Origin of the sequence: Thalassobacterium sedimentorum (assembly GCF_031127905.1) — a bacterium.
Lineage (GTDB): Bacteria > Verrucomicrobiota > Verrucomicrobiia > Opitutales > Coraliomargaritaceae > Thalassobacterium > Thalassobacterium sedimentorum.
Genome location: NZ_JARXIC010000030.1, coordinates 1 through 42,075, shown reverse-complemented (window position 1 = coordinate 42,075; position 42,075 = coordinate 1). Strand labels below are relative to the sequence as shown.

Here is a 42,075-nt window from a genome sequence, read left to right as displayed (position 1 = left end):
GCGCTGGCGATCGGCTTGAGTTCCTAGTTTGCGGTTTGCCATGCAATGAACATGACCACTCCATCGGAATGCGCAATATTTATGTTAAAAGGTATTAGAGAGCATCGCGAGCCAATCATCACTATTGGGACCGACTACACATTCATTATTCTTACGCATCGCTAAACGCTGTCGACAACGCGATGTCACCTCTGCAAAATCTGCAGCTGGTAATGCTCGTACAGAGTCGACCAAAAAGACCCATTGCGGATGTTCTTGACTAGCCAATCGATAATACACCCACTTACCTCGCTTTTCCTGTGTCAATAAACCTGCTTTATAAAGTATCTTTAAATTACGCGAGGCATTGTATTGCGTATCGCCCGTCACATCCATGGCCTCAGCTAAGGTAATACATTGATCCACATGTATCAGCAGCCAGAACAAACGTAGGCGATGCGGCTCCGCGAGGGCTTTGAGGGCGTCTATGTATTGTTCATTCATTCGCGATTACTTTGGTTTAATGAGACCGACTAGCATGATCCCCACTCCAATCAAAAAGACGATCCCAGAATGAGCAGCATGCAGTGCTAGCGTTGACTTATCAGCCCCTAAAAATAAGGCAAACCAGAAAATGGGGCAGAACAAACCAAGGAGCGCAATATTGCGTCCTGCCCTCATTTGCTCTGACAGCTTGCCGCCATGAATCAGCGCAAGAATCACTTCTGACAGGTAGCGATACGCACACCACTTGCTCAAGCCAGAAGCGATTCGTTGCAAGCGATTCATTCTCCCCTTTTCTGGTGATTTCATATAAAATCCTCCGCCCTTATATGCGGAGAACGATGGCGCGTTAGACAATCGATTGAATCAGAATGCCGCCCAAGATGGCAGTGCTCAGGACGATGGTGATAAATGCGATCACTGCTTTAGGCTTAAGCACTGAAGAGACCAGCGCGATCTCAGGTAAACTCGCTCCAGTGCCGCCGATAATCAGCGCAATGGCTGGGCCGATCCCCATACCCTTAACAATTAGAACCTTCAACAATGGGACTGCCATTTCGATGCGCAGATAGACGGGCACACCAATCACCGCAGAGATGATAATCGAAAGCAGACTATCGCCGCCGACATATTTTTCAACAATGTCTGCCGAAAGATAAGCGGCTGACACGCCACTAATCAATGCTCCCAACAAGACGTAAGGGATAATTTTTTTGAACAATGCCAGCGCGAAACGCAGCGCTAGCTGCGGCTTGGTCGGCTCGGTCGCTGCCGCGGGAGTCTCGCAACAACTCGTCACGGGTGCCCCACAGCAGGCGGGCTCAGGTTCGGGAATCGCACAAAAATTGGTCACCGGTGCTCCACAGCACTCAGGCTCAGGTTCAGGTTTTGAAGAACGGCTCGGCGGCGCGGCACAACATGCTGCCGCCTTCTTACCTTCTAGCTCTTCGCCGCGCTTGATCTCATTTCTCCAAGGTGTTTTAGAAATCAACCATCCACCAAAAATGGCGGCAGAAAATGTGATCAGGAAATAACTCGCGGTGATCTTAAATCCGAAAACCGCATAAACCATCGCCATGACAATGAAATTACAGAGTGGCGCCGAGATCAAGAAGCTCAGCACAGTGCCCAGAGAGACCCCCATGCTTGCCATCCCCATAGTCACTGGCACCACTGAAGCACTACAGAACGGAGTCAGCATGCCCAAGAAAGCCCCCAAAATGGGCCCCCACTTTTCGTGCTTCGTCAGCTTTTTTTGCAGCTTATCTTGCGGAATATACTCACGCATGAAGCCAGTTAATATTGAGACCACCGCGATCACGACCACTAGCGCGCCGCCGACATGGACAAATTCATTCAATGCAATTGTCAGTTTATCTGTATTCACGAGAGTGCCTTGGTTGAAGTTATACTAAACATACTCGAGCAGACAAATGCTCACTTGCACTATTATGCAAGTATTATTTTTTAGATTATTTAAATTAACAACCTGCAAGCCCGTATTATATCGAATCTGAGTTGGACCGGCTCAAATTGAGACGGTCGCACAGCCTAAGTAGTCTACAGCAATCGTCAGAATCGGAAAACCTTCAACTTAACCAGCTGTTGCAGCCCTCGAGCATAGGCTAATCACGAGTGAGGTCTGGCGTCAAGGGATGCATCAGAATCGCATAAAAGAATGCCAGATGAATCAACTGAGATGGCAGCAACTCCCACTTCTCGAGTACTCCCGTGCCAAACATAATCCCGCCCATCAGCATGCACCCCGCAAACGCCCCCCAGCGAATCACCCGTCCACCGAGCAGAACGCACAAAGCAATGAGCGTTTCAGCAAAGGGAATCACATACGCAAATGCCAGCGCTAGCCCTCCGGCCAAAAAGGTGCCGTCAAACTGCCCTGCCATGCCCTGAGCAAAACTGGCTAACTTAGGAAGCCGGATAGCTCCATGGATGAGCAAAGAAAGCCCGAAAGCAATGCGAAGCCCCCAATAAGCCAACATCGAATTAGTGATTTTTAAATTCATGGCTAAGCTATGCACCAGCTTTCTAAATTTTCAAATACAGAGCACATTTAGCAATCCAACACCGAAACCAGCGATCTACTTACGTTTAATGATACCACCAGCCACCGTAGAATCAGCGCCCCCCATTTGATGACCAAATCGCCGTACTCGGGTCGGTGTCTCACACAGATAGAACACTTCGGGATCGACGGTCTGCACGAGTTGCAACGCTTGCGTCAACAGCCTGCGCTCACAGACGATCTGCAACTCTGAAACCGGGCCAAATGCACCCACACCTTCGAATTGCGTCACACGAAAGCCCCCCGCAGTCAGTGCCTGTTTAATTCCCTCGGCATTCTTGCCCGTAATCACACGTAAAACAGCATGCCCCAAGGCAAGTCGTCGTTCCAAAATAATCCCCACCACGTTTCCAGTTGAAAAGCCTAGTGCATAAAAAATCAACAACCAGGGACGAGCGAGCACTGTGTTGACTACAGTGGCAATGACAATGAGCCAAATCGTCACCTCAAACAGGCCAAGCACAAAGGCTAAATAGATCCGTCCTTGCACCGTAGCAATCATACGAATCGTACCAATCGAAACATCCAACACTCGTGAGAAAAAGACCACAAGTGCAAGCAGACCAAAAGGTAGATCATTAAAATCAAGTTCCATATCGCAAGAGCTTAGCCCGATGAGTTCACGGCTGCCAAGAGCCATCGTAAACTGTGTAGACGATTCGCTGTCGCAACCGCCCGTACACGCAGACGACACCTAAGATTGGTGATCGCTACAGCACTCGAATCACAGCCTACAGATGCAGGCGCGGTATCCCCTGGGACTGCTTCGTGTCGAAGATAACTAATACCAAACCACTGCAGTCGTGCTCAAATTTATAAAAATCTGCCCACAAACCAGCGACTAAGAAAGCAAATACCTCATTGCGATCCTCCTCAACTCGCCCCGAGCCGATCCATTTGGCGGCCTTCAAATCAAAAACACGAAAACGTGCCCCAACCGAAGGCAAGGCTTCGCCAGTAAAAGTCCATTCTGCCAGCGCCTGCCCAGCATGCTGCGGACGCTCGTAATCAAATACACTGGTGCAAGCAGCCAAGGCAGGACTCGCCGACAAACGATGCGGCACGCGCTCAAAAAACGAAACTTCACTGCCGCAATGCCAGTACACACGTGGCGCAATCTTCGCGACAGCATTTTCACTCAACTGCCGGCGCGCTGACTTTTTACGCAAAAACTGAGATAACTCTTGAGCCGTAATTTCTTCAGTCGTCGGCACCCTAGGTCCCTCGTCGAACAAAGAAGGCTGAGTATAATCTGTTCCATTCGCTGCCATTACAAACGAAGTGAAACTCTATCTAGCCAAGGCTCAAGTCATGAATGAATGAAAATCAAGCGCTCGGCTTTAAATTTTATGAATTGCAGTGAAGCGCTCCGCAACTGGACCGACACGGGCTGCGCCCCCTAACAGGAAAGCCCGATCGTCCCTCCCCCCCTCTCGAGATGAAAAACATCATCCGGAACCTATAGTTTTGGCACCGCCTCTAGCAACTTTACAGTGTAGGGATGCTGAGGGTTACTGTAGATTTCCTCGGCACTAGCTTGTTCCACAATCTTCCCCTCTGTCATTACCAGCACCTCGTCACTAATATGCTCCACTACAGCTAAGTCATGGGCAATAAAAAGGTAAGTTAAACCCAGCTCCTCCTGCAAATCCTGCAACAAATTCACGATTTGTGCCTGAACAGAAACATCGAGGGCGCTGACTGGCTCGTCGCAAACGATAAAATCCGGCTCAACCGCGAGCGCCCGTGCGATACCGATACGCTGGCGCTGTCCACCACTAAACTGATGCGGGTAGCGCTGCATCAGATCTGCAGAGAGCCCAACCTTTTCTAGCAAATCAGCCACTCGGGCTTGTTTTTGCGCCCGGGACCAAGCTTTGAAATGAATATCCAGTGGCTCCGCGATAATACTATAAATCGTCATCCGCGGATTTAAGGAGCCAAAGGGGTCCTGAAAAATAACCTGTATCTTTTTACGATAGATGAAAAACTCACGACGCGAGAGCGTGGCTAGATTCCGGCCTCCATAATGGACCGCCCCTGCAGTCATTGGCACTAGGCGCGCAATGGCACGCCCCGTGGTCGTTTTGCCACTACCACTCTCCCCGACAAGGCCAACAGTTTTCCCACGCGGAATATCAAAACTGATACCGTCCACCGCTTTCACCACATCCACAGTGCGTTGCAATACGCCTCCCTTAACAGGAAAGTGCACCTTTAAATCGCGAACAGAGAGCAAGGTTTCGTTGGTCGAACAGTCAGACATAGGGATGCGTTATATACCAATGTGTGTCAGGCGCAATACCGAGCATAGAAAACTCCAAAAAAGCAAACTTGGCATCAGAACAAGAGCACTCTCACCCAAGAAAAGGAAACTCGCGTTGCCAGATGACAACAGCAAAGCTGGACTTCCTTGCGTCCACACGCGTATTTTGTCGCTTTCGTTATCAACGCATTTGTCTTGAACCTATGTTCTTCCACCGATTCGGCCCATATTTTAAATATCTCAAACCAGTACGTGTCCAATTTGGACTAGGATTACTGTTTGGCATCATTGCCGCCGCCGCATCGGGTGCCGGCTTGCCCTTTGTAATCAAATATTTAGTGCCACTGGTGACCTCGGACAAGGCCCCCGAAGGCATGCAGCTGATTTTGATCCTGTCCTCGGTACCCATTGCATTTACTTTTCGTGCGCTCGGAAGCTTTCTAAATGCATACTATATGGCCTATGCAGGCATGCACGTCTTGGAAAGACTCCGTTTGATGGTCTTTACCAAAATTCAAGAGCTACCACTCTCTTTCTTCCACCGTAACAACGTAGGTGATCTAATGAGTCGAGTAACCGGCGACACCTCACAACTACAGAGCGCACTAGTCAAAGTAGTCAATAGCCTAGTCAAAGAACCAGCCACTCTCTTCAGCGCAATCGCATTCCTCATTTATCTGACGATCACAGAGCGCGAAGTCGCCTTCATGCTGATCGCACTCGCATCGGTTCCAGCCTGCGTATTCCCCATCAAAGCCATTGGAACACGCATCTTAAAAAAAGCGAAACTAGCGCAACGTCAGGCCGGCGAAGTGAATAATGTGCTCAACGAAAACCTGGGATCTGTACGCGAAGTACGTGCTTATAATCTGGAAGCTCGTGAAATTCACCGTTTTAGCGAGGCATGCCATAAATTTTTCAAGCTAGCCCTAAAGACCGTCAAATACGACAAGGCGCTCTCGCCAATGATCGAGGTGGTATCCGCCTTTGCCATCGTATTTGCGCTCTATGTCGCAGTTAAGAAAAACATCTCACCTGAAATTATGGCTTCGATTCTGACAGCACTCTACATGTGCTACGAACCGATCAAAAAACTGGGTGGGGTCTCCAACACCATACGCAAGGCAGAGGCTTCCCTCGATCGCCTGGAACATGTTCTGCAGACAGAGGACACAGTCCCCGAAACAGCCACCCCAGTCCCAACACGCCCCCTCAAAGGTCACATAAAGTTCGACCATGTGACCTTCAGCTATAAAGAGGAAGTGGCGCTCAAGGATATAGAAATCGACATCGCCCCCGGCGAAGTCATTGCGCTCGTCGGCCCAAGTGGTGCCGGGAAATCCACTTTTGCGAATATGGTGCCCCGTTTCTACGATACACTCCAAGGCTGCGTCAGTATCGACGGCACCAATGTCAAAGACTTCAGGAAAGGCGACCTCCGCAGTCAAATTGCCCTCGTTTCTCAGGAAGCTATTTTATTCAATGAATCCATCGCTCACAATATCGGCATTGGTAAAGAAGGTGCCAGTGATCAGGAGATACGCAAAGCCGCAGAAATGGCCAACGCAGCTGATTTCATCCAGCAGCTCGAAGGGCAATATGAATATCAGGTAGGTGAGCGTGGCAATCGCCTCTCAGGAGGTCAAAGGCAACGCATATCCATTGCACGGGCCTTCCTAAAGGACGCTCCCATAATTATTCTCGATGAACCCACCTCTGCACTCGATGCAGAAAGCGAACACGCGATTCAGGCAGCGCTTGAAAAGCTATCGGCAGGGCGCACGGTGCTAATCATCGCCCACCGCTTCAGCACAATCCAACATGCTGATCGCATTCTGGTCTTTGACGCAGGCTCGATCGTAGCCAATGGCACCCACCAAGCACTCTACCGTAACAGCCCACTGTATAAAAGTCTCTACGATAAACAATCCAACACTGCGCAAGCGCACATGCATCTACCAAACCAAGAGAAACAATGAAACAAATGATCACTAAAGTCACTCTGAGCCTCTGTTTCGCCACCGCGCTGCTGTGGCTATCTGGCTGCGGCTCCACTCGCACAGAAAATGGCGTCAGCATTCAAAGTAATCGCAGCCTCAATCCACTCGACTACATTCCAGGTTTCTAAGCTGAGCAGTCGATACGATCGTATAAACGCCGAGCGCCGCCCAGCCCTCTTCAGGCTAGACGCTGACCACGATTCCAAGCCACCAATCAATAGATAGCAGAATCTACAATCTACATTTGCCCCTGCTCTAAAACTTTACACTATTGACAGCTCCACCTCTACTCGTGGTATCCCTTACCGCTTACCTATGCAGCATTCACGCATCGTCATCACAGGCGTCGGCCTGACCTCGCCCAACGGCAACACTCTCGAAGAGTATCGTAAGAATCTCCTCGAAGGCGTCGCACGTATTCAAATGGTTGATATGCGCTATATGGGTGAAGTGCCCGCTGGCGTCTGCGACTACGACCCCAAGAAGTATCAAACCCGCAAAGAACTACGCGTCGGCACACGCGCAGGCAGTGTCGCCATCTACTGCGCACGCGAAGCGATCGACGACAGCGGACTCGACTTCGAGAACTACGACAAGAGCCGGATCGGCGTCTACGTAGGCACCACCGAGCATGGCAATGTAGAAACCGAGCACGAGGTCTACAACATCTCGAAGTTCGACTACGACACCAAATTTTGGACCCACCACCACAATCCGCGCACAGTGGCCAACAACCCGGCCGGCGAGATTACCATCAACATGGGCATCACGGGGCCGCACTACACCATTGGTGCCGCCTGTGCCGCGGGTAATGCAGGCCTCATTCAAGCGCTGCAAATGCTGCGTCTGGGAGAAGTGGACTTCGCACTGGCCGGTGGTGTCAGCGAAAGCACCCAATCTTTTGGCATTTTTGCCGGCTTCAAGAGCCAAGGCGCCCTGGGCACTCACCCCACAGATGTTAATAAGACCAGCCGCCCCTTCGATAAAAGTCGCAACGGAATCGTCGTTTCCGAAGGTGGCTGCATCTACACCTTGGAGCGCTTGGAAGACGCACAGGCACGCGGCGCCAAGATTCTCGGCGAGATCGTGGGCTACCGCATCAATTCTGACGCCTCCGATTACGTGCTCCCCAACCCCGAGCGCCAGGCCGAATGCATGCGTCAAGCACTCGCAGTCGCGGGCATGGAGCCTGGCGAGGTCGACATCGTCAACACCCACGCCACCTCCACTCCAATGGGCGACATTCAGGAGATGAAGGCCATCGCCGAGGTATTTAACGACTGCCCCAGCACCTATATCAATAACACCAAGGGCTATATCGGCCACTGCATGGGCGCCGCCGGGGCACTGGAACTCGCAGGCAACCTCCCCTCCTTTCAAGATAACATCATCCACCCCACCATTAATGTGGAAGAGCTCGACCCCGAGTGCGATTTACCAAATCTCGTCATTAACGAGCCACGCAAGGTTGACGCCGTCAAAGTTATCCTCAACAACTCCTTTGGAATGCTCGGAATCAACTCCGCACTCATTATCAAAAAATTTGAAGACTAAGCGATTCGCTCTGTCATAAATCATTATTCATCTGCTATTTAATACCATGACCGAAGATCAAGTAAAACAAATCGTAATCGACATTATCGACGAAATCGCACCTGACGAAGACACCACCGGCCTCAAGCCAGAAGTGAATCTTCGCGACCAAATGGACCTCGATTCCATGGACTTCCTCGACATCGTCATGGAGCTCCGCAAGCAACACGGCATCGAAGTGCCCGAAGAGGATTACCCCAAGCTGGCGTCGCTCGACAGCTGCGCGGAATACCTGACGCCTAAGTTCAACGCGAAATAATTTCCAGCGACCACGCTCGCTCCATTCACAAAGCACAGGCCTCCCAGCCTGTGCTTTGTTGTTTTTCACGCAAAACGTACAAAATTGACAAAACAGCTGTTTCGTACATTTTAAGTGCTATGATCACAATGTCCTCCACTGAAGCTCGGGCAAATTTCGGCGATTTCCTCGACAAAGGCAGTCGCGAACCTGTCATCGTCAAACGCCAGAACCGCGAAGTTGGCGCCTTTGTGCCAATGGCAGACTGGGAAAAGTTGCGAAAGATGCGTATGAAAGAGTTGGACGATCTGGTGAAGGCTGCCAGCAAAGAAGCGGCTACCAATGGCTTGACGGAAGAAATTCTTAACGAAATCTTGGCAGAAATAAATCCGTCCTAGTGATCATAATCGACACAAACCTGTATGTCAGCTACGCACTTTTTCGAACAGGCACACTAGGACAGCGCATTCATCACATCTTGGAAAGCCACCTCTACGCGTTCTCGAAGCAAACGATGAGCGAGCTTACAGAGGTTCTCATGCGGAGTAAGTTTGACCGCTATATGTCCTCCGAAGTGAGACTCAAAATACTTCGAGCAATAGCAAGCGACGCCGAATGGTTCACCCCGACCGAGACCATCCACGACTGCCGCGATCCGAAGGACAATAAATTCCTCGAACTCGCCGCGGCATCCAGGGCAGACTTCCTTATCACGGGCGACGACGATCTGCTCGTGCTCCATCCCTTTCGACAGACCCACATTTTGACTCTTTCCGCATTCGCCGAACAACACCTCTCTAAATAATGCCTCCCTCCCTCGACCAACAACACTACGAAGTCGTCATCATCGGTGCCGGCATGGCTGGACTGGCCGCCGGTATTCGTCTCGCGCTGGCGGGTAAGAACGTCATCATACTAGAGCGTCACAATGCCTCTGGTGGGCTCAACTCCTTTTACAGTCAGGGGGGGCGTAAATTCGACGTGGGCCTGCACGCCATGACCAATTACGTGCCCAAAGGCACCAAGGGCACACCGCTGACCAAGCTACTACGCCAGTTGCGCATCCCCTACGACGCGCTGGACCTCTGTCCGCAAAATGGCTCCAAAGTCGCCTTCCCCGGCTGCGAGCTAGGCTTCAACAACGACTTCGCCTTTTTCGAATCGGAAGTCGCACGCGCCTTCCCGCAACAGATCGACGGTTTCCGCGCGCTAGCGGAAGAGGTCCGCACCCTCGACGCTTTTAATCTCGGCTCCATGCCCAGCTCCGCCCGCGAGGCGGTGCAGCGTCACATTTCGGACCCTCTACTGGAAGATATGCTCTTCTGCCCAGTCATGTATTACGGCAGCGCGCAGGAGCACGACATGGACTACGGCCAGTTCGCCATCATGTTTCGTTCGCTCTTTTTCGAGGGCTTCGCCCGCCCGCTGGACGGCGTGCGTGTGATCATCAAGCTCTTGCAGGATAAATACCGCTCGCTGGGCGGCGTGCGCAAGATGAAGTGCGGCATTCAAAAGATCCATACCAGCGGCAACAACGCCTCCGCCATCGAACTGGACAGCGGTGCCGTCCTCACAGCCGATAAGATCATCTCGACCGCCGGTGCGGTCGAAACCGCCCGCCTGTGCGAGGATCAGCCAGCTGACGCCGCCAGTGACAACATTGGCCAGCTCAGCTTTACCGAAACCATCACCGTGCTGGATCAACAGCCCACCGATTTCGGCTGGGACGAGACCATCATCTTTTTCAACACCGCCGAGCGCTTCCGCTACGCGCGCGTCGAAGACGAACTCGTCGACCCGACGAGCGGCGTCATTTGCTTTCCCAACAATTATCAATACGGCGAGGGCCGTCAATTGGACGAAGGCTACCTGCGCGTGACCGCCATGGCCAATCACGACAAGTGGTGCGCCCTCTCAGAGGACGACTACCTTGCACAAAAAGCCTACTGGTATGAGGAGCTGCAAAAAGTCACGCTGGGCTTACTGCCCGACAGCAAACTCGATTTAAACGCCCACCGCATCGCCAGCGACATGTTTACCCCACGCACAGTGCGTAAATACACCGGCCACCTAAACGGCGCAATCTATGGCGCCCCCAACAAGATCAAAGACGGCCGCACCCATTTAAATAACCTCTATTTAGCCGGCACCGACCAAGGCTTCCTCGGCATCGTCGGCGCCATGCTGAGCGGCATTTCGATGGCGAATCTACACGTGCTCAGTGAATAATTAAGCCGCGTTCAACTCCTCGCAACTCCTCGCAACTCCTCGCATTTCGAGTACACACGCGACGACATTACATTTTCGGCGAGTGAATCAACTTTTTATTCACAAATTCATAGATGCCGAATTTTGACAACTCTCGGCCATAGCCGGAATTTTTGGTGCCTCCGAAAGGGAGCTCTGCCTGCGAATTGGTCGGCTGATTAATAAAGACCATGCCCGTATCAATCGAGCGAGCCAGTCGACGCCCACGCGCGATGTCTTGCGTAAAGATCGAGCCACCCAGCCCATAGGATGAATCATTCGCCAGCTCCAGCGCAGCCTGCTCGTCTTTAACCACGTAAATCGTAGCGACCGGACCAAATAGCTCCTGATCATAACTCGGTTGCTCTGGAGTCACATCGGTCAAAATCGTAGGATTATAATAGGCGCCCTGACAATCGGGGCGATCCCCGCCGAGAATCGCAGTCGCGCCGGCATCGAGCGTATCCTGCACCTGCTTGGCTAATTTCACCGCAGCAGATTCAGTCGAAAGCGGCCCCACCTCGGTGGCCGGATCCATCGGATCGCCCATTTTCAATTCACTCATGGCTTGCTTAAAGCCTGCAGTGAATGCCTCAGCCACCGATTCCACGAGGATAAACCGTTTCGAGCCGACGCAGGACTGCCCAGTATTCACCATTCGTCCTTTGACGGCCATTTTCACGGTCTCCGCCACGTCCGCATCCTCCAGCACGATAAAGGGATCATTCCCGCCAAGTTCGAGCACGGTTGGCTTAATTTTTGCCGCTGCAAGACTGGCCACAGTACTGCCCGCTCGTTCACTTCCCGTCAGCGAAACGCCGCGCACCTGTGGTGATTCGATAATCGGTTTCACAAATTCATGTGGGATCCGCAAATTAGTAAAGACAGCTGCGGGTAGGCCCGCCTCCTGTAGTAGTTCTTCAATTTTCTCAGCACACTGAGGCACATTACTCGCGTGCCTGACCAGCGTGGTATTACCTGCCATGAGATTGGGAGCGATAAAACGAATGACTTGATAAAATGGAAAATTCCAAGGCATCACGCCCAGTAGCACACCAATCGGGGCATATTGCACCTGCGCATCGGCATCCTCCACTGCCATGTCTTCATCGGCTAAAAAATCGGCTGCGCCTTCGGCATAAAACTCAGTAATTTCAGCACAGAACTGGATTTCCGCACGACTCTCTTCAATGCGCTTGCCCATTTCCAAGGTGATCAATTGCGCGAACTCGTCCGTCCGCTCTCTAAAAATCTGCGCTAGGCGCAGCATAATCTGACGACGCTCGGAAAAAGATCTATTTTTCCAATCTTGATAAGCCGTATCAGCTACCTGCACCGCAGCCAGTGCCTGGTCCTTGGTCATGGGCTGATAAGTCTTGAGAGTTTCTTCAGTGGCAGGGTTAATACTTACAATCGACATAGTACTTACTTCTTTTTGAGGTGATCATTGAGTCGGGACGAAAGGTTCGAACCCCCAGAGTGCAGAGAGCACGCCAACTTCAGCCCCAACTCCACATCCAGTTGGTCAGCAATCGCTTAAAACTAGCGCCTACAGCACGCACAGTCACCCAACATGCAATTTGCAATCTTACTCACGCGCAAAGAGCACGAAGTCGCAGGCCTCGACTCACCGACAAGGGGAATCGGATCAAACAGATTCTGCCTGCGCAGGCAAAATGGCCGGCGGGCAGCGATCGAGCCGGTCATCGGCCACCTTAAGAGTGACTACCGAATGGCTCGATGCTTCCTGAAAGGAGCACTTAGGGCCGAACTAAACCTGGGGCTCGCCGCAGCTGCCTGGAACCTCAAGAACTGGATCAACGAGCTTCTTTTTGCCCTCATTTTATGGGTCCAACATAACTTCAGCTCACGCAACCTACACCTCCAATACAAATTTTACTCGGCTCTTAGAGCCGCATAGTGCTTTTTAAGGCACGACTAATCTATAGAGGGGCTGATGTTGATCGAGCAAGTACTCCTTTAGCGAGAGGTAATCACGTCATGGGAAATAATTCGACTTCCTTGATCTATAGCAACATGTTGCAGTTCACTTGAGCAAATTTCAGTTTCACCGACCGTAATTTTCCAATCTCCGATCAGCGGCTCAAACATAATATATTCTGGCTTTCCAGGACAAAAAGGAAACAAACCTAGGGCAGACCAAATATACCAGGCCGACATCTCGCCGTTATCTTCATCTCCAGGAAAGTCGTCCTTCGAATAGTAATCTTCACACACACGACGAATCCAATACTGCATTTTTTGTGGCTGACCGAGCAGTCCATATAAAAATAGAAAAGCATGCACGGGCTGATTGCCATGCGCATACTGACCAAACCCAGCTAGCGCCATTTCAGTAGCTTCGTGAATTTCGTAATTGTATGTTCCAGCTTCGAAGCGCGATTCACTCGAAAGCATTTCATCAAGTTTTTCACAAACCTGATGAGCCCCACCAAAACATGCCGCAAGCCCTTCGTGATCATGCGGCACATTGAACACATGCTGCCAGGGGCCACCTTCGATAAAAGCCCCGCCCCATGCAAATTCACGAAACGGCGTTTCCCATTGTCCATCCATAAGACGCCCACGCATAAAGCCGACTTCGGCATCAAACACGTTACGATAACTCTGAGTACGCTTGCCTAAAGACTTCGCCTGCTCGTGCTTACCAAGATAGCGTGCCACCTGTGCAACAGCAAAGTCGTTGTAGGCATAATCTAAAGTACAGCAGACTGAATGCGGATGTTGATCTGCTGGTAAGTATCCCAGATCAATATAATCCTGCAATCCTTCGCGACCAAAAAGAGAATCATCTGACGGCTCGGTCGCATTTTTCCATAAATAGGAAAAGGCTTCTTCAACATCCCAATCCGTCACGCCCTTGCACACTGCATCCGCAACAACAACATCATAGTGAGTGCCAATCATACACGCACGTGGTCCAGGGCTAGGCCACTTCGGAGCCCAGCTACACTGACGGCAGGCGTTTAACCAGCCCTCCATCATGCGATTTAAAACATCTGGATAGACTAAAGCCAATAAGGGGTAAAGAGTGCGATAAGCATCCCAAAAGCCACTATCTGCACACAACGGACCCGCATAAACGACACCATCCGATGGGCTACGATGAACAACCTTGCCCTCTGCATCCAATTCATCAAGAAAGCGCGGAAAAAGCAGGCAGCGATATAGACATGAGTAAAAACGAGCTGCCTGATCCGCTGACTTAGGTGAAATTCTAATTCGCCCTAGCAGGGACAGCCACCTCGATTCGCCTTCATCCGCAATCTGCTCAAAACTGCGCCCAATTAACTCACGTTTAAGACTCAACGCCGCAATCTCACCAGAAATGAACGACCCCGCCATACGCATTTCCACAGACTCTGTGTCCTGCGAAAACTCAACATAGCCACCGAACTCTGTTTGAACAACGTCAACTGGTTCCACGCTGAAATCAGCAAGATAATTGAGGCGAAAACTTTCGTGTAACGTGTCACGATGGTCCCAACTATTACCAGCGATGCGATTGCTCGCAATGGATTCGAAAGTATGCTCTCCATCAAAATAAAATGCAACCCGAGGAACAACACCAGGACGAAAACGTAGCACTACCAACGCTCCACGCTCCGTGGATGTCAGCTTCACATCTATTCCATAACGCAATAAGGAAAACTGAAGTTGCTCTGGTCGCAATACACAGTCTTCGACACGATAAGCCGATGCTTGATGTTCAGGACTGTCTTGCACTGGCCCAGTAAATGGCAGAAAAGCTAGGCTACAATAGTCGCGCATCCAAGGACTCGGTTGATGTGTCAACCGCACACCTTGTAATCTACGCGAGAGCTGGTTAAACGTCCAAGGCGACTGTCCCGTCTGTAAAGTCCAATGATGCAAGCCCCATGGGCGCGCCACAATGGGCAAGGTATTTCCACGTGAGAACTCACGATCTGAATTTGTCCCTTGAAGTAAATTAATACATGATAAATCTAACATAAAAATATTAATTGATTTCGACAACCTCATCAAAGCCACCAGCATTAGGAAGTTGATACGGATCGTTGGCCAACTTCTCACCGAATGCAACGATCCCATGCGGAACACGCTTAACGCCATGAAACACCTCACGACCGTCCCTTAATAAAAGCCACTGATCACGATCGGCAATAAACTCCATATTGCCACAGCGACGACGAATAATAGGCAATGATGGAAGCGAGTCCCAATCAAGCTCTCCAGAATTTCGTTTTAATAAGAAATTCCAAAAGTTAATGAAATTGTATGAACCCGACACAATTGAAAACAAAGGACGAGATGCATCCACTGTCGTAGGAATCATCCCATCTGCATATACATATTGTGCCAGCGTCTTCTCTAATCCGAGAATCACATCCTCCATACCATCTTTTCCTTTACCAAATCTCTCGAACAATTGAATAAATTCTGCGTAATCCCCTAACTGAAGCTTCTGTCGATCCCATACGAGCACTCCGCTCTGCTGAGTGGCCGCATCATCCAGTCCGAGTGACATCTGAGTGTCCTGATTCTCATCTATATATACGGCTTTCTGCAGCACACTCACGACACGGTCGATTACCACAGGTATTCTAACATCAGGCCGAATGGAATGCAATTGATCGAGCATATTCACAATGAGGCACATATAACTACAACGCTCAGTGAAGTTTGCATTATCTCCACGCTCGAAGAAGCCAGTATGATCATGAAAATACTGTGGACTCAAATACATTTCCAAAGTCGGCAATCCGTATTGATGGAAAGGCTCCCAGTCTCCCATCACGTCTCCATATTTTGCTAAAGCGACAACAGCAACGAGATCTTGGTTAGTGACTCCACACCAACCTGCATTAGGAAGAGGTCTGACATAGCCATTTCCCAATTGCCACCAATGCGATTGAAACCATTTCAGGTGACGTTCCAATGCAACCTCAATTTCTTTCCGGACTAGATCACTCACATCAGCGTCTTGATAATGGCTCAACAACGCTAGCACTGGTCTCATTTGATGAATCGGACAGCTTTCCTGCGACGTATAAGTCGGTTCTGCTTCCCCACTTGCATGAAAGAAGCCGCCTTCGGGCGATTGATACCATAAAATAGATGCAATAATTTGATCTGCTAAATAGCGCCATTTGCGCGAATCACTACGAATCGCAAGTTCCCTCACACCTTCATAAATGCAGGATGTGCGTGACACACTCGCTCCATGATACTTTCGAGATAGACTAGAATCATTATCCCAACAAGCATGTAAATGTAATCCACCAAAGTCCCCTGGACCTTGTTGCCATGATAACAGTTGGGCCGTTGCGGTTTTTAAGGTTTCGAAACCAAAAGCATCGGAGGGGACACGACTTCGCCGTGGATATTGAATGGAATCGTTCATGGTATAACTATCTGGATGTAATCATTCTCAACTAATATTAGCATCGAACCGCTTCTCGTTTATTAATGTTAAGCGTTTCCAATTGAACTCGGAATGAATATTTCGAGCCTTGACAGCAATGAAAACGAAGCTTCCCTGCATTGCTGTCTAACTGTTCGGCCTCTCCACAGGTAATCACGACAGGCCCACTAACTGGCAGTTCAAGCAATACCGACATGTCTGTGGGGCATAACAACTCGAGCACAAAACAACTTAAGGGTTCATCAATACGCCAGTCGATATGTATCGCCCCTCTTGGAGTTGGCATGCTCCCACGAGCCCATTTTAAATCAGCCGTCTTAGGCGACACGAGCACTTCCTCGAACCCCGGCTTACTCGGCTGTATTCCCAAGATGCGTTGACTGAGAAAATAGGTGGGAGCTGTCGACCAACCATGGCAATAACTACGAGTCATTCTCGATTGATCTGGAAAAAATTGTTCCCAAAAAGTAGTCGCTCCTGCATGAATTTGTTTGCCCCAATAACTACGGATAAGCTGAACCAGAGAGTCCGAATCTTGCTCTCGAGCCATTCCCTCGAGAACAAAAAACATGAAAAATGGACTTCCGCCTTTCACGAAGTGAGGAGGTGCGTCCTGCATCAACTTGCGGCACTGCGCTAGTCGATCTGTTGTCGCTGAATTTGCAATATAGACAGCCGTTTGTGTTTGCTGACTAAACACCGACGACAGTTCACCATTTGCGCGAATACAATCGACAAACGCCCCTTCTTCTGGAGACCAAAGATGGCGATTAATCGCAACTACCAAGCCATCTGCCAAGTCGTGCCAGTCTTGACACTGCTGATATTCGCCAAGCTCTTCTGCCAGTGTCGCCGCTTGTCGTAACCCTAGCACAGCAAGTGCGTTTAAATGCGTAATTTCGCCATCGGCAGGGGTATCCATAGGCGCCCAGTCAAACATGCTTGAGGCACGTATTTTGAATAAGCCACGACTAGATAAATTATTACGAATTCCAGCGACATTCCTCGCCAACTGAGTCAGCATAAATCGCCCTAGTTTCTCGTCTCCAGTGTAGCGAAAATGTTCTTCAGCCCAGCGCATCCACAAAAAGCTCCAGGCTGGCAGAAGACTTTGCCAAGCGCTTGGAACTTGAGACTCAACTAATTCAGAACGGTCCAAACTCTTAGCAGCAAGATTCCAGCAATGAGCACTCAAGCGTGGATCACCATTCACGACAAAATCAACTAAAGCCTCATTGCGACCATCGCCCACCCAGAAAGTCTGCTCATAACCAGGACAATCTGTATATGTATCCTCCGAACAACAAGCGAGCGTATGCGCCCCCACCTTCCAAATATTGTTCAATAGCTCGTCGGAGCAACTAAAGCTCCCTTTATTTGCCTGCGGATAGGTGCTGGAAATCAACCTAACACCGCGAAGTCGTAGAGGACAAATTTGTTGACGAATGCTTAACCAGCAATAACGAAATCCACGCCGTAAAAGACTGCGGTATGTTTGCACTCCTGCTCGGCAAATATAGCGAAAAGTGTTGTTCATTTCTGACATTAAATGAACCTCACCATCCGCATTCATATTCTCAAAAAAATGAAAATCAAGAATGGTATCAGCCGCCGAATCGACCTCAAATTCCACGTAGCCAACGTGCTCTCTTCCGAGATCTATAAGGATGCGCACATCTACATCAGGAAACGGATCAATGCTCGCCCATTCATCATTGTTGTTGAGGATAGTTGCAAGATTGAATGTTTTGGGACACAGATCTTGAATGATCCTTTCTGAAGCACAGTGTGCATAGACGTCATTAGTTGACACCATGTCTTGGGACAAAGGCTGCACATATTCCGCGGAGAGTTCACGTTCCGATAAACTGCCACGTCCCCATATAGAATCATGCTTAGCCATCGTAGCTTCCGAGCAAATATTGAATGGATTCGTCACTATTTGATCTGAGCCTATCGGCGGTGCATGTGGCTCATGAAGATCACCAAATGGACCGATCGAAAGCCACTGAGACGACGAACGGTCATGTGAATGTGCAGACCAATGAAGTTCATTCGGAGACCATACGTTTAAAACAGCCCACCAATACTGCTCAGCTGCCGGCATCTTCACCATTAAACTATTCCACCCTTCATTCAGATATACACTAGTCCGAATCAGTGAATCAGGCGTTTCATCAAAGGGGATACTTTCCCCGTTTAATTTCCAGATCAAACGAGGACGAGAGTGAGGCTGCTGAATTTCAATCTGTTGTGCACAGGGGCTATAAATTTGCGAGGAAAGAAGAAGGTCTCCTCGCAGGACATTCGCCTCCTTATCATCTGGGTGAAGCATTCCTCTCGGGTTTAGATTCCAAATATATTGAGCTGAGCTCACCGCCTTCGGAGGCAAGACACGTTGAGGAAAAACTACGTCACGAGTCAACTGTGGGATTGTGCTCAAATACAAATCGGAGTGAGGTAACTCATCTCCCTGTAGAACTCGGGCGAACGGCCAATCAGAATCATCGAAGTCGATTTGCTGCCAGTTATTTAAACCGACACGGGCATCGTATTGTTCTTCCCAACCTAATTGGCAATTAATTCGTGGAACAGGCCAGAGATAACCCGGATCCAAGATCCCGAGCCATTGATCATTAGTTCCCAGCAATTCTGTGCCATGATCAGATACCCATGAAAGCTCGGCCAAAACGCCAGCTGGACGATGTATGTATTGAAAATTCCCGAGACCGTGGTGCTGCACTCGCACCGAAATCACATTCTGCCCAGGATGAAGGATGCCCTCGAGCACAAAAGTGTCAACGGGCCACTCCGATGGCCAAGCTCGTGAAGGCCCGCCACCGATCCATTGACCATTAATAAACACTTCATAACGAGTGTCTGCTGTAATGTGTAGGCACCCAGAATTGAACCCGGGAGCAAGCTCAAAGATCCGGCGAAAGCATGCCACATGATGAAAAGGTCGATGATTATCCGAATCAATCCAGATCCATTTCGCTTGCTGAGGTTGATAACTATTTGTCATGCACAATCCCCTCTACCACTGGTGAAATCTGGAGGGAGCCTTGACTCAAAACATAATACAAATTGTCGTTTGATAAAAAGTGAACCTTGTTCTCAGTTCGAACAACTTCACCAAAAGCATTACGAAGCTCAACAGGTGTATCGGCAGATACATCGAAGGCTACAGGATGATTAATTCCGTCGCTGCGCCATAGTACAGTTACTTGAGTGAAAGCTTTCATATCAGACAGAGCAAAACGATGAGTGACAATCCCGCCCAAATCACTACTGGCGAGCCAGGTGGCATTATCAAAAATCTCTAGAGCATGCGCAAAAGCATGAAATTCAGGAAGCACCGTGGGCTTAGTCATCGGGTCCGCATAGTCGATTAGCATCGCATAACGCTGAATTGATCCATAACCATGACCTTCAACAAATTGAAAGTGAAACAGTTTATCTATCAATGGAGTCCCATCAGAATCAAGCTGACTACTAGCTGCCATGTGAGCGACGAGACGACGAGCAATCTCTTGAGGAGGCGGATCACCTTTTTTGCTTCGTGAAACCCCGATCTCAGTCAACCATATGGGTTTATCGCCGTTCAATTTGGCACGATAATCTCCAGTCAATTTTAGATATTTCTTAAAATATTCGGAATCAGGCATGCCAGGATAACAATGCCAATTTATAATATCAAAATACTGCTCTCCGACCTCCTGAACTACTGAATCGAGATAGCGTGACGAAAAGCCAGCATGACCACCATAAGTAACCAGAGCATCAGGACTAATATTTTTGATAGTGATATAAGCCGCCTTAAGCAAATGTGCAAACTCCTGTGGAGTCCCCGAAAAAAACGCTCGATGATTTTGTTCATTCCAAATCTCCCAAACCGCTACATCAGTACCATAGCGAGTCACGACCTGCGTAATGTATGCAACCCAATCCTCAAGATGAACGGGAGGATAAGAACGTGCATTGCGCTGATCAGGCTGCTGACTCAAAAAATTCGGAGTATAACCCAAAATCCCCAGAATACTGATCTCCAAATCTCGGGCAACCTGCACCTCCTTGTCTGAGCGGGACCAATTCCAATGGTCTGCACTCTGTTGCAGCTTATACCAAGGGAAATCCAGACGAGACCAGGAAAAGCCAGCTTCATCAGCCATTTCTTTCCCCCATGGCCTGACATCGAGCCCCATATTCATACCGAAACGCGATTCATTGAAAATAGGACGTGGAACTTCGCTGATGCGAAAAGACGAAACCTCGGACCACACAGCCTCCCCTTGTTCAAGTTCAGATGCACTACGAACCCTCCAGAAAACAGTATCGCCCACCGCCACATTGAGATTCACCAACTTTAATTCAGTCCCTTTAACTCCATAAAAATCAGTCCGTAAACTCTCTTCAAAATCAGGTGAAAGAGAGATCTGAACCTCATAGACCGCGTTCGTAATATACTCGGCATTCACACCACTGCGCCAGAGTAAAACTGGATTCTCACTAGAAACATGACTTCCATCCAAAGGAATCGTGGGATGGGGTGCCCCCATCACCATTCCATCAATATCAACCTCAATCATATCCAATGAACCTAATCCAGATCGATTATTCTCAATCCTAGCAGAAACCTGAATCGCAGAAACACGACTCGTATTTAGAAAGCTTAAATCTTCACTCGTAAGTAATTGCCATTCTGACCACGGCGTTTCGGGTGATGTGCGCGTTCGCAGGCTCAAGCCAGTTATATTCTCTCCAACGACACGAATTTCATGCCACTTTTCCACTGTAGCAGGTGCAAAAGTGGCCATAACATAACCTAATGCTTCACCTGGAACACCAAGCACTTCCAATCGTGTCATTCGTGGAGGATGCCCATCAGAACTTTTATTTATTACAAATTTAACAAATCGCGCATTGATTGACTTGGAGAACTCTAAGCGAACCTCATGAGAATCGATATTTTGAACAATATTAGCTTCCGAAAATACCTGAGAACCAGACGGTCCAGATAATATCCCTGCAGGAGCCAACTTATAGTTGTCGTTCGAGTTCCTGCGAAAATAAATGGAGAACTCAGAAGGAAAGCTCTCTCCATATGTATAACCATCCCATTCAATTGCTGAAATTTCCTCATTCTGACCTAGATCTAGTTCGATGCTTCCCCGCTCTGACTTTGGACTCCAATACGAAGTATAATCGCCATCAAAGAGTTTTCGGAAGGATGCGTCTCTCACAACTTCCAATCTAGCATTAAAAGCTTTCGATGCCAGCGGACGCTCAGACACGACCACTCGACCATCAATCACCACAGCATTCTTAAGCACCAAATGCTCGCTATTAAAAGGTTGACGCATTACGGCTGCAGAAACCACAGAGACCAAGTAAAGATAGGCCCAAAAGCCCCCAAAGCAAATAGTGCTAAATTTCATAATAATTATACCAGGTAAAAATTACGCTCTTTTGCGTAATTTTAATGATCATCCAACTGAGAATAATCCCAAGCTGTCATACCGGAGGTTTCAGAACGCCCAATCCAGCTGACGCTACCATCAATACGCACGACATACATACCTTCACCACTCCAGTTATCGACTCCGTTATAAATGGCATCCCACCAATACGCACTATCATGGAATACGACACGGCTCGCGGGGAAGATCCCACTGGAGACTCGAGCTTCCGCAATATCTTGATTCATGTAATAAGTGCATGCTCCACTGGAATTCGCAGGCCCCATCGCTTTATACTTCTCATATTGCTTCTCGTTTGACCCAGGTGAAAGCAACAATTCAGGCGTACTAATCTTTGGATCATTTAAGAAATCAAGGTAAGGCAAGATTGAACCCATATTGACAAACTGGGAATTAGCTCTCCAGAAGTGAGGGTTCACACTACCAGGAGGACCGACCCCATTGTTGTCAGATAAATAGAGTTGCAAGGCGACTCCCAACTGACGCAAGTTGGAAGCCCCTTTTACGCGTAAGCCTCGTTCCTGAATACGAGCAGTCATCGGGATTAATATGGCGGAAAGAATAGTAACAATTGCAATAACTGCAAGTAGTTCAATCAAAGTAAAGCCAAGCCTTCCAACCTTCGTAGTTTCCGCCTTCATGGAATTATATTTCCTCATATAGCTGCATAGCTATCGGCATCATGCGTAATCGCACAAACCAAAGCTGATTAAGGATTAGAATGAGCTTCTAAATTATCGACGATTGCGGCGCAGGATCGAGGTTCCAACAACAAAACAAAAAGCAACTACAGACATCATCATCGATGAACTCATTGGCTCTGGAATAGAAGACACAGACCATTCGTCAAAATAACCAGTCTGGCCTACTCCCGAGGCGGAAACTCCAAAACCTGCATATGCCGTATTTGCATCGGTAAATAGATTAGTGGTGCCCCAGTCATATTCCACACCATCTAGAGTAAAGTCATAAATATCTCCAACATTTCCAGTTTCGCTTCCACTAATATCGACATTAAAGGATATAGTATGCCATGCACTGGCATCCCAAACCCCAGAATAATCCAGAGTCGCAGCTGGATTACCAGTTGAAGACGTGGCACCTTGCCAAAGAAGCAACCGCCCCGAGTCTGGATTCACAAAAACACCATACATATTTGACATTGAATCGGCTGACCCCGAAGGCAATGAGCTCCAAAAACCCAAATAGACACCACGGCCTGTACGAGCTGGTGAGTTATTCGTCAACGTATTCATATGGAAGACTGTCGAAATATTCAGTTGTTCGGGCTTAACAAAGCCACCACCATCCGCAAGAGAGACAGCCCCCCCCACATTTGTTTGCATCATTGCATAGTTAGGATCACCAACACTAACCGCCGTAGAATAGCTACTCCCCGTGGATACTTTAGTATAATTACGGCTATCTATAGTTGCGATATTAGGGGTACGGTTGAAATTCACATTCCCCTCTGTTGAAAAATCATCACTTATAAGAACTTCAGCCTGTGAATGGGCAGAAAATACTAAATTAGAAACAATGACTACCGCAGTTAAGGTAAGTTTTTTTATGGAGTATACGCACATATTATGTATTGATTTATTTATTTTTTTGGGGAGGGGTTAAAAAGCTAGATTCGAATTCACCACAGCACTAACCAGCACTATCTCGAACAATCAGATTGACAGGCAGCACGATCTCTTCGGGGTCACGAGTAGAATCATGGATGCACTCAACCAAAAGCTCAGCAGCAGCTTCACCTAATTCACGCATAGGGTTACGGACCGTCGTTAGAGATGGCTTTCCATTAGCAGCCGCCTTAATGTCGTCGTAGCCAACAATCGAAATATCCTCAGGCACACGAATATTTCGCTTAGCTAGCTCTTTAATACAAGCTAGAGCGAAGTAATCATTAACGCAGACAAAAGCATCAGGCCGTGGATCTTGAGCTAAAAGATGGTCTAAAATATCAGATAAGGAATCTTCAATTGGCATAGTAGGAGAAACCTGAACAAGTTCCCCCAAGAGCTTACGATCATATAAAACACCATGATCACTCAAGGCATCACGAAAGCCCTCAAATCGAGAGGCAACACTATACACACTCTTCCGATTTCCGATCCAAGCAAGCCGTTGGCGCCCCTGCCTAAGCAAATAGCTAGTCGCCTCAAATGCTCCTGCATAGTCATCAGATGTCACGGAATTAAACTTAATTCCTGGCACCCAACCAACGAGTACCAGAGGAAAATTATCCACCTTCAGTTGAACGAGTTTCTCCAACATATCGCCATGGTCGACAGGAAAGACAATCGCTCCATCCAACGGAAGATCCATCAAATGCGAAATACTGTCGATTTCTTGCTGTGCATCACGCCTCGAATCAAAAAGAACAGGTCGAATCAATGATTCACCCTCCTCACTCAACTTTGCAAAAACATCCTGAATACTCGCTACAAGTGCATGGGTAAACTCATCGTCAATACTAGGCAACACAACCCCGACAGACAACGGCTTACCTTTTCGTTCTGCCACGAAAATCCCGCGACCAGGGATAGAAAAAAGCAAGCCATCGCGGATCAAAGCATTAACGCCTTGACGTATAGTCAAGTGATTAATCCCTCCGAGCATTTTACAGAACTCCTTGCGAGGTGGCAGCGCATCTCCAGGCATAAAACCACCTGCCTCAATCTGAAGACGCAACCACTGCTCAACCTGCCGATGAAGGGGCAAGGATGATGCAGAGTCTCTGACAAATGGAGGCAACGATTTCTTCATGTATATACCAGTATATACTAGTATGTTTCCGAAAGAGTCAAGCACTTATACTTTAATTAAATTTCATAAAAGTCGTAAGATACACAAGTAATGAGAAACTGCCTGGAAGCACGTGCGCTCAATTATATTATTGCGGTGCGCTGTTACCCGAACATCAAGCGCAGTATTTACGGACTCAAAAATTGGGTGGAGATTTGCGATGGCATTGATGTTTGCGAGTTTATCCACTACTCTGCGCAAAAAGGAGCCAAGCCGCGTCGGCACTTTGTGGTGCGTAAACGTATTGAACGACGCCCCGAAGCCGGAGGAAAGCTGCTGTTCGAGGATTTGCCGGAGTATCGTTACAGCAGTTGTGTTACGAACTTAGAGCTGCCCGTCGTTCAAATCTGGAACCTCTACAATGGCCGTGCTGATTACGAAAACCGCATTAAAGAACTCAAGCAGGACTTCGGCTTGGAGAGCTTCTGTTTAAAAGACTTCTGGGCAACTGAAGCCTCTTTCAGATGGATCATGGTCGCCTATAATTTAATGATGTTTTTTCAACATGCGCGACTCAATCAAGGCAGGATCAGAACCTTGAAAACGCTCAAATCCCAATGCTTTGCAATAGGAGCGTGGACTTCTGATCATGCGCGTAAAACGGTCCTAAAGCTATCTTTGCCGCACAAAAAACGACCGTGGATGGACGCCATTGCTCGGAATATCGAACAGTTAAACTTCCCGATTCAGTTTTCTAATGCATAATCCGGGTTCAAGGAAACTAGGGATTTCAAGCGGGCAGTATTGAATCCCCCTAAGGACAAGCAAATTCAACGGGTGGTCGAGGCGGAGACCGCAAGTAGGCGATGATGTAAAATGGCGAGAAGCGATATCAGATTAACTCAGACTGGTAATCTGCGTTATTCCTGCGCTCTCAATCCTGCCATCAGCGCCTCAGTTTCTCGCTGGATGCCTTGTCGACAGAGGCGACTCACGGGATAGATGTCTTGTGCGGCCAAATAAGCGGCCAGTGCCCCCGCGTGGTGTCCATCCTCAGCTTGCTGTTCCGCACGATCGAGCAACAAAACAAAATCCGCCACCCGCGGTGCGAGTTCGGCCCGGGCTTGATTCATGGGGCCGTCGCTTCGATCTATTTTGGCGGCTTCCACCAATAACTCCCACGCGGCATAGGCTTCGCCTTGCTTGACCAGTTCCTCGCTTTGACTGACCAGTAAATCGATACGAGCCACTTGCTCCACCACTTCCATCAGCAGCGGACGTCGTTGTGTGTCCTCTGCCAGCGCAAAGCCTAAGTCCATACGACGCTCATAAATACCACGGCGATCCATGCGTTTGTAGAGGTCATCAAAGATCTGCACACCTTGTGAGCCGGCAGTGGCCAACTTAGTGGTCTCCTGTTGAAATTCGCGAATAGAGGGGTTCGACGGCCAAATATCAATTGCGGTCTGCAGCTCAGAACGTGCCTTATCGATATCGCCTAAGTTACGATACTGCGAAGCCGCAAAGACTGCCATATCACTCATGCTTTTGGCCGTTTCAACCGAAGAAAGCACACGGTTCTTGGGGAAATCTTCGGCCAGTTTGGCAATATTGACCGCGAGTTCGGAGACACCGTCGTAGTCTTTCGCCTCCGCCAACTCGCCGGCCTCGATCAGCCCACGATAGAGGTCCAACATGTGACGACGCTGCGGCGTGGGAATCCTATTCAGCTCCGTCAAATACTCCCCCAGGAAAAAGACTTCCTGCAAACGTTCGAGGGCGATGAGATTACGGTTCTCATTGTAAGCGGCATTCACCGCTTCGACACCTTTGTTCACATCGTTGATCGCCTCGCGGGCAATAAATGTCATACTGTCGACTGTGAAAGCGAGATCGCTCCCGGGAATAAACTCTTGAAGTTGCTCCTTACCGACTTCCAGCGCTTGATGGGAGCCCTTGAAAATAGATTGGTAAAAGCCAGCCAGCACCAGCGCGTGCTCAAAGCGGCGCTGGATCATGAAACTCACGATTTGACTTTGAAATTGAAGCTTCGCCTGCAAGCCGGTCATCGCCGACTGTGTTTCCAAGGCTAGAATCTTAGCTTCCGTCTCGGCCAGATCGAGCATGCGGAAGGCCGCTTCCGAAGTGACCGCTTCGGTATCGCCAGAGGCCTGAGCATCAGCATTTCCCTGCCCATCGACTCTGGTCTCCCGCAGACGCTTCTCGCGCAGGCTCTTCAGCGCCATCGCTCGATTGGCCACGATCTCTTGCTGGTATTTACGAACCTGCTGCAGTTCACGCTGATTCATACTCACACCGCGACTCTCTTTGCGGATGCGCCATGCATTGAACACTTGATTCGCGACGATGGTGCTATTGCCCCCATCCAGATCGAAGCGTGACGCGCGGAACAGAAGCTCCCAAGTATCGAGAATGGCATCGTCACTATTGTTATTAGAAACCGATAGACGCTCGATGATGTCTCCCATCAACTGCGCATACTGCTCCTCTTCCTCAGTCGGTGAGGCCAGCAGAAAGCGCTCAAAGCGAGAACGAAAGGCGCGCTGTTCCGACAAGTTAAAGTTCTTTCCCTTCCACTCGAAGCTACCGTTTTCGAAATCCATCGAGTCGCTACTGGGATCGAAGACACGGTTCGCCATTTCCAGAAAGGCATTGCTCTCAAATATTCCGCCGGCCGGCGCCGACGCGTTCGCCTGCGCGGGCTGCGACTGCGGCGTAGTAGTGGCTCCCCCGTTAACAGGAAAACCGCCTTGCGCCGACAGCCATAGCGGCAGCAGCGAAAGAGTCATATAAGATACCAAACGACTAGTATTTGCGCAATGCTTCCACATAGATGAGCCCTTCTTGTTCGATGATGACCTCTAACTCGTAGCGTTGGCCGACATGTAAGTTGTCACCCACAGTTTCTGGCACAAATACCGGCAGGCGCGCATCACTGCCCTCCACCACCACGGCAAGCACACGACCGAGCCCCTTTTCCCACTTCAGCTGCTCATTGATCTGAGCGCGTAACACGTAGCGATTCCCCAAGAAATCCCCCGGTTTCTGTAAATAGTGATTGATCGGAAGCGTTTCCAAATCGGAGCGTTGGCCACCACTGCAAGCAGCGAGCAGACTAGCCGTCCATAAAGCAAAAAATAAGCTAGCAAGTCGATAGAATCGGCGGTGTGGGGGTAAGCAAAGGAGCATGTAAAATGGCATCGTAGCGAAATCGCAAAAGTTTCAACTAGAGTTAATTCCAGCGTTTTCGCTGGCAACCCCAAAAGACCATGGCGGCGCCAACCAGAAAGTGCAGCAGGAGAACAGTGGCCGCCAGCCCAGGCGAAGGGATCCACTCGTTGGAGTCGACCCGGTAGGCGTCGTAGAGACGAGTGGCGCGCATGGACCCGAAATAGCCGGCCCAGCCCCAATAGGCGTTAATAAAAGGACGACACAGCCAAACCAGCATGTCGGGCAGCGCCAGCACGATGCCCGACAGCGGCAGCTGAAAGCCGACCAAATAGACTGACAAGAGCGAAGCCTTGTCTGCCGAGTTAAAGATCGCAGAAAAACCGAGGCAAATGGCCGTCATCGACACACAGCTCAACACCAGCACGCACGCCTGCGGCAAAGACGCACCCGGGAACTCACAAATATATTTAACAAAGCCCATCATCCACAGCCCCTGCAGCACCGCGATCAGCGAGGCAAAGATCAACTTGCTCGACGCGTAGGCCGTGGCACTCAGCCCGGCAAAGCGCTCTTTTTCAAAAATCTGCCGCTCCGCAGCAATCTCGCGGGCTCCATTATTACTGCCCATCAAAGTCAGTAAAATCACTTGAAATAGAATTAAGCCGGTCACCAAGGAGGCCATCTCCAAGGCATCGACTCGGTAGCGCAGGCTCGCCTCCATCTGCGCGACTGCCCCGCCTACAGAGCCCATGGCGATTCCACGTAATTGTGGAATACCATCCCAAGCGAAAATCGTCACCAGCAATGGAAAGCCCAAGGTGATCGCGAGTGTCAGCAGCCAGTAGCCCCGATCTCGCTTAAAGAGTTGCGCCCGCCGTTTCAGCAAAGTCCAGGTTTGCTCAAGCGCGCTGGGTGGTAAAGGCGCCACTACTGCCGCGATGGGCTCGGCAGGCTCAATGGCAGCCGACTCCGACGCCCATCGTTCACGCCAATGTTCAATCGGGTGCTCGTTGAGTTGATCGTAAAGGTGGAGGGCATCAGGAATTCCAAAATAAGCGTTCATCGCGCCGAGCGCTCCCTGAAAAACAACTGCGCCCTCATAAACGACAGTGATCCAATCAAACACATCCAACTTGGCCAAATTATGAATAATACAAATAAAGGTCTTCTCTCGCTCATCGCGCAGACGCTGCAACACCGCAAGAATTTGATCCTCCGAACGAGGATCCAGCCCACTGGTGACCTCATCACAGACCATACACTGCGGATCGCCCACCAATTCCAGCCCCAAGCCCAAACGCCGGAGTTGCCCCCCGCTCAAGTCAGAGACGCGCTTCTCACGATGCTCTGCCAGCCCGATGCGATGCAAAATCTCCTCCAAGCGCGCAGCCTTCACCGCCCCCTCACGCACACAAAGATCCAGCGCATAGCAGAGCGCTTCCTCCACCGATAGTCGTTCGTGCGCAATACTAAACTGAGGCGCAAATGAAAGCTTGCCCAATAGATCCGAACTCTGGAGCACTGGCTCGCCCCCATAGCTGATCGCCCCCTCACTCGGTAAAATGCCCAACATCGCTTTGACCAAAGTCGTTTTACCACAGCCCGACGGCCCGATCACCGCATTCAAGCCCTTCGGCTTAAAGACCGCCGTAGCACGATCGAGAATACGCACATTTGCGGGCTGCATTTCGACGGTAAGATCCTGACAAGCTAACATTATTGAAACAAATTACCTTTGCCCACGATCAAAAGGCCAGCATTTTGATCCCTATGTTGCCATTACCAAAAATCCTGCCCGCCCTACTGCTCACGATCTTCACCTGTCAACTGTCTGCCATATCCGTCACGACCCGCGGCATCAAAAATCCCGCAATCTACGGCATCGAATTCCCCGGCGACGCACGCGCCTACTATGGCAGCCAAGCAAATATTCAATCCATCTCCACCCAAGAGTATATCACCGCCAATTTTCGCGTCACTGAGCTCAATATTGTTACCCAAGGCACCGCCCTGCTACGCATTTACCACAGTCGCCCCTTACACATCGGCGAACTGCAACAAGCAATGAGCAACGGAATCGACGCGGCCGGCACCCCCAGCGGCTCCTCGATCATTCAGCGCCCACTCCCAGCCCAAGTGCAAGCCATGGCCGACCGCGCCGCCGGCATCACCGACGCCGTCACAGGCACCGAAGTGATAAAAGAATACCCGATCGCCACTCACGCACACACCATCGAGTATCGTATCGGTAGCCGCAAAGAACTGCTCGAACTTCACGATCAACTCAAAAAGCACTGGCTCAAAGAGCCCGCCTACTACGAAGGCGGCCAGATAGTCGACGAAGCCGACGCCACCAGTAAAGAAATGAAGCCCCGCCACCTCGGCGGCACACTGTTTAAGGTTGAACAATAAGCTCATGAGACGCTGTAAATCAGCAGCATGAAAGTTTTCATCTCTGATTGGCTCATTTCTTTCTTTTTCGACATTCTGAGCTTAAAACAGCTCAGCTTGCCAAAGTACAGATTCATCTGCAATTAACTAAATTAAAATCACAACTAATTCACCGCACTTTTAATCACACCCCACCCTCGCCCTAAGCATTCTCTTCAACACGGAAGCCCAATTCTGCATCAATCTTCAAACTCAATACGACCTACGCCAGACGAGACTCGAAAAAGAGTCCGAGATGCTCGAACGCATCCAATCATTTCACATGATTTCCATCGCCGAAAATCAATCGACCTACAATTCGAACGAATGAATCTTAAAATTTACAGCCACACTACGTTGCCGTTCCACGGCCAATTATAAGCATAACAACGTAACTTCATGTTCAGCCCGGACTCCTCCTTCTAAGTGAAACTATTCGCTCGGAGGGAGGCTCAGATTTAAACGATAAAACGAGGTCGCAGCAGGGTTCGAAACTTCGACGAAGCATCTCATGCGATCATTGAGGTCTTCCATGCCAGTATAATTGACCACAGACCAATCACTCAGGTTTGTCGAAGACTCGATAAGATACTGAACATCTGCTCCCACCGATCCAGGTGAATTGAACGAGACCTCGACCCCCGTCCCTTTTGGTTCGACCTGAAAACTGCTGCCAGAGTCGCCCAAGGCATACTGTTGCAACAAGCTGGTTCCAGTATTCAGACGCTGTTCTGGATCGACGTCAGCGGGATAGCCGTGCTCAACTGCCCATTCAGAAAAAGAAAATTGAGGCTCCAGAAAGTGTAAAGACCAACTGTTCAAAATGCCTTGATCTCCCTCCTTGTTATCACCGATAAGCAGTTTCCACTTCCCCACGATATTCTCGCCAGCAAATCCCACAACTGGTGCATTAATCATGATGATATCATCATCCTCGCCATCACGATAACTTCGTATATTAATTATCTTATAAGAAGGTGACATTAAATATATAGTTAAATCTCCAATGTAATCATGTGAAATATTAAGATTGATCGACAACTCACTCACCGTTCCCAAAGTAGAACCGGATACTACCAGCGGAAATTCTTCCAATTGATTGGATACAGCTCCCCCCCAATTATCCGGAATCGGCAATGGTAGTCCAACCGCACTAAAAGACCCCCTGACACGCGAAGGAGCTGGCAAAGTAACAAAAAGTTCGAAGGTATTGGAAACTGTCTCACCATTCTCATTCGCTAATACGGCGACGTATTCGCCGGCATCGGATGGCGACAAATTTTGCAAGTTCAACGTAAGACCCGAACCAACGACAAGCCCATCACGAACCCGCTTCCATGTCGTCGTATATGCTCCAGTCGCCAAGCCGACAGTCTGAACAGTGATGCTCCCTCCGATTTCGCGTATTTTAAAGGCTGGAGGCTGTTGCAAGAATATTGGAGGGGAATCTGAACTCACGAGCGGAGCTTCGACCCCATTGATTACATTACGAAAATAAGTTGAACCGTAATACCCCGAATCATGATGTAAAATCTCCCATTGTTGGTGCGACGGCGAATCCGCCACCCCATTGATAATGACGAAGAGTGGAATTCCTCCGCGACTATAGTAACTTTGGATCGCGTTTGAAGTATCATCTAACACCAACTCCGTCCCAGAACTCTCAATTAGTGCATTGGTCCCGTCAGGTTGGTCTAAGATATTCAAGGAAATCACTTGAACTGGAATACCGTCTGCATTTCCTCCCCTCTCTCTAAAATATTTTTGAACATTCTCCTCAATGTCCGGCATCGAAGTTTGGCACGGTGCACACGACCAGTAAAAGAAATCGAGCACGATAATGTGCCCCTCATAGTCCGAAAGGCTCACATTCTCGCTACCTTCCCAAATTGGTAGGGTAAAATCTGGTGCGAGTTCTCCAGTTCGATCCACGTAGTCGACTGCATCTGCAGTCAACTGGCCCAATTGAGCTATCGCGATAGCGAAGATCACAAGCTTCATGTTAAATACCAGCTTTTGGCTGAGTTTTAGAATCCTACTCATTTAAGACCGTTATCTCGACCTTAACCATGATGCAATAAAAATAGGCTGTTCCCCCCAGTCGAGCGACTGAATTCCGACTCAACACGAGACACACCGCTTCATACAATTGAATCTGCGAAAAACACTCAGCAATGACTGAGCCCTCACGACATGCTTACAAAATCCTCAGAATTCGAAGCTAAGTGCAAACTCAAGCTGAACCCAATCACGGTCTTGATAGAGATTCTCAAACTGCCAAGAATTTGGACTCACTGGCTCATACCGACTTTGATAATGATAGGCGGCAAGACTTATCGCCACGCGTTCCCAGACTTTAGCTACGCGTCCACCAAATCGAAATGAACTCAACTCAGGGGATTCTGTCGAGACGGCCCCAGGATCTACAACCAAACCATTATCCTCATAATAGCGCATAGAAAGTCCAAGAAACCACGATTCCTCCCAGTCGTAATCAATCGCACCAGTGACTGACAGTGCGTGGAATGCGTTCCCTTCCGTCACACCGATGGCGCGTAGCGATGCAACCCAACTGTCACCCAAAACCTGAGACACAGTTAGATCACCGGTCCATCGTGAATCACGGTCAGTCGTGTCGTCCAGCCCGATGCGAGCTATAATACGTGTGCGCTCTGTTGCGATCCAATCTGATTCAAACCCGAAACTAGCGGTCTTTAACGACTCATTTCCGACCTCAGTATCAATACCAAACACAGGTTCAAATGTAACTACTCGCGAATACGACGGTGCGATCTCGTCCCATCGATATCCGACACTCAAGGTTAATTTCAATTGGTTCTCCCAAAAAAGCCAATCCCCCAGAAGCGAAACAAATACCGAATGCGGATCTGGGTTGGAGTAAGCGGGGTCACCGTCAAAATCTTGACGATAAAACTCAGCCAGCCAAAGAGAGCGGTAATCCTGGTAACCTTCGCCGCCCCCCACAGACAAAGACGCCGTGTTGTGTTCACCGATCCAAGCTGCCGTTGATGTATAACTCCAGTTATCCCGATCCAGCTCCTCAGAATGACCGAATATAGACTTAGAAGATGGCTCGTAATCGACCTGTATCTGACCAAGTGAAAGCAATTGAGTCAGACGGATCGACTCCATCTGCAACTCCCATTGAAAATCGCTTTGCAAGATGCGAATGTCATCAGTTTCCATATACTCCGTAGCCTGATCAAAGCGCTGAAAAATGAGCTTGGCACCTGTCGCATCGACAACAGTTTCGGGCTCGACGGAACCACTGGCGACCTCGGACAGCACATCCAACTGAGGAAAAAGACCGTCCGACGCGGCCACAATTGATTCTGGCGGGGCATACTCAGGTAAAGTCGTGTCTAATACCTCTCGACTCGCAAGTAAGCCGGTAGTGAGAACCTCATTTTCGTCTTCAAGCAATGCCTTCGGTTTAGAAAAATCAGGTGTCGCTACGTCCTCACTGATCAACTGTGGCAGATTCAACTGCTGCCTTAGCGCATCAATCGCCTCACGCAACCCAGAGCCATCTTTCATTCCCAACTGGCGAAAAGAGACCTCCCGATGCTGCCCCTCACTTTCAGGGGTCAAAACAACGATAAAAGGGAGTCCGCCAGAATCAAAACTCTCAAACATAGCTCCCTCTAGATCCTCATAGGCAACTTCCAACTCAGCTCTTTCCAGAAATCGAGCCAGTTGACTTGGTCGACGCTGATCGACATTGACCGCAAGCACGACGACTGTGGGATCACTCGACGAACGAGCATAGTGTTGCCTTATCTCTGAATCAACAAGTCGAGAGGTGCCAACGCAAGGCGCGCACCAAGGGGCAAAAAAATCTAGAACCAAAATCGCATCTGGGTGATCTGATGAACGAAATTCAGCACCCTCCCCAATCGATGCAAAAGTGAATGATTCAATATAATCTTCATCTGCCAAGCACAAGGTATGGCCGAACAATGCCAGCAATACTATTCTAAGTGCGGACAAAGGAAAGCTAACAGTTAAAAGCTGCTTCATTTACAAGAAGAGCATCCCCCTGCCCCACCTTGAATCCCTCCAGAACCGGGCTCCGTCTGAACTAGCAATCTTGAATCTGGATTAAAAATAAAGCCTCGCGCTAGTGACACGTTCGGCTTGGAAACTAATCCTTGCTGGGAAATCGGAACGCTTTTACAGCCGCCAAGCAACAATGACAAGCCAGCTAGCAGGAGCAACTTGAGAAGCTGACAATGGTATCCAGCCTCTCCCTTACAGGCGAGAATAATCTGACTGGGTGACTTACGCATAACGTAAACTTCGCGGATCAAAGATGTTATAGTCGAGCCCAAAATATTCGGAAGTCAGAATAGAAAAAGAACTACAGATACGCACGGCAGCAACTGAATTGGAGGAATACATCTGCGAGAAAATTCCCAGTGCTGGAATGGGAGCGCCTGCCAAACAGTCGTCTCGATGAGACGCCCCTACCGAATCGGCCAATGTGTGAAGAATCTAAAGTAGGCGCCCTAGAAACGTCGGACGCGATGGCTTACGAACGGCTGCGAACATTCAACATCGAATGGAGGTGTGCCTTTGAATGATATGATACGGGCACGCGACAGCGCAAGACAGGGCGGCGGAGCCAACCCTGCTACGTAAATGAACCGCCGACTCTCCACTGCCTACGGGCTGAACCTCGGACGTTTGCTACTTTCTACTGGCCCCGCGGTCGGCTACTTGTCCGCCACGTAGATGACGTAAGCCGCACGCTTGGAGCGTTCGTGGACTTTAGCTCGGATATGACCGACACGGAAGCCGACTTTTTCCATGCGTGCTTTAAAGTGTGGATCATCGCCCGCCGACCAAAAAGCAGCCCGCCCACCGGGTTTTAAGTGCTTACGCACTGCGCGCAGTCCCTTGTGTGAATAGAGCGAGTTATTACTCTCCTTCACCATGCCCGTTGGCCCATTATCCACATCCAGAATCATGGCGTCATAACTTTGCGCCTCACCTTCCCGAATGCGAGCGACCACATCGGCCTCGATCACATTCACCCGTGGATCGTCTAACAGCGCTCCATTCAAGTCTTTAAGGTATTCCCGATTCCACTCCACCACCTTTGGCACCAGCTCCACTACGTCGACTTGCGCATCGGGTCCCAAGCCGGCCAGAACAGTGCGCAAAGTAAAGCCCAGCCCCAAGCCACCGATCATCACCTTCGGCTGAGGTGCTTTAACAATCGTCTCAATCCCCATCTTCCCCAGTAACAGTTCAGATGCCGATGCCTTCGAGTGCATGAGCTCCTGACCTCGGAAACTAATGGAATAGGCACCATCGTGCTCATACAACGACATAGGTGCCCCATCAGGCGTGGTCGACTCAGCGATTAAAATTCGTGGCTTCATAGCCGCAGAGAGCGTGCTTTAAAAGGCGAACTGGCAACTGTAAAGCGAAGGGAACGTCGAACATCCAACGTCCAACATCTAATGTTGAATGTCACCACCTTATAGCACTTCCCGTCTCGCAAAAAAATGGCACATACCGTGATTTCCAGAACTAACTAATTCGCAGTGAATGGCTTCTGTTTCCTGACTTCCGACCTCCAACTTCCGTCCTCCGTCCTCCGAATTAAGAATAAAATGGGCGCACTCGTCTCCTTATCCAAAATTGGACGTTCACCCCGCCCCGACAAAAATATTCAAATATGTTCATCTGGGATTCGACCTCTGCAAAATAATGCTCAAAGTTCCACTATTCATGCCCACAAAAAAAGAATACATCCAGCTGCGCGGCGTCCGCCAAAATAATCTGAAAGGCTTCGACCTCGATCTACCGATCGGTGAACTGACGGTGGTCACTGGCCTGAGTGGTGCCGGCAAGTCCTCCTTGGTCTTTGAGACGCTGCATGCGGAGGGGCAACGCCGCTACGTGGAGACTTTTTCCCCTTATACGCGGCAATTCATGGATCTGCTGGACCGGCCGAAGGTGGACAGCGTGCACAATATCCGCCCCTCTATCGCGATCCAGCAATCCAACACGGTCAAGACCTCGCGTTCCACGGTGGGCACCATCACGGAATTGGCCGACTATTTTAAGGTCTGGTTTGCCAACGTCGCCACGCTCTACGACCCCGCCACGGGCGAACCAATCACCGACGAAAATCCACAGTCGGCCTGGAAAAAGCTTCTGGCGAAGTTCCCAGACCACACACTACTCCTCACCTTTCCAGTCGAGAAACCGGAAAATTTAGACTGGCAGGAAATCCTTAAAAATCTCAGCGGCCAAGGTTACACCCGCGTGCTACTTCGCAGTGGCCGCAGCGATGAGAACTGCCAACTCGAGCGCATTGATACACTCTTAAAGGACAAGGACACAGTTCCCGAGCTCCCCTCCCCCCTCTACGTCATTCAGGATCGTATCACAAAGCTGAATGCAGGCGCTCGCTCGCGCGCAATGGAGGCCTTGCAGACCGCCTTTGCTTTCGGACAGGGACAAATCGATATTTTTGATGCGGATGGCAAAGCCCTGGCCCATTTCAAGCATGGTCTCCGCTCGCCCGTCTCGGGGCAAAGCTTCCGCCCCGCCAGTCCTGCCTTGTTCTCTTTCAACTCCCCGCTCGGCGCCTGTGCGGAATGCCGCGGCTTTGGCCGTGTGATCGAAATCGACTATAAATTGGTGATCCCTGACCAAAGTCTCTCCATCGATGAGGGCGCCATTCGTGCATTTCAGGGGGAAGTGTATAGCGAAAGCTTACGTGATCTGCAGCGCGCCGCCAAGAAGCACAAGATCCGCACCCACATCCCTTGGTCAAAGCTCAACAAGAAAGAGCTCAAATTCGTGATGGAGGGTGAGCCCAACTATCGCGAAGACCGCAATCAATGGTATGGCGTGCATCGCTTTTTCGACTGGCTCAATAAAAACCTGTATAAGATGCACGTGCGGGTCTTTCTCTCCAAGTTCCGCAGCTATACCGAATGCCCCGAATGTCACGGCGCACGGTTAAAACCGGAGTCGTTGAACTGGAAATGGCAAGGCCACACCCTGCCGGATTTGTATCAGAAGAGTGTGAGCGAACTGCTCAGCTTATTGCTGGGAGTCCCGCCTTTAGGCGGCCATTCAGATTCTACACAGCCGCCTAAAGGCGGAACTCCGAACCTTAAACGTGATGGAACTGCCAGTCATCCCGACTCCGCGCTCTCTGGGATTCTGTCGCGACTCAGTTTTCTCGACCAAGTCGGCCTCGGTTATCTTACGCTCGATCGCAGTTCGCGCAGTCTCTCGGGGGGCGAAACCATGCGCGTCAATTTAACGTCCTGCCTCGGCTCTTCGCTGGTGGATACACTTTTCGTTTTGGATGAACCCTCGGTGGGACTGCACCCGCGCGACATGGATCGACTCATTTCGATCCTACGACGACTGACCGGCCTCGGCAACACCGTCGTCGTGGTCGAACACGACGAGGCAGTCATGCGCGCCGCCGACAACTTGATCGAAATCGGCCCCCGCCCCGGCGTCCACGGTGGACAGCTAAGCTTCAGCGGCAGCTTCGAACGTATCCTAGAATCGGATACCAACACCGGCCGCTATCTCTCTGGCCGCGAAACTATCGAGCTACCCCAAGAACGCCGCCTAGGCAACGCCCCACTCTCAAAGAGCCACTCTCCACTGCTATCCATCTACGGCGCGAGCAAGCACAACATCCACGAGCTCACGCTGCACATTCCGCAGCAAAGTTTCGTCTGTCTGAGCGGAGTCTCCGGCTCCGGCAAGAGCACTCTGCTCAACAATGTCATTTACCAGAATCTACTCGCACAAAAGGGGCTCACCGTCGAAGAGCCAGCCAGCATTCAAGACATCGAGTCCACACTCCCACTCTCGGAAGTGGTGCTCATCGACCAGAGCCCGGTAAGTAAAACTCCTCGCTCCAATCCTGCCAGTTATAGCAAGGCATGGGACGAAATTCGCAAGTGCTTCGCAAAGCTCGAAGCGGCTCAGGCCGCAGGCATGGGGCCCGGACATTTCTCTTTCAACAGTGGCGACGGACGTTGCGACACCTGCTCGGGGCTCGGCTTTGAACGGATCGAGATGCAGTTCGTCTCCGACATCTTCGTGCCCTGTGAAACCTGCGAGGGGAAGCGTTTTAAAGACGAAGTGCTGGAAATCGAATACAACGGCAAGAGCATCGCCGACATTCTTGATTTGGATATCGACGACGCGGTCGTATTCTTTGGCGACAACAAGAAGATCACTCGCTGCCTGCAGCCGATGATCGATGTCGGGCTCGGCTACCTCAAACTCGGACAGCCGCTCAACACCTTGTCGGGCGGTGAATCACAACGCCTGAAGCTGGTCAAATATCTCAGCAAACTATCCGCGACACCCTCCCCGCGCTCCGCTCGCCACACTCAGAATCATGCGATGATTCTAATCGACGAGCCCACCACCGGACTGCACCGAGCCGACGTCAAACGTCTGATCGGAGTACTGCAAAGTTTGGTCGATGCAGGCCACTCTTTGATCGTGATCGAGCACAACATCGACATTCTAAAAGTAGCCGACTGGATCGTCGAGCTCGGGCCCGAAGCGGGCTCTGCCGGCGGACAAATCATCGCGCAAGGCACACCCGAGCAAATCGCTGACACCGTCTGCGAAACCGCCAGCTACCTACGCGAAGCGCTGGGTGAACATCGTTCCGAGCGAAGCGACATGACCGGGCGCTTGGCGAACCGGATCACATCCAACGAGTTGATAGCTGCCGAAGCCGCCTCCTCATATAACATTCAAGATTCAATGTTGGACGTTGAATGTTCGAAGTTCCCAAATGCTTTGAGCATTCGCGGCGCACGCGAGCATAACTTAAAGAACGTCAGCTGCGAAATTGCGCACGGCCAGACCACCGTCATCACAGGAGTCTCCGGCTCGGGAAAATCCACGCTGGCCTTCGACATCGTGTTCGCCGAAGGGCAACGCCGCTTCATGGAATCGATGTCGGCCTACGCGCGTCAATTTGTGGAGCAGATGCCGCGCGCTGAAGTCGACGAGTTGAGCGGCATCGCCCCCACGGTGGCGATTGAGCAACGCGTCACCAAGGGGACCCGAAAATCCACCGTCGCCACCATCACCGAAGTGGCGCAATACCTACGGCTACTTTACGCACGCATCGGTATCCAACATTCCCCTACATCGGGCGAAGCGGTGGTCAGCCAAAGCGAATCCCAGCTGCAAAAGCGCTTGGATGCACTGCTAGACGAATACAAAGGACCGGGCTCAAGTTTCAAGATCGGACGCAAGCGCTTCGATGCACTCTACTTGTGCGCCCCGCTAATCCGCGGGCGCAAGGGGCACCACGAACCACTGGCCAACTGGGCACGCGAGCACGGCTACGAAATGCTACGCATCGACGGAAAAATCACCGAGCTGAGCCAATTCAAAAAGCTCGACCGCTACAAGGAACACGACATCGATCTCATCGTGACGGCGCTCTCCGCATCCGATGCCAAATCCAGCGCCCATCAGAGCTTAAAGGAAGCCCTCCGCCTCGGCAAAGGCAGCGCCTTCTTGCTTTCCAGCGAGGGCGAATTGCTCTCACGACTGTCCACCAAGCGCACCGACCTGGCGACCGGCGAGGCCTTTCCCGAACTCGACCCGAAGCACTTCTCCTGGAACAGCCCGCGCGGCTGGTGCCCCACCTGTCGCGGCTACGGGCAACTCTTTGAGTGGATGAGCCAGGAAGAAGAATCCAGCGTCGACCACCTGGACGACTTCGACGATGGCGAAACCTGCCCCGACTGCCATGGCGCCCGCCTGAACGAACTGAGTCGCGCCGTGCGCTTACCACTGAATGAACGTCGAACATCGAACATCGAACGCTCAACATCGAATAAGAAATCAAAGCATACAAAACTGGACCTTGGACGTTCGACGTTCGACGTTCCCCACTCTGTTTCACTCCCAGAATTGCTGAGCCTGACTCCTTCCAAGCTGCTAGGGGTACTCAAGCAAATTAAAACCAACAAGCGTAGTGAAACAGTGTTGAACGAGCTACTGCCCGAGATTGAGGAGCGCATGCGTTTCATGGATCGCGTCGGGCTCGACTACCTCGGCCTCGACCGTGCCACCGCCACCCTCTCCGGAGGCGAAGCGCAGCGCATTCGACTGGCCGCGCAGCTCGGCTCCAACTTATCGGGCGTGCTCTACGTGCTGGATGAGCCCTCCATCGGCCTACACGCCCGTGACAACGAAAAGTTACTCAGCTCGCTCAAGCAATTGCGTGCGCGCGGCAATACCTTGGTGATCGTCGAACACAACGAAGCCACCATGCGCCACGCCGATCAAATCATCGACCTCGGCCCCGCGGCAGGCATCCACGGCGGCGAAATTGTCGCCAGTGGCAAGCTAAGCAAAATTAAGAAAAGTAAACGCTCGCTGACCGCACAGTATTTGCGCCAACAAATGGCGCACCCACTCCGTGGCTCACACCGCGAACTGCCCGCCGCTTGGAGTCCGCGCAAGAAGAAAGGCAACGAGGCTTGGATTGCACTGCAAGGTGCCGCACTTCGAAACCTAAAAGGCTTCGATCTCGCCCTGCCCAAGCAACGACTCAATGTCGTCTGCGGCGTCTCTGGCGCAGGTAAAAGCACGCTGATCCGCGCGCTGCTCAAACCGCTGGTGGAAGCTGCGATTGAAACCAAGGCAGAGAAATTGACGCCGAAAGCATTGCATACGGAGGAACGTCGAACATCGAACATCGAACGTCGAACATCGAATAGTTTCAAGTCCCTTCAGGGCGCAGAAACGATTCGCAAGGTCATCGAGGTCGACCATTCTCCGATCGGCAAGACACCGCGCTCCACGCCAGCGACCTACATCGGCGCCTTCGACATTATTCGTGACATTTTCGCAAAGCTCCCCGAGGCCAATATGCGCGGCTACACCGCCGGCACCTTTTCCTTCAACACCAAGGGTGGACGCTGCGAAACTTGTAAAGGCGCGGGTCGAGTGAAACTGGAAATGAACTTCATGCCCGACACCCACGTCACCTGCGAAGACTGCAATGGACGCCGTTACGGAGCCGAGCTCGATGAGCTGCGCTGGAATGGCAAGAGCATCGCCGATGTTTTAAAAATGAGCTTCGAAGAGGCGGCCGAATTTTTCAGTTTCCACACCCAGCTTAGCAGTCTGATGCAGCTCATGGTCGAGACCGGACTCGGTTATATTGAACTCGGGCAATACTCGCCCACACTTTCCGGCGGTGAAGCGCAGCGCATGAAACTCGTCAGCGAACTCGCCAAGGGACAGCCAACGTTCAAAGAACGTCAATATAACAAAGGCCAGGGCAACCTCTACATTTTAGAAGAGCCCACCATCGGACTGCACCTCAGCGACGTCGAGCGCTTGATCGAGCTCCTACATCGCCTAGTGGACAAGGGCCACACAGTGGTGGTGATCGAGCACCACCTAGAAGTGATTAAAGACGCGGACTACATCATTGAAATCGGCCCCGACGGCGGCGAAGCCGGCGGAGAACTGATGTATCAAGGCGATGTCGCCGGGCTCAAAAATGTAAAAAACAGCGCCACCGCGAAGTTCCTATAATTCCAGATCTTCTAACAATTCCTAGGACATTCGAACTTAGCAGGAATGTTTCTGATCGACGCTCCCCAAGCTCGCCTCAAAATTAAATTTCGAGGGCGATCGGCATTTCCCCGGTTCTGAGAACCGAAGCTACGGTAAACATCTCCGTTAGGTTCAAGCTTTTTGCGAATTGGTACTAGTGTACCCTGCGTTTAGGTATCGTAAACAGTAATGTGTGTATAGCAAAAAGGTCCGCTTCATCTTTCGACAAAGCGGACCATAATACTGGCGATAACCTACTCTCGCA

Annotated in this window: 32 protein-coding genes; 11 read left to right on the top strand and 21 right to left on the bottom strand. The window is 50.4% G+C overall.

Features of this window, described 5'->3' with window-relative positions; genetic code table 11:
• Positions 1–84: 84 nt before the first annotated feature.
• From QEH59_RS14895 to QEH59_RS14865, 7 genes are all read right to left on the bottom strand, one after another.
• Positions 85–483 carry an ArsR/SmtB family transcription factor gene (locus QEH59_RS14895; protein WP_308986177.1) on the bottom strand — a complete coding sequence of 133 codons (399 nt, stop codon included), beginning with the start codon at positions 481–483 and terminating at the stop codon, positions 85–87.
• A gap of 6 nt (positions 484–489) precedes the next feature.
• Positions 490–792: a hypothetical protein gene (locus QEH59_RS14890; RefSeq protein WP_308986176.1), complete on the bottom strand. Its 303-nt coding sequence runs from the start codon at positions 790–792 to the stop codon at positions 490–492.
• 40 nt (positions 793–832) lie between these two features.
• Complete coding sequence (locus tag QEH59_RS14885) at positions 833–1,870, bottom strand: permease (protein ID WP_308986175.1); 1,038 nt, start codon at positions 1,868–1,870, stop codon at positions 833–835.
• 238 nt (positions 1,871–2,108) lie between these two features.
• Positions 2,109–2,507: a MauE/DoxX family redox-associated membrane protein gene (locus tag QEH59_RS14880; RefSeq protein ID WP_308986174.1), complete on the bottom strand. Its 399-nt coding sequence runs from the start codon at positions 2,505–2,507 to the stop codon at positions 2,109–2,111.
• A gap of 75 nt (positions 2,508–2,582) precedes the next feature.
• A complete protein-coding gene (locus tag QEH59_RS14875; protein WP_308986173.1) occupies positions 2,583–3,161 on the bottom strand; it encodes a DUF2179 domain-containing protein in 579 nt (192 codons plus the stop codon).
• Positions 3,162–3,297: 136 nt separating this feature from the next.
• Positions 3,298–3,837, bottom strand: a complete 540-nt coding sequence (locus QEH59_RS14870) for a hypothetical protein (RefSeq protein ID WP_308986172.1) — start codon at positions 3,835–3,837, stop codon at positions 3,298–3,300.
• A gap of 188 nt (positions 3,838–4,025) precedes the next feature.
• Positions 4,026–4,832: an ABC transporter ATP-binding protein gene (locus QEH59_RS14865; protein ID WP_308986171.1), complete on the bottom strand. Its 807-nt coding sequence runs from the start codon at positions 4,830–4,832 to the stop codon at positions 4,026–4,028.
• A gap of 122 nt (positions 4,833–4,954) precedes the next feature.
• On the opposite strand from QEH59_RS14865, the gene QEH59_RS14860 reads away from it, so the two are divergent.
• From QEH59_RS14860 to QEH59_RS14830, 7 genes are all read left to right on the top strand, one after another.
• The gene (locus QEH59_RS14860; RefSeq protein WP_308986170.1) at positions 4,955–6,811 is read left to right on the top strand and encodes an ABC transporter ATP-binding protein; all 1,857 of its coding nucleotides are present in this window, start codon (positions 4,955–4,957) and stop codon (positions 6,809–6,811) included.
• Complete coding sequence (locus QEH59_RS14855) at positions 6,808–6,960, top strand: hypothetical protein (protein ID WP_308986169.1); 153 nt, start codon at positions 6,808–6,810, stop codon at positions 6,958–6,960. Before QEH59_RS14860 ends, QEH59_RS14855 begins: the two co-directional genes overlap by 4 nt.
• A 187-nt stretch (positions 6,961–7,147) precedes the next feature.
• Positions 7,148–8,386 carry a beta-ketoacyl-[acyl-carrier-protein] synthase family protein gene (locus QEH59_RS14850; protein ID WP_308986168.1) on the top strand — a complete coding sequence of 413 codons (1,239 nt, stop codon included), beginning with the start codon at positions 7,148–7,150 and terminating at the stop codon, positions 8,384–8,386.
• 46 nt (positions 8,387–8,432) lie between these two features.
• Positions 8,433–8,684 carry an acyl carrier protein gene (locus tag QEH59_RS14845; protein ID WP_308949174.1) on the top strand — a complete coding sequence of 84 codons (252 nt, stop codon included), beginning with the start codon at positions 8,433–8,435 and terminating at the stop codon, positions 8,682–8,684.
• Positions 8,685–8,803: 119 nt separating this feature from the next.
• A complete protein-coding gene (locus QEH59_RS14840) occupies positions 8,804–9,061 on the top strand; it encodes a type II toxin-antitoxin system Phd/YefM family antitoxin (protein ID WP_308986167.1) in 258 nt (85 codons plus the stop codon).
• Entirely contained in the window at positions 9,061–9,468 is a 408-nt protein-coding gene (locus QEH59_RS14835; RefSeq protein ID WP_308986166.1) for a putative toxin-antitoxin system toxin component, PIN family, read from the top strand. Before QEH59_RS14840 ends, QEH59_RS14835 begins: the two co-directional genes overlap by 1 nt.
• Entirely contained in the window at positions 9,468–10,892 is a 1,425-nt protein-coding gene (locus tag QEH59_RS14830) for a phytoene desaturase family protein (RefSeq protein ID WP_308986165.1), read from the top strand. Before QEH59_RS14835 ends, QEH59_RS14830 begins: the two co-directional genes overlap by 1 nt.
• Before the next feature lie 67 nt (positions 10,893–10,959).
• Here QEH59_RS14830 and QEH59_RS14825 read toward each other — a convergent pair whose 3' ends face one another.
• Positions 10,960–12,330 carry an NAD-dependent succinate-semialdehyde dehydrogenase gene (locus QEH59_RS14825; protein WP_308986164.1) on the bottom strand — a complete coding sequence of 457 codons (1,371 nt, stop codon included), beginning with the start codon at positions 12,328–12,330 and terminating at the stop codon, positions 10,960–10,962.
• A 153-nt stretch (positions 12,331–12,483) separates the two neighbouring features.
• On the opposite strand from QEH59_RS14825, the gene QEH59_RS14820 reads away from it, so the two are divergent.
• A complete protein-coding gene (locus QEH59_RS14820) occupies positions 12,484–12,831 on the top strand; it encodes a transposase (protein ID WP_308986163.1) in 348 nt (115 codons plus the stop codon).
• A gap of 59 nt (positions 12,832–12,890) precedes the next feature.
• Here the strand turns inward: QEH59_RS14820 and QEH59_RS14815 are convergent, their stop codons facing one another.
• From QEH59_RS14815 to QEH59_RS14785, 7 genes are all read right to left on the bottom strand, one after another.
• Positions 12,891–14,903 (bottom strand): GH92 family glycosyl hydrolase, encoded by a 2,013-nt coding sequence (locus QEH59_RS14815; protein ID WP_308986162.1) that lies wholly within the window; start codon positions 14,901–14,903, stop codon positions 12,891–12,893.
• Between the two features lie 7 nt (positions 14,904–14,910).
• Positions 14,911–16,314 carry a hypothetical protein gene (locus QEH59_RS14810; protein WP_308986161.1) on the bottom strand — a complete coding sequence of 468 codons (1,404 nt, stop codon included), beginning with the start codon at positions 16,312–16,314 and terminating at the stop codon, positions 14,911–14,913.
• Between the two features lie 37 nt (positions 16,315–16,351).
• On the bottom strand, positions 16,352–19,360 hold the full coding sequence (locus QEH59_RS14805; protein WP_308986160.1) for a family 78 glycoside hydrolase catalytic domain: 3,009 nt from the start codon (positions 19,358–19,360) through the stop codon (positions 16,352–16,354).
• Complete coding sequence (locus QEH59_RS14800; RefSeq protein WP_308986159.1) at positions 19,350–21,698, bottom strand: discoidin domain-containing protein; 2,349 nt, start codon at positions 21,696–21,698, stop codon at positions 19,350–19,352. Before QEH59_RS14800 ends, QEH59_RS14805 begins: the two co-directional genes overlap by 11 nt.
• A 116-nt stretch (positions 21,699–21,814) precedes the next feature.
• Positions 21,815–22,456 carry a type II secretion system protein gene (locus tag QEH59_RS14795; protein ID WP_308986158.1) on the bottom strand — a complete coding sequence of 214 codons (642 nt, stop codon included), beginning with the start codon at positions 22,454–22,456 and terminating at the stop codon, positions 21,815–21,817.
• 93 nt (positions 22,457–22,549) lie between these two features.
• Positions 22,550–23,401 (bottom strand): hypothetical protein, encoded by an 852-nt coding sequence (locus QEH59_RS14790; protein WP_308986157.1) that lies wholly within the window; start codon positions 23,399–23,401, stop codon positions 22,550–22,552.
• A 67-nt stretch (positions 23,402–23,468) separates the two neighbouring features.
• Complete coding sequence (locus QEH59_RS14785) at positions 23,469–24,590, bottom strand: substrate-binding domain-containing protein (protein ID WP_308986156.1); 1,122 nt, start codon at positions 24,588–24,590, stop codon at positions 23,469–23,471.
• 90 nt (positions 24,591–24,680) lie between these two features.
• Between QEH59_RS14785 and QEH59_RS14780 the strand changes: the two genes are divergently transcribed.
• On the top strand, positions 24,681–25,334 hold the full coding sequence (locus QEH59_RS14780; RefSeq protein WP_308986155.1) for a transposase: 654 nt from the start codon (positions 24,681–24,683) through the stop codon (positions 25,332–25,334).
• 155 nt (positions 25,335–25,489) lie between these two features.
• Here the strand turns inward: QEH59_RS14780 and QEH59_RS14775 are convergent, their stop codons facing one another.
• From QEH59_RS14775 to QEH59_RS14765, 3 genes are read right to left on the bottom strand one after another with little or no spacing between them, the layout of a single operon-like run.
• Positions 25,490–27,421 (bottom strand): hypothetical protein, encoded by a 1,932-nt coding sequence (locus QEH59_RS14775; RefSeq protein ID WP_308986154.1) that lies wholly within the window; start codon positions 27,419–27,421, stop codon positions 25,490–25,492.
• Entirely contained in the window at positions 27,396–27,779 is a 384-nt protein-coding gene (locus tag QEH59_RS14770) for a hypothetical protein (RefSeq protein ID WP_308986153.1), read from the bottom strand. The genes QEH59_RS14775 and QEH59_RS14770 overlap by 26 nt, the downstream gene beginning before the upstream one ends.
• 43 nt (positions 27,780–27,822) lie before the next feature.
• Positions 27,823–29,448 carry an ATP-binding cassette domain-containing protein gene (locus QEH59_RS14765; protein WP_308986152.1) on the bottom strand — a complete coding sequence of 542 codons (1,626 nt, stop codon included), beginning with the start codon at positions 29,446–29,448 and terminating at the stop codon, positions 27,823–27,825.
• 32 nt (positions 29,449–29,480) lie between these two features.
• Here QEH59_RS14765 and QEH59_RS14760 point away from each other — a divergent pair, with 32 nt between their 5' ends.
• On the top strand, positions 29,481–30,173 hold the full coding sequence (locus QEH59_RS14760; protein WP_308986151.1) for a hypothetical protein: 693 nt from the start codon (positions 29,481–29,483) through the stop codon (positions 30,171–30,173).
• A gap of 450 nt (positions 30,174–30,623) precedes the next feature.
• Here QEH59_RS14760 and QEH59_RS14755 read toward each other — a convergent pair whose 3' ends face one another.
• From QEH59_RS14755 to QEH59_RS14745, 3 genes are all read right to left on the bottom strand, one after another.
• Positions 30,624–32,234, bottom strand: coding sequence for a proprotein convertase P-domain-containing protein (locus QEH59_RS14755; protein WP_308986150.1), 1,611 nt, complete (start codon positions 32,232–32,234; stop codon positions 30,624–30,626).
• Positions 32,235–32,399: 165 nt separating this feature from the next.
• The gene (locus QEH59_RS14750) at positions 32,400–34,232 is read right to left on the bottom strand and encodes a TlpA family protein disulfide reductase (RefSeq protein WP_308986149.1); all 1,833 of its coding nucleotides are present in this window, start codon (positions 34,230–34,232) and stop codon (positions 32,400–32,402) included.
• Between the two features lie 695 nt (positions 34,233–34,927).
• Entirely contained in the window at positions 34,928–35,599 is a 672-nt protein-coding gene (locus tag QEH59_RS14745) for a spermine/spermidine synthase domain-containing protein (RefSeq protein WP_308986148.1), read from the bottom strand.
• Between the two features lie 352 nt (positions 35,600–35,951).
• Between QEH59_RS14745 and uvrA the strand changes: the two genes are divergently transcribed.
• Positions 35,952–41,789, top strand: coding sequence for an excinuclease ABC subunit UvrA (gene uvrA, locus QEH59_RS14740; RefSeq protein ID WP_308986147.1), 5,838 nt, complete (start codon positions 35,952–35,954; stop codon positions 41,787–41,789).
• Positions 41,790–42,075 lie beyond the last annotated feature (286 nt).

Excerpts from the sequence above, each read along its gene's own strand:
- QEH59_RS14865 (WP_308986171.1), bottom strand. The coding sequence starts at position 4,832 with ATGTCTGACTGTTCGACCAACGAAACCTTGCTCTCTGTTCGCGATTTA.
- QEH59_RS14880 (WP_308986174.1), bottom strand. The coding sequence starts at position 2,507 with ATGAATTTAAAAATCACTAATTCGATGTTGGCTTATTGGGGGCTTCGC.
- QEH59_RS14780 (WP_308986155.1), top strand. The coding sequence starts at position 24,681 with ATGAGAAACTGCCTGGAAGCACGTGCGCTCAATTATATTATTGCGGTG.
- QEH59_RS14860 (WP_308986170.1), top strand. The coding sequence starts at position 4,955 with ATGACAACAGCAAAGCTGGACTTCCTTGCGTCCACACGCGTATTTTGT.
- uvrA (WP_308986147.1), top strand. The coding sequence starts at position 35,952 with ATGCCCACAAAAAAAGAATACATCCAGCTGCGCGGCGTCCGCCAAAAT.
- QEH59_RS14830 (WP_308986165.1), top strand. The coding sequence starts at position 9,468 with ATGCCTCCCTCCCTCGACCAACAACACTACGAAGTCGTCATCATCGGT.
- QEH59_RS14765 (WP_308986152.1), bottom strand. The coding sequence starts at position 29,448 with ATGCAGCCCGCAAATGTGCGTATTCTCGATCGTGCTACGGCGGTCTTT.
- QEH59_RS14855 (WP_308986169.1), top strand. The coding sequence starts at position 6,808 with ATGAAACAAATGATCACTAAAGTCACTCTGAGCCTCTGTTTCGCCACC.
- QEH59_RS14825 (WP_308986164.1), bottom strand. The coding sequence starts at position 12,330 with ATGTCGATTGTAAGTATTAACCCTGCCACTGAAGAAACTCTCAAGACT.
- QEH59_RS14800 (WP_308986159.1), bottom strand. The coding sequence starts at position 21,698 with ATGCGTCAACCTTTTAATAGCGAGCATTTGGTGCTTAAGAATGCTGTG.
- QEH59_RS14895 (WP_308986177.1), bottom strand. The coding sequence starts at position 483 with ATGAATGAACAATACATAGACGCCCTCAAAGCCCTCGCGGAGCCGCAT.
- QEH59_RS14790 (WP_308986157.1), bottom strand. The coding sequence starts at position 23,401 with ATGTGCGTATACTCCATAAAAAAACTTACCTTAACTGCGGTAGTCATT.
- QEH59_RS14850 (WP_308986168.1), top strand. The coding sequence starts at position 7,148 with ATGCAGCATTCACGCATCGTCATCACAGGCGTCGGCCTGACCTCGCCC.
- QEH59_RS14775 (WP_308986154.1), bottom strand. The coding sequence starts at position 27,421 with ATGTGGAAGCATTGCGCAAATACTAGTCGTTTGGTATCTTATATGACT.
- QEH59_RS14875 (WP_308986173.1), bottom strand. The coding sequence starts at position 3,161 with ATGGAACTTGATTTTAATGATCTACCTTTTGGTCTGCTTGCACTTGTG.
- QEH59_RS14840 (WP_308986167.1), top strand. The coding sequence starts at position 8,804 with ATGATCACAATGTCCTCCACTGAAGCTCGGGCAAATTTCGGCGATTTC.
- QEH59_RS14890 (WP_308986176.1), bottom strand. The coding sequence starts at position 792 with ATGAAATCACCAGAAAAGGGGAGAATGAATCGCTTGCAACGAATCGCT.
- QEH59_RS14810 (WP_308986161.1), bottom strand. The coding sequence starts at position 16,314 with ATGAACGATTCCATTCAATATCCACGGCGAAGTCGTGTCCCCTCCGAT.
- QEH59_RS14755 (WP_308986150.1), bottom strand. The coding sequence starts at position 32,234 with ATGAGTAGGATTCTAAAACTCAGCCAAAAGCTGGTATTTAACATGAAG.
- QEH59_RS14845 (WP_308949174.1), top strand. The coding sequence starts at position 8,433 with ATGACCGAAGATCAAGTAAAACAAATCGTAATCGACATTATCGACGAA.
- QEH59_RS14820 (WP_308986163.1), top strand. The coding sequence starts at position 12,484 with ATGCAATTTGCAATCTTACTCACGCGCAAAGAGCACGAAGTCGCAGGC.
- QEH59_RS14785 (WP_308986156.1), bottom strand. The coding sequence starts at position 24,590 with ATGAAGAAATCGTTGCCTCCATTTGTCAGAGACTCTGCATCATCCTTG.
- QEH59_RS14870 (WP_308986172.1), bottom strand. The coding sequence starts at position 3,837 with ATGGCAGCGAATGGAACAGATTATACTCAGCCTTCTTTGTTCGACGAG.
- QEH59_RS14745 (WP_308986148.1), bottom strand. The coding sequence starts at position 35,599 with ATGAAGCCACGAATTTTAATCGCTGAGTCGACCACGCCTGATGGGGCA.
- QEH59_RS14815 (WP_308986162.1), bottom strand. The coding sequence starts at position 14,903 with ATGTTAGATTTATCATGTATTAATTTACTTCAAGGGACAAATTCAGAT.
- QEH59_RS14750 (WP_308986149.1), bottom strand. The coding sequence starts at position 34,232 with ATGAAGCAGCTTTTAACTGTTAGCTTTCCTTTGTCCGCACTTAGAATA.
- QEH59_RS14805 (WP_308986160.1), bottom strand. The coding sequence starts at position 19,360 with ATGACAAATAGTTATCAACCTCAGCAAGCGAAATGGATCTGGATTGAT.
- QEH59_RS14795 (WP_308986158.1), bottom strand. The coding sequence starts at position 22,456 with ATGAAGGCGGAAACTACGAAGGTTGGAAGGCTTGGCTTTACTTTGATT.
- QEH59_RS14770 (WP_308986153.1), bottom strand. The coding sequence starts at position 27,779 with ATGCTCCTTTGCTTACCCCCACACCGCCGATTCTATCGACTTGCTAGC.